This is a genomic window from Flavobacterium alvei, assembly GCF_002920895.1.
In the GTDB taxonomy this organism is placed as follows: Bacteria; Bacteroidota; Bacteroidia; order Flavobacteriales; family Flavobacteriaceae; genus Flavobacterium; species Flavobacterium alvei.
On sequence record NZ_PQVG01000005.1, the window covers coordinates 115,343 to 173,013 of the forward strand.

Sequence of the window (57,671 nt, forward strand, 5' to 3'; positions counted from 1 at the left end):
TTCTCGTATCCTTTGAAAAAATCTACCACAATTAAACTTGTTTTTTCACTGGCATTTACAAAATAATGAGGCTGTGCAAGCCAGTCTAAATAATTATCCAACTGTGTAAATCCGTCTTTATCGGTATCTTTATTGGCATCTGAAAAATCTCCTGCTTTTGAATTTTCGTTCAAGCCAAAAGCTCTTTCCCACCAATTTGGCAATCCATCGTGGTCGGTATCCCAATCTGTTGGGCGTGTTTCATTGGCAAAATTCGGAAATCCTCCAGCATCGGCTTCGTTGTCTATCAATCCTCCCAAACCGCTTTTGCTTCCTTTATAAGTAAATGTTCCTTTTAAAGTTTCATCCACAATTCTCTTATCGTGTTTGTCGAAAAATGGCTGATTCGCTCCCACGTCAGAAAGTACGTCTTTATAAGCAGCCTCGGCAGTTTGATTGGTTACAAAAGATTCGAAAAATGGTTTTGGTAAAAAGACATCATAATCTGCAGTTGCCTTATTGGATAAGGTAAACTTTCTGCCTTTATCTTGATTTTTTTCATTGAAATAACCCGGCATTACATTTCCATCAAAATAATATTGTTGTTTCCCTTTTCCAACACCTTCAATTTGGGCATTCAAAGCCACAAAAATTTTAGTTGAAACTCCCGGTTTATAAAAATTGTTGACAAAATTCACTTCGCTGGCACCGCCATCCGTGGCTCGATGTCCCCAATTGTACACCACGTTGTTGCGGATATCCACTCTTCCTCCATAAAAACCATCACCATTCAAACCACCACCGATACTCCAGTTCCTGCCTTCATTGTGTGCCAATAAATTATGGTGAAAACTTCCCACATCACCACCAATTGTAGCCGCATAACCGTGCATTTTTCCTGCTGGATATTTGTCGTGACCCGCAATATTTAAGGCTTCAGAAATCAAAGTGCGTTGCAAGGTAATGTTGTGTGATCCTCTAGAACTAAAAGATTCATCAATCGTCCAACTGATGGAACAATGGTCAATAATACTGTGATTCGCTCCTGTCAATCCCATTCCGTCAAAAGTTGTTCCACCACCGATTCTAACTTTCAAAAATCGGATTACTCCATCATTTCCTGTTAATCCAACAGGCGCTCTACTGATAGTGATTCCTTCGCCCGGAGCGGTTTGACCCGCAATGGTAATATAGGGTTGATTGACCACCAATCTTGAAGCTAATTTTATATTTCCAGAAACATTAAAAACAATCGTTCTTGGTCCGATAGGTTGGTCTACGGCATCACGCAAACTGCCCTGTCCACTATCATTCAAGTTGGTCACTTCGACCACTTTTCCACCTCTTCCTCCAACGGCAAAACGACCGTAACCTTCCGCTCCTGGGAAAGCCAATTGAGCTGGTTTGAATGACCAAACCGTTCCCAATGTCACTATTCCTTTGGCATCCAATTCGTCCACACGCCAGTAATATTTTGTTCCGCTGTATAATTTTCCAAGCTCGAATTGGTTCGAGGTCAATTTTCCTTTAAATTCAGAAGATTTTTCGGTGGCATTGGCAACTGCATTTTTATCGGTTCCAAAATAGATTTGGTGCGACATAGCATCTTTAGCCGATTGCCAAGTCAATAGCATTTTATTGTCCATCACCACGTGTTCATCCGCATTTTCAGGCTTTGGCGTATGCGATTGCTTTTTCAAATTTGGAGTGTCAATTTCGAATCCGTTGATGATCATTTGTTGAATCATATCGGTTGCTTTTGCATCCAATTCGAAACGAATCACCACGTCTTTGTTTGCCTCGGCATTAAACAAAATATAAGCCGTAGCCGTTTCAATTTTAGAATTGGAACGATTGCTTGGTGTAACGGTTTCCGCCAATTTATCATTCACGTAAATTTTTACCGGCGCAAATGTTTTGCCTTCAATTTTATCGAAAGTGTTGTGAAAAGTCAGCAACGAGTGTTGTCCCGCTTTTAGTCCACTGATGGTTAATTCCAAATTTTCGGCTGTAGCCAAACCATCACTCGCCAATTTGCTGTAAAATGGCGCATTCATCCCCACCTTGTACCATTTCGAATTGAAATTTCCTTTCAATTTAAAAGTCAGGTTATTAATAGCTTTCTCCGCAGCTTTTTGTTCGCTGATTGGCCAAGAACTATAATTTGTATCGTTTACTTCCTCGATTCTCCGTTGCGAAAAATCGAAATCGACTTTCACGATTTGTTTATTCTGTGCATTACCATTTGCTGCCAAAAGCATTATCAAAGCAGCAGCCCCCACTAATTTCTTTATCATTTTCTTCTAATTTAATTTGATTTTTTCTACTTCTGATTTGCCAATCAGATTGATTATATCTTTTTTCCGTTCTTCAGGAACAACTTTTAAAACTTTCAATTTGCCATTTACAAGCTGCGCCTCAACAGTTGTATTTTGAGTAGCGTACAACTTGAAATGCACATTCCAGTCTTTTGGCCAAGCGGAGAAAAGGTAAATTTTCCCATTGGCTTCCTGCAAAAGCATTTCCTGCATTCCAATCATTCCTGAACCTCCCCAATTATGGTCTGGAACCCAATCGTATCCTGGTCCCCAAAACGCTGGAAATCTTCGGTCGGAATTCGCCATTTTCAACAAATTGTATTTCGCTGCTTCATTTGTCAAACCCAAACGTGCCGCAAAAATATTGTCCTGTTTCCAACCAATGTGACTTCGGAATTTTATCGCATCGGTATCGTATTTCCAAGTATTCAAAGCGGTTTCCAAATCAGGTTTTCCGATTCCGTAAATTCCATAAGGAAACACGGGATACAATTGTGCCGCTTCGGAATTATTAATACGTTCCCAAGTTTTGGCTGGAGCTAATGTTTTATGCCCATCAAAATCTCTGAAATTCAAAGGTGGAATTCGAGTTTGAAACCCTTGTAAATAAGCTAAATCCTCTTTTAACAATTCTTTTTCCGACAGTAACAATAACTGTTCCGTAATTACGGTCAAAGCTGAAATGGTGCTGTTGGCGTTATTTGCCATCTTATAGGTTTCGGCTCCCGAACCTGGAAAAAGAATCAAATGTCCATCGCCATCCAAGGCTTTTCGACCTCTTTGTTTCGCCAAATATTGGTAATGTTCATCGAAAAAACGAAGGCAACTGATGATAAACGAATGGTATTTTTGGATGTCTTCGCCATTATATTCTTTCTGTTGCAGCATCATTTTGCAAAACTCAAAAACCGTGTCCCATTCGTATTCCAGCCAGGCGTTGTATTCCATTCCCGGGTCGTAATCGGCCGGGCGTTTCCATTCGTATTCGGCAGGATTGGGCAAGCCAAAGTTTTCCAACTGTTCCGTAAAAGCTGCTCCGCCGTGTTTCCAATAGACTTGTGAACGCAATTCTGCCGTTTTTTGGAGGCTCAAATAATAATCCAACTGCGATTTCATCATATCAAAATCACCGCTTTTCAGCATCGGAAAATAAACCAACCGTTGGTTCTGTGCAGTCATCGTTCCGCCTCCCCAATTTCTGAAATCAGGCGTAAAATTCAAATCTTTGTTGGTAAAAACGGGATCGACCGTAAACAGTCCACCATTAAATTTGGTTGGATATTTTCCGTAGGCATTGCACCCAAGCATATAGCGGAACAATTGATAATTTTGCCCTATTTGATAAACCGAATCCCTTTCTGTTTTCGATTTTTGGGTATAAATAAAACTACGATTCCAGAAATTATTCCACCATTTTATTGTGTTTTTTTTAGCTTGATTTGCTCTATTCTTATTCAAAGAAATCAAACTTTTCAAACCGTTACTCCAAGTATTCAAATCAAATTGGCTGGTATTTAAATAAATTTCCAATGACTGTTTTTTCGAAGGGTTTATACTCGAAAGACTGAATCCTTTACAATCGGTTTCCTGATATTTTCCAAGGTAAGTTCCGTCCGGTTTTAGATTGTCCCCTTTCATAAATCCGCCGAAAGTCAAATTCGCAATCGGGTTCATCATTTGATCCTTAACCGATTCTAATTTTTGTTGTTTTACCGCAACGTCAAAAACGGTTTGTTCTCTGTTTCGGTGGTAAAATTTAATTCCGTTATTTTCAAAAGAAATAGAATCCTTAAAAGTTACAATATCTCCCTGTGGAGCCCATTTATAGGAATTCGCATTATTGGCTTTTCCTTTGGAATCGCGGTTTTTGTAACGCCAACTTTCGTAAGAAGCCGTCATTTTCAGCGGATTTTCACTTTCTAAATCCAAATGGATTATCGGCTTGAAAACATCGACCCAAAGTTTGATTTTAACATCATTTTGTCCAATCAAAATACAACCATCTTTGAGTTTCAGTTCTTGACGAAAACCTTCTTCTCCGGTAAATGGATTAGGCGACAAGCTAACTTTTACGCGACCTAATTTCAGCAACGTATTATGTTCGTCAAAAGTTCCGCTTCGCGAAAAATAGAAGTATAAATCCCCTTTTTCTACCCAAACATTCAAGCCAATATCGCCACCTCCCAAAGGCATCGACTCGGAGGAATTGGCGCTTTGGGTTGTCCATATTTGGTTGTAATTATCAAGCACGGGAATTTGCGCTTTGACTAAAAGCGTAGTGAAGAGAAGTATGTATTTTATGTATTTCAATTTCCTTTGTTTTTTTGTGTTTTTGTGTTTTTGTCATTCCGAGGAACGAGGAATGACAAACTAAACGAAAACTCCTAACTCATAACCCTTAACTCATAACTGCAAACTACCACTCATCTGTCCTAAACGAGGACATCGGCAATCCGCCATTACTGAATAATTCCGCTTTTGCAAAATCTTTGAACAAATAGCGAACGGCAACGGGTTTCTCCACTTTATCCGAAGTCAAAACCACCGATTTTCTACGAACTTCAGCTTTGGCAGGATAAAAAACCTTGTCTTCTCCCGCGATTTCAAAACCGTTCACCTCTTTTCCGTAAGACGTAATCCCATTTGGGACATCGTCAAAAGAAACCGTAACCGAATTGTCTTTTATTTCCATTGCCTTATATTTCGGGCTTTCAAACTCGAAGCCTTCGATTCCGTAGGTTTTTGCCAAAGCCTGAAAAGCCAAACGGTTTCCGCCTTTTTCCTTGTCGGTTGGGTGAATGTTGTTTTCTTCTCCAACATCCATCAAAACCGCCATTCCTGAATTCGGAATTACTTCCGAAGCCTTCAATTGTGCTTCTCTCAAATAAGCCGAATTGTATTTCTCTAAATTGTCTTTTGGATGAAATTGGGCATAATTAAATGGAGCGATTTGCGCATAGTAAAACGGGAAATCGCCTTGTTTCCACAAGCCTCTCCAACTGCTGACCATCTTTTTCATCAAAGGGGTATATTCCGAAGCTCGTTCGTAATTCGATTCGCCTTGATACCAAATACAACCTTTGATTCCGTAACCAATCACTGGCGAAAGCATTCCGTTGAACAAAGTCGTCGGAACTCGATTGGGGTCTTTTGCCAAATCTTCTTTTTTGGTCGGAATCTTGGCGCTTGCAAAATCTTTCAGCATTTCCTGATTCATCCAGGCTTCCATACTCGAACCGCCGTACGAAACGTGAATCAGTCCCACCGGAACTTGTAAAACTTCCTGCAAAAGCGAACCAAAATACCAAGCCGTGGCACTGAAATTAGCCGTAGACTTAGGTGAAGCTGTTTCCCATTTGCCTTCAAAATTATCCAAAGGTTCCAAAACTGTAGCTCTTGGAATCGTGATAAAATGAATGTTTTTATTGGTTGACCTGACAATTATTTCGTTGCCATTTCTAACGGATTGTCCCGGAAAACCTTTCAATGGCATTTCCATATTCGACTGACCCGAACACAACCAAACTTCACCAATCAAAACGTTTTTAACGACTACTTTTTCGCTTCCTTCCGAAACTTCAATCGTAAATGGCCCACCAAAAGAGGGTGTCTGCAATTCTGTTTTCCATTTTCCAGAATTATCTGCTTTTACTTTGTAGATTTTTGCGTTCCAAGATGTTTTTATCGTAACATTTGCATTGGTTGAAGCCCAACCCCAGATTGGTGCATTCGACTTTTGCTGCAACATCATATTGTCCGAAAACAAAGCCGGCAATTTGATTTTTGCGTTGATTTGAAAGCTTGTTAAAAGCAATACAATGGCAATAATATGATTTCTAAATTTATTCATTTCTTTTACTTTTTTCTTTTACAATCGTTACTGGCCCCAACAAACCTGCTTTCAGCAATGAATTTCCTTCCAATCTAAAAGGAGCCGTTGTCCAGGTTAATCTTTCTTCTTTGGGCAATTTTTGATCGCCAATTAATCGGTTTGCCCAAGTATTGGTAATCTTTATAATAATGGTGTTTTTACCTTTTTTCAATGCATTTGAAACATCCACTTTATAAGGAAAAGTCCAAAGTGTTCCGCAATCTTTTCCGTTGATGCTTACCTCGGCAATATTAGCAATAGTGCCCAAATCCAACCAAATTTTGTCTGTGGATTTTTCTTTCCAAACCACTTCTTTTTGATAAGTTGCCGTTCCCGAATAATATTTGATTTTATCATTTTCAGAAGTGCTCCAATCGAAAAGCTGGTTAATTTTTATTGGTTTTTCAGGTCCGTGAAAAGCGGAATCAAATTGCAATTCCCAGTTTTCATCCAAGGTTTGAACGGTTTCGAAAGTTGTAGTTTTAATTTCGCTAGTTGTCGCTTTATCTTTAAAAATCACAAAACCGGATTCATTTGCTTCTAAATTTATCGAAACAATTGTTCTTCCATTTTCGATTTTCCAATTGGCCAATGTTGTCGTTTTATCAGTTACAGGATTGTACCAAACCGGAATTTTTCCAATTACACGAAACGAAGCTTCAAAAAATCGTTTCCCCTCTTTTTGGTTGGAAAGAAAGTAAACATCTTCTGTTTCCGATTTACGGTGTGTCCAAGCGATAGTTTCGGATTCGGTTCTGTTTAATTTTGGAAAATAAACATCTTGTTGAATCCCGATTTCATTAAAATCATTTCCCAAATAAGGCAACTTAATAATCGTTCCTTTTCCGATTTTCCAAGATGTTGCATTCGATTTGTTGTTCCAAATTTCATCAATGGTATTTTGCCATTTTTTTTGATCAACTTCTGATTGAATTCCCGGTTGCAGATTCGGTTTTTCGTCAATAAAAACAGTTGCTCCGTCTTTTACCAACTCCAATATTTTTTGGGCTACAGCCAAAGAAATCATTTTGTTCGGCGCCATTTTATGACTCCCCGGAAACAGTAAAGCTCCATATTGAATACTCTCGCTGAAAACTACTTTTCCGTTTACGACTTTCGCATTATTCAATAAAACATCGGCATTGAACGAATCATATTGGTAACCGTTCATCGCGTTTACCCATTGCGACAAATCTGTTGAATTTTTAGTCGAAGTCACTTCTTTGGGCATTTTAATGCTTGGCTGACCTTCGTTTTTCAATCGAATGGCTTCACTTTCCAATCTTTCCTTTCCAAAAACATTCGGAATAAACGGCACCAATCGATCCGGAAGCACCGAACGCGACGGAAAATCTTCGCCAATAAAAACCGCCAAATCAATTACCGGTTTCCCTTTTTGCAACTGAAATTGCACTCTTTGACAATAATCCACCCAGGCTTTTCCGGGTTTCCACCAAGTTTGGTCTCTTTGAAAATAACAACCCACGCCATCCAATGTCATTCCCGGTTTTCTGTCCGTCCACGGATTGTGCACAAAAACGTGGTAAAAAAATCGGTTGATTCCGATGGCATAATTTCGGTCTGCCAAAGTTTTTAAATTTCCCGGATGTTCATCCCAATCCATTTTCAATTCGGTAAAAGCTTCAGTTTGAATAATGTCTTTTCCATAAATATGCCCGCCCGAAATCGCATCAAGCATATCGTTTGGTTTGTCGTGGGTTGGACTTTTTAACCAAAATTCACCACTTGGATAATCGATGTGTTTAAAATGCAACAATCCGTCGCTCATCATTGTTGGTGCCACATTTTCGGAACTGAATTTTACGTTGGCTTTTTGGGCGATATCGGCCAATGTTCCAAAAAAATTGTCGGCTACTAATTCGGCAATGGTTTTTCGAACATCGTACAAAACCTTTTCAGAAGTTTCGGCGCTTTCGATTGGAATCCCCGCCATAACTGGCAAATAATCTACCAAATCATAACCTCTTCTTTTTTTGAATTCGGCTTGAAAAACAGGCGACCAGTTTTGGCTGCCGCATTCCCAACTGTCGATATGCAATATTTTGACCACTTTGGATGCCAATTCTGGTCCCGCAATTCGGAGCATTTCGCCAAACCAATGATCCAGTTGAAAACGAACCGCTTCGGGATTAAACTTGTCCACTTCCAATCCTCTTGCCGCTCCAGCGGTGGCATTTTCGTGCCCTGTGGAAGTGTATCCCATTCGAACAATCTTCCATTTTCCTTTTGGCGAAAGCCAAGAAAGAGTTCCGTTTGCATCGACAAATTTCGAAATATTGATGATTCCCGATTTGGGAACGCAGTCGGAATTCGGAATTTGGGCTTCCGTGGTTTGTGGACTCAAACGCCAAACAGCACCTGATTTTCCTTGGTAATTGTCAACCAGCGGTTCATTCGACAAATAAATTTTGGCAACTTTCAATCCTTGGTTCCATTTGGCTGGATCTAAATCTTCCGCGCCCGGTTCGGTACCTTCGGGATTGTAAACAAACCGGAAATATTTGGCTTTTGTCGGAACGATGCTGTGGGTATAAAATGCATCATCATCTTGCCAGCCGTGGCGCGGCGTTGTCAATCGACCCAAGCTTTTAAAATTAACGCCATCATCACTAACCTCAACTATTAAACGATGTGCTTGAAAGTTGTTTCCCTTGGTTTCTATTTGAATGGATTTACATAAAAATGGTTGGTCAAATTCATATTGAATCCATCCTTTTTCCTTTAACCTAAATTGATCGTCCTTATTGGAATCGCTTAAAAAGGAAGCGTCAAAATCTGCCAATGTAGAAGTAATTTTGGGACGATTTTGATTTGACGTGATATAACTTTCCTTTACCGGAATAGCAAACACAGCGATATCTTGATAATAGTCTTTATAATAATTTGGAACCGCTAATTTCGTTTGAATCTTGGCTCCACCATTCACGAAAGTGTCTGCCCAAACGACTTTTTGCATCGACTTTTCGGGTGTTATCCAAGGACCTCCAGCAACTGCAAAACCGTCGGCGGGATGGAACGCAATTTTTACGCCCAATCGGTCTGCTTCGGTCAATGCCCAGTATACCAAATTCCAGAATTCCGGGCTTAATTGCAATACTGGTGGATCCATCAACGGTGGATTTGCCGGGCCTTTAATCGTCATCAAATAAGCACCTCCAATTCCGGCCTGTTGCATCGCTTCCAAATCAGCCGTTATTCCTTCTTTTGAATAAGCACTTTGCATCCAATACCAATACACCCAAGGTCTTGAGGATTCTAGTGTCGGTTGAAACAAGCTGTTTTCTTTTTTAGGATTTTCCTGTGCTGAAACCAATCCCGCAAGAAGTAAAATAAAAAAGAAGTGTTTTTTATTGAACATTGGAACTAATATTTAAACTTTTTCAGGCTGCTTTCCAATTCATTTTTTGAACCCATAAAAGGAACCAAATAAAAACTGTATTGATAATTTCCAGACTTAATTTGATATTGTTCCAAAGGTTGTGCTACCAAAGTCCAGCTGTCGTTTCCTCCAACACCCATTTGAACCAAATCAATATTTACAGTTAAAAACCCCGGATCTTTTAAGTCATACGTATGTCCCGCAGCACTCAGATTTTCCTGCGTGTAAGGCCACGCGCTCATACTCAACACTTTTGTGTCATTTGCAATTACAAATCCTTTGTTTTTCTGTGGAGTGGTTAATGCCATCCATCTCACATCGCATCGATTTCCGTTTTCTTGAGGTTTTGGGTAATGCTCGATAAAGTCATTGATTGGGAGTGAATATTTTCCAACGAATGAACCAAAACTTCTGTCGCTGTAATTCTCCAATTCTCCTTTTCCATACCACGAAATCTGATCAAACTTTCTTTGAACGCCCATTTGCATTCCAATTTTCGGAATGTTTGGCAATTTATTCGAGGCTTTCAAGCTGTAATCCACTTTTATGGTCCCGTCAGGTTTGATGTTGTACACCACGCTCACATTGGCACTGTCTTTTATAATTTCGTAATCGCTTGTGATTTTAATTTCAGAATTGGACTTGTCCATTTTGATATTCGTCAATTTTGGCTTGGCTTTGTACCATTGTTTCAAAAGCTTTTGTGATTTCCAACCTCTTTTGTCATTGTCCGTAAGCGGTCGAACGAAATTTGGCAACAAAGGCGCAAAAACCTGTTCTTCTCCATTGAAAACATACGAACTCAACGCTCCGTTTGCTTTACTTATATTGATGTCAAACGTCTTTCCTTTGATTTTAAAATCAGAATCCGTTTCGGAAACATTTGTGTTTTCTTTTTTGGAAACCAATGAAACCGCTTCTTTCTTTTTCAACAAAAATTGGTCTTCGGCCACAACATACCCTTTTGAAGCCCAAAGTTCTTCTTTCGAAAGTTGGAATTCGATATTCAAAAGGTATTCTGCACCAGATTTCATTTTTGGCAAATACGGACTGACATTGAAAGTTGTCGATTGCCCCGCTTCTACATTGAAAGGTTTCAAAATCTGCGTTTTGATTACATTTCCGTTTTCCAAAATTTTCAAAACAGGAATATATCCTGCCAAAGATTTTACCGCTTGACGATTTTTTATTTCCAATTGATTTCCGTTTAAAGTCGAAATCACTGGCTGATAAATCCACTTGTTTTCAAACATCGAACCTTTTGGCTTTCCATTGGAATCGACCAAGCCTTTGGTATTGAAATTGCCATCGTGGTATTTTTCGCCAAAATCTCCACCGTGGGCAAAATAGTTCTGACCCGTTCTCGAATCGAATTTCACCAATCCCTGATCTTTGAATTCCCAGATACAACCGCCAATAACTCTTGGCAATGAACGGAATTCGTCCCATAATTCTTTTAAATTTCCAACGGAATTCCCCATCGCGTGGGAGTATTCTACGAAAATAATCGGTCTTGTATCCTTCTTTTGATCTACCAAAAATTTCGGGGTAAAAACGCCCGGATAAAAACGGCTCACCATATCCACATACGAATCGTCTTGTGGGTTTTCGAATCGATAAGCGTGATCGATTGTTTTAGGATATCTCGGATCGAGTGGATCGATGTAACCATCCAATTTTGCATTTCCCTGTGCCGGTTCGTAATGCACGGGACGCGTGATGTCAAAATCGTGCACCCAACCCGCCATTGCGGAATGGTTTGGGCCTTTTCCTCCTTCGTTTCCTAAACTCCAGAAAACAACCGAAGGATGATTTTTGTCTCGATAAACCATTCGGGTCATACGCTCCAAATAAGCGTTTGTCCATTTGGGGTCGTTACTCAATTTTCCTCCAATTCCGTGGGTTTCCTGATTGGCCTCGTCCATTACCATAATACCGTATTGATCGCATAATTCATAAAAATAAGGATCGTTTGGGTAATGGCTGGTGCGAATAAAGTTGAAATTAAACTTCTTGATTGTGGTAATATCTTGTTTAATATCTTCTCTGGTCAAGGCTTTTCCACGAACAGGATTATGGTCGTGGCGATTGATTCCGTAAACGTAAGTTTCTTTTCCGTTGATGAGCATTTTGCCATTTTCTTTCGAAAATTCTATGGAACGGAAACCCACTTTACAGGATTTTGATTCGGTTATATTGCCGTTTGGATCTTTGATGGACATCACCAAAGTATAGAGATTGGGCTCTTCAGAACTCCATTTCTTCGGGTTTTTGATGGTTTCCTGAAACATTCCAAAACGCACATTATCCAGACGAGGATAACTTTCGTTTATCATATCGATAACTGGTTTTTGGAGAGGTTCCTTAAATAACGGCTTGTTATCTGCATCGTATAATTGTGCTTGAAACGTGTAATCCTTGATTTTCGCACCTGTCAAGTTTTCTACTTTTGGACGCAATTTAAAAACGGCGTCTTTATATTCCTTATCCAATTTGGTTTGGTAAAAGAAATCCTGAATGCGTAGTTTTGGCTCGGCCATAATGAAAACTTCACGTTGAATTCCGCTCACGCGCCAGTGATCTTGATCTTCCAGATACGAACCGTCAGCCCAGCGAATCACCTGAACCGAAACCACATTTTCGCCTTCTTTCAAATAAGGCGTGATATCGAATTCTGATGGCAAACAACTGTCTTCTCCATAACCCAGAAACTCCCCGTTTAACCAAACTTGAAAGCCGGAACTTACGCCACCAAAATGCAAAGTCACGGTCATATCCTTCCAATTTGCCGGCACGGTAAAACTGCGTTGATACGAACCAACACCGTTATAATCTTTAGGAATGTAAGGCGGATTTATGGGTCTAAACGGATAAACCGCACTTTTGTAAATAGGATTGTCGTAACCTTTCATTTCCCAGTTCGAAGGCACTTCGATTTTATCCCAGCCTGATACCGTAGTTTTATAAAAATCTTTCGACGCTTCTTTGAGATTCACCGCATATTTGAAATTCCAATCGCCGTTCAGCATTTGGATTCGGCTTTTGGTTCTGTCGCCTTTTAAGGCGTCTTCCACATTGGCATAAGAATAGCCAGTCGCCCTTGAAGGCTGCCTGTTGATGCTCGTAACCGTTGGGTCTTCCCAAGGGGCAAACTCATACTTCTTGTGCAATTCAGGAATTCCCGCAGGTTCTCCGGTTACGGATTGGGCATTCCCTAAAAAGGGAAGTATTAAGACAAAAGTATTAAGTATTAAGACCGATATACCCAGACGAGCTGAATTTGAAAACATTAATGGTTTCGAACATTTTTCCTCAAAAAAATGCTGAACAAAATGGATTATATTTCTTTTATTTAATTTCAAAACTTACTATTTAAATCTTAATACTTAATTCTTCGTACTTAATACTTTTATTTCTTCTCTTTTTTCTCCGGCGGTGCCACAAAATTCAATTGGCTTTTACCTAAATCGTTGGAAGTTGCCACGGCTATTCCGCGTTGATCTGCTTTGTTCACGGCGCAATAAAAATGATACACCACACCGTTATGTTTTACCACAAATGATTTGTGTGCAAACTTATCATCATAAGGCTCCGATGATTTGATTAAATCATCACCTTTCCATTCTTTCCAGTTTACTAAATCATTCGAAACGGCAAAACGGTTAAACGCACCTTGATTCCAATCTCTCCAAAAAGCACCAAAATAAAACATCACCCAAGTATCATTAACACGTTGAATAAAAGCATCCCCCGTAATTCCTCTATGATGATTAAGTAAAGGCTTTTTGCCGTAACGTTTCCAAGTTTTCATATCATTAGAAACTGCCATTCCAATACGTTCAGCACCTTTTGCAGGATTCAAACTATCGCCACGGGCATTGTAATACATAATAAATTTACTGCCTGTCAATTTTTCCTTATCTTCAATCACCGAATTTTTATACATAGTACTGTTGTCCCAAAAACTCACATCAGTATCTTTTGGCGTTAAAACCGGATTTGGTAAACGTTCAAATTCGTGTGGTTTGGTTGGCACTTCTTTCGTATATGCCATCCCAATAGACAAAACGCCCGCTTCATAACCCGTGGTATTTCCTCCGAAATAACTCATCCAATATTTATCGTCATACTTTTTCCACTCGTACGAACCGCCCCAAGTATAATCCTGTAATGCGATATAGCCTGCTTTTTGGTTCGCGTCCCAATGGGTTTCATCCTTCGAAAACGACATTACTTTTCCCAAATGTTTCCAATTTAGCAAATCGTTGCTTTCGGCTAACCAGGTTTCGTAGCCTCTTCCGTCGTAAATCAAATACGTCATAAACCATTTTCCGTCTTTTCTGAATACGCTTGGGCAATCCATTTTATAGGAGTTGTCCGTTGGCACCATTACCAATCCGTATTTGTAAGGCGTTTTGATTTCGTTGTAAATCTCCTGCATTACGTTTTCGGTAATTTCTCTTTTTTTGAATTTGGTAGTCGCACAACTTGCGATTAACAAAGTTGCGATTCCAATTCCAAGATATTTAATTGTATTCTTCATTTTATATTTTAATTGCTTCAATGGGACGCGGATGACAAGGATTTAAAAGGATTTACGCAGATTTTTATTATTTTAATTTTAAAAAATCCGTTTTAATCCGTGTCTTTACGAAGTAAATCCGTTTTATCCGCGTTCCACTTTTTTATTTCAATTCCTTTAATCGGGATTCCATAACTTCCTTGTTCAATTTCAATTTAACCATTCCTGTCGGATGAAATCTTTTTTTCAAATCAATGGCGTTGTACACAATCGTGTAAACATCATTTCCTTCGGGAATCAAACACAATGGCGTTCTCATAATATCCCACCATTTATTGACCTTGGTTTCTATTGGTAAATAATGTGCTTCCGACCAATTTTTTCCATCTGCAGAAAGCGAATACGCCATCATATTGGGTAAATGATGTCCCCAACCGTCTGGGCCACCATCAAAAACGGCTATATACAGACCGTTTGGCAATTGGCTCACAATTGGATTTTCCACAAAAAAGGGATGCATCGACTTGATTGGATTGCTGCCGTCTTTTATTCGTGACCACGGGCCTTCCAAACTATTCGATTCAGCCAAACCAACAAACCAGCCTTTACCGGATTTCTTGGGATAATCTGCCCAAGATTGAAACGGAAATGCTCCGCTATAAAATCCAAGATATTTATCGCCCACTTTATAAGGGAAAAATGAAGCCACGCCTTGACGCCCTTCCCAAGGTTCGGAGTCCAATCCCGGCTCAATAATTATACCAGTATCTTTATATGGGCCAGCAATTCCGTTAATTCCTTCAATAGTTGACTCACAACGCCAAATTCTTCCAAAAGAATGATTGGGTTGAATCTCTTTGTGAACGGTATAAGCCAAATAATAGCCATACCATTTGTTTGCTTTTTCGTTAAAAACGGGCATATACGACCAAATTGCCGCACGACGATCGTTCATTGGATTGTCGTCTTCGGTAATGGCATAAGTTCCGCTGGCTTGTAAAATGGTGGATTCTCTTTTCCAATGAATCGCATCCTTGCTTGTCCAATGTCCGATTTTAGTTTTTACACGGTCGTAATACATTTCTACACCAACTTCTCCGGCTCTTTCCGTTGGAAACATATGATACGTATCGCCAACTTTCACCACACGACCACCTTCAAAACCTCCCTGAATCCCTTCGGTTCCGGAAAATCCTTCATCAATTACTGGCTTATTTTCTCCACCAATAACTTCGAAAAGCGGTTTCTCGTCCGAGAATCCTTCCACTATAAATGTTGGATTCCAAAGTTTTCCATCAGGAAATTCGGCATTTCTGGACACTAATTTTTCAGAAGCTTTCACTACTCCCAAAATTACAAACAATCCTTTTCCCTCTGGATTGATGATGTGCGTTCCTTTCGAATAGGAAATCGCATACACATTTACTGGAGGCAATCCTGTTATGGTCAGTCCATTTTCAAGAACTAATTTAGCATTGTTTAATTGGCGATAATCGGCATTATCTTTCTCTTGAAAAACGCCAATAAGTACTTGAACCGGTTCCCTGAATTTTAATTTTAATGGCGTATTCGTTCCGTTTTTATAACTTTCCAACGGAAGTTCAACTCCTGTTAATCCTTGCAATTCAGGAGCAATTCGAACAATATTATGTTTGCTTCCCGAAAACACGTGTGCATATTGAGTCGTTTTGAAAGTTTTGCAATTTGAATTCACCACTTCAAAAGGAGCGGCCTGCCAACTGGTATTTTGAGCCAAAACTGAAAAGCCCACAAAAACCAGGAATAGGCAATAAATATGTTTACTTTTTTGAATCATTATTTTACTGCTTTATAACTTATTTGGTACTCCACATTCGGTTGTACCGTTAATTGGTATTTGTTTTTGGACAATTCCGTAATCGTTCCCGAGTTGGTTTTTGGTTTTGATTGACTTTCGAAAATCAATTTTCCTTCGCCTTCGGCCGCTTTTACTTTGATTTCTGATTTGCTTACATACAAGGCCACTTCACCTTTTGGCGTAGGCACTTTTCCTTCCATCCATTGCAATCCACCTAGATTTGGTTTGATTTCATATTCAGCATAACCCGGAGCTGTTGGTTTTACACCCAAATAGTATTTCCCCAACAAATAAATCGGGCTGGAACCCCAGGCGTGGCAAAGACTTTTTCCATAAGGGCGTCCATACATCGCTAAATGTTCTGTTCCTTTTTTCGTTGGATTGTATTCTTCCCAGAAAGAAGTTGCGCCTTCTTTTAGCATTCCTCCCCAATAATCCTTCATTTCTTTCAACACATAATTCTGCTCGCCCATAGCGCACAAAGCTTCCAACTCGTAAAAACGCATATAGGGTGTCGTGATTTTAAGAATTTTATCATTGAGCAACACTTTATTTTTTATACTTTGTTTTTGTTCTTCATTAAAATAATTGAAAAAAATACCGAACATATTAGCATATCTGGTTACAATATCCTGCATTTTACCGTCTATGCGCTGGTGCTTCATCACGTTTTCTTTTTTATCCCAAAACACGTCAAATAATTTTGTTTTTAAATCAGCAGCCAATTTTTGATACTGTTTTTGGTCTTCACTTTCTCCTGCAATTTTAGCACTAACTGCCATCGCTTCTAAACTTCTCGCCAAAAGCATTTGCTCAAAACTAACTTCGCCCGTTTTTGGCAATCCGTCCGCCCAATCAATAAAAACCCAGTCGCCTTCCAATGGTTCGAGGAATCCGTTTTTGTTTCTTCTTTCCAAGCAGAATTCCATCAATGATTTCATTCGTGGATAAAAAGTTTTGATAAACTTCGTGTCGCCCGTATGTAAATAGTAATCGTAAACACCCACAAACCAATAGAGCGAATAATCCATTATGATATTTACGTGAGCCGTCACGGGTTCTTTGCCACGCAGCGCCAACAGCGTTCGTTCTACCGAAGCCGAATCAAAGAATAAATAATAATTCATTAAATAACTTTGATAAGCGTCACCAGACCAAACCCAACGGTCGCGTTTAATCCCGTCTATAAAAAATTCGCGGGACGTTAAATGCATCGTGTAAGCCGACACATCCCAAATTTTATTCAATTCTTGGTCCGAAGATTTGAAAGCCCCACGATAGTCCAATGGCAAATATTCATAAAGCATCGAAATCGAATCATACTTTACCCCTGCATCTGCTTGTACCCGAACATAACGGAAGGCTTTGGATCCATTATGGGTATAGGTTTCAGGTTGCTTTCCGTCAAAAGATAAATGGTCCAATGTTTCGCATTTGGCAGTATCCAAAGCTTCCTCACGAGATTCACCATAATACAATGCTACTTTGCCTTTTTCTTTTAAACCGTGAATTTTAATGTAACCAAAAGTTTCCTTGCCAAAATCTACCAACTCACCAGTTCCTATTTTTTCTGTTTTTTTGGCGTTCCAAGGCGTGGTTGTCAGTTTAAATCCGGAAGGTTTACTCTCTGGTGAATTAAAATTCCAAGAACCAACTGGTACCCAAGGTGTGCCGGATTGCTGTGCTTTCCCATTTTCATCAATCCAAAGTTTATCTTCATTGGTCACCTTCCAAGAGGCATCAGATTTAACATATTTACCAGCAATATAAATAGCGGGCAATACTTCTTGATTATATACTTTAAAGGAAATTTTGTGTTTCCCAGCAGAAATTTTTATTGATTTTGGTTGCCCGTAAACTTGAACACCATCTAAAATTAATTGAAAAGATCCTTCCGAGTAGATTTTTACCTCGTCTGCTTCTGGAATATCTACTTCTGTTTGAAAAGTTACCAAGGCATAAGGACTGTAATATTGCCAAAGCGGTGGAAATACTGCTTCGCGATCTGTACGTCTTACCTGCATTTTATTGCTTAACCAAACTTCGAAATCACCCGGATAATAAATCCAGGTTTGAGCCGAAACTGCTTCAGACAAAAAGAATACCGCAACAACGCAAATAATCGTTTTAAAACTCTGGCGTAAAGAAGAAAATAGGTTCATATTAATTGAAATTAAAAATGAGGTATAAACTTAAAATGGTTAGTCCCAACAAGGCGAACAATATTTTTACTTTTTTGCTGGTTTTTGGAACATCGGTTTCGCTTACAAAATTGGTTTCCGGACTTTTATCTACCAATGAAATGATAATGGCGGCAACCATTAACACTGCAAAAATGTAAAAGGAAATCAACAAGAAATGTGGCCAAGCCGGGTAAACATCGGCCGGGAAAATCCATAAATACAATACTCCAATAAATAAACTAAAGGCTGAACCCCAGGATAAAGTGGCATTCACGGCTTTCTTGGTAGTTCGTTTCCAAAAAATGCTCAACAAAAATACTACCGACAAAGAAGGTGCCAAAAAGCCCAAAACTGCCTGAAATATGTTGAATAAATTTTGTCCTTTGATATTGTCAATCGCAATCGCAATCAGAATGGCAAAGACACATCCAGCCGCAACTGTGATACGACCAATTTTAATTTGTTCCTTGATAGTCGCCGCAGGATTGATTTTCTTTACGTAAATATCATTGGTAAAAACCGTGCTCAAAGCATTTAAGGAAGAACCAATTGTTCCCACCAAAACGGCTATCATCACACAAATGACCAAACCGTTCATTCCGCTTGGAAATAAATTCGTAACCATCGTCATATAAGCCAAATCGGAATTTTTTCCCAATTCTGGAAACAAAACGGAACACAAAATTCCCGGTAAAATAAACAACGGCAACGCCATCACTTTCAACCAGCCGATGAAGTTTACTCCCAATTGTCCTTGTTCCAAATTCTTGGCTCCCAAAACACTCTGCACCATCGATTGATCGGTACAAAAGAAAGCCACGGCAGCTACTGGATATCCCAGTAAAATGGCAGGCCAAGGATAATGTGCATCGCTGGCAGGTTGCACCAAATTCCAGAAATTAGAAGGAGTTTTTGCAATCAATGCGTGTATGCCTCCCACTTTTTCCAAACCTAAATAAGAAAGTGTAAGCGACACGACAATCAATAAAATCATTTGGAAAACGTTCACTTTGGCAATGGCTTTCAATCCTCCGGCAAACGTGAAAATTCCAGAAAAAATCACCAATACCGTCACGCTTTGCCACATCGGGATTCCTAAAATTTGGCGAACCAAAATTCCTCCGCTAAACAATCCCAAGGATAACCAGCTTACCAAAATTTTGACCATTGCATACCAAGCCAAAATGGTTTGGGTACTATCGCCATAGCGTTTTCCCATATATTCGGGCATCGTGCTGACTTTGCTAGCGATATATCTTGGCGCAAAAACTATTGCTAATAATAATAAAAATACAAAGGCATACCATTCGAAATTTCCAGCCACAATTCCCGTGGCGTAACCAATGCTGGCAAAAGCCAACAATGACGAAGGCCCCACATTTGTCCCCCACATATTAAATCCGATGTTGTACCAATTCAGAGAATTTCCCGCCATAAAAAGCGTTTCGTTCTTCTTGCTTTGCTTCACGCTCACCACATAACCAATGACCAATAATATCACCAAATAAATGGCAACAATTATAAAATCTAAGGCGGTTAACTTATCGTAGATGCTGTTCATAGTCCGTATTCGTTAAGAACATCAGCAATTTTTACTGGCATTCCGGTTTGTAATGTTTTATCCATTGCCTGCAATAATGCCACGGTTCCGATACCTTCTTCCATATCGGGATAAGCCGTGAAACCTTGTTCGATGCTGTCCACAAAATAGTCCAAATAATTTTGATATTCCCCAGCATGGTGACTTTGTCCTTCAAAACGGAAATAATGTTTCAGGGTTGCATCACCCCAATGTATGATTCTTTCTTCGCCTTCTTTATCCGTAACGGAATAACGCAATTCGTGATAATCGGCTTGACTAGCACCTTCTGTTCCTCTTAAAATAACCGACATTCCGCTATCTCTTTTTGTTGGTTGGGTTGGCGAAGTATAAACACCGCTCACGCGAGCAATTCTTCCGTCAGTAGCTTTGAAAATAAAATGCATCGTGTCTTCGTTTTTCAAACCTGCGGTTGCTCCGTTGCTGCTGATCATTCCGTAGCCCATCACTTCTTCGATATTGGGCAAATACCAACGAATGAAATCCACAGGATGACTCAAACCGCCATACAACCATTTGAACGATTGCAAGAGCGACCATTCTTTTTCTAAAAACCAACGATGATCGGCGTGATAATGCGATTCTATGGTAATCAAATCTCCAATTACTCCTGCTTCAAAATCTTTTCTTTGTCTTTTAGCTGGTTCAAAAAAACGAGAACTTTGACCAATAAAAACTTTCTTTCCACTTCTTTTGCTCAACGCTAATAATTCTTTCGCATCTGATAAATCATCAATAAATGGCTTGGTACAAACTACGTGTTTTCCAGCCAATAAAGCCTGTTTTACGTGCTGGGCGTGCAAATGGTCTGGCGTGTAAATGGCGATGATATCGATTGCGCTATCCTTTAATAAATCATCGTAATTGGTTGTGTAGGAATGAAAATCGAATTCCTTGGCTCTTTGTTTGCATAATTCCTCATTGCAATCACAAATTTTTACTAACTCTAATTTGCTACTTTTTAAAGCGGCAGACATTGTACTTCGACCTTCTCCTAGACCTAAAATGGCTATTTTTAACATTTCTTTTTGTTATTCGCTGTTATTATTATTTTTTTTTTGCCACAGATTAAGGATTTTTTAATCCATTTAATCTGTGGCTAAATATTTTAATCTATTTTTTTTCTTCAAGTTTCTTCAAAAATATCCAGGTTTCTCCGGGTTTTGCCCCTTCGATTCCGGTTTGGTATTTTTTCATCAAGTTGTTCCAGTCGTTGACACGTGGATTGTTTTCGGTTGTTTTTGGATTTAACTTATCCAAACTTTCCCCTTTCGGAATACTGATGACCAAGATTAATTGTCTTCCATTTTTAAAAACCTGCAATTGCTGAAAATCGGCATTGCAGAAGCCTTTGGCGATTTCCGGCCATTTTTCGAATTGGGTTTTGTGATAATCCACATATTCTTTTTGCATTTTTTCGTCAGCCACCAAATTCGCGGTCAAAACAATGTTTTCCCATTCGGATGCCACTTTTACATCTTTGCATCTTTCGAAATTCTGGAAATCATAAACCGGATTTTCGTAGATTTTAATTTCCAAAGCCGGAAAGGCCAAAGCCAGTTTTCTTTTGGTTCTTTCCGGCTGGTTCATCAAACCGTAAATGACCAAATGGTTTTCCCATTGATACAATTCCTCGCCCACGATTCGGAAACCTTTTATGGTCGATTTGATCGTTTCCACATCAAAATTTTTCCCTATTAATTCTATGGCAACCGCTTTGGGCATTTCCTGCAAACCCCAAGCTTCGTCCACTACAACCTCTTTGTCAAGACTACCTTGAGATGCACTATTACTTGCATTTTTCTTTGTTTTGGGATTCCCTATAGGATATTCGGAGGCAAGCGCTTTTGGCACTACTTGCAAACTCAATTTGTCTTCTTCTTTGTTCGGATTGCCGTAAGGCGCACGAATTCCGGCATTTTTCCTGATTTCAGGATTCACGAAAGGATAATTGTCCTGCCAAATATTCCCAGCAGGCCCATTGTGGTTTTTCAGATTTTTTTGAATTGGAATCCAGTTGTTTTTGATGGTAAAACCTTGTGTTCCTTCGTCGGTGTACAAATACAACCACAAAAACGGGTCGTGTGCATACGGACTATTGTAAACTTTGTCAATGTAATTTTCTTCGATTCGGCTGTCCGGTTGCGATGAAAGCGTGTAAATTCCGGCTACATCGTGTAAATGTTTGGCATAATGATGAATCTTATTGCCAATAATTTTGTTGTTTCGCATCACGTTTTCGGTGTGTGTCCAACCCCAACCCATCGAAATGCCGCTGTAGGCCACGTCCGAAATTTCGTTGTGTTCGATGGTTAGATTTTTTACGAAACCAGCCGCGATTCCTAAACATCCCCAATCTTCGTTGGCCACGTTGGTAATCAAATTGTCGGAAACCATTTCATCCGAACAAATTTCTCTATCATCTTTTACTTGTAATGGCAAATGCGCTTCGATAGCTTCGTCGGAGAAAACACCCAGATTAATTCCGTTGCCGCCAATGTCCTTGAATAAATTTCCTTTGACAACATTATGATTCGTTCCTCTGTGAAAATCCAGTCCGGTGGAGGACAAATGCTCAAAAGTGCAAGATTCGAACAAAGTATTGTTGGCATAATTCACCTCAACGGCTCCTCTTGGGCGACCTACCCAAGCCTGATTTTCTAAATTCTCTTGATTTGGTGTTCCCGGTGTTTTCAATTTGTAGGCATCCAACAAATACATTCCGGCTTGCAACGGAACGTGGCCTTGCTGCGAAGGACGAAGCCAATTGCTGTATTGAAACGAAATTCCCTTGAAATTAAAATGATGCACGGGCGAATCCAAAGTTCCTTTCATTTCGACCAAATTTTCCAAAACCGGAATAGTTACTTTTGCCGAAGCCATATTTTCTCCCGCTCTTGGAATGTAATAAATTTTGGCTTTTTTCCTGTCCAAATACCATTCACCGGCTTCGTCCAACATCGAAATTCCGTTGTTCAAGAAAAATGCCGAGTTTCCGTTGTTTTTGGAAATCCAAGGCGCTGGCCAAGGATGCTCGCTTTGGATACGGCTTTCCGGTTGTTCAAAAGATAGTCGGGCACTGTCTTTTTTAATTTCGATATTTTTAATACGCAAATTGGCAATCGCCCACCATTGCACGATAAACATTTCCATTCCGGGTTCAAACTTAATCGATTTGTCTTTGAAAGGAATCCAACAGGTTTCCGTTACAGCATCCCAAGACAGGATTCTGTCCATTTTGTTTCCTGAAGTACTTTTGGCTCTCACGGCTTTTTTTCCGTTGACCCATAATTGTCGGTAATTGATGATTTCGCCCGCTTTTTCAGGAGCATCGGCTTCCCAAATCGTTCCTGCTTTTAATCCATTTATGGAAATGGTGGATTTTTTCCAGTTTTTGATTTGTAAACCGCCGCTTAGAATTGGTTTTGCATTTGTGTCGGCTTCTATAGTTGTCGGACTTTCGGCCGTTCCAGAATCTTCGGGTCTAATGAATAAAGGTTCGCTTAAATTATACGTTCCGTCCATAACAATAATATGGATACCGTCTTTAATCGACGCATCTTTCAATCGGCGTAGCTCCCTGGCTTTTCTTACCGCCATTTGAATAGTTGCCAAAGGACTTGATTTTGTTCCAAGGTTGGTGTCTTTTCCTTGAGTAGAAACCCAGATTTCGGCAGCATTGGCAGTAAGCATCATTCCTATGAGGAAGAAAGCCAAAAAGAGTTTAGACTGTTGCTTCAAATTCATTGTTTTTATTAATTGTTAATTTGACAAATATATATTTTTGAATCGTCATATATTGCATAACATTTGCCCTTTTATTTATTAATCCTATTTATAGTAATCTATTTCTGTGAATATTATATTTTATCCTGAGATTAATTATTTAAATGTTAAAAGTAATCTTTATATAATAATTCTATGTTATTTTTATACAACGAACAATTATATAATTATTTTGTACCTTAGCCCTCAGAAATCAACTTAGTAATTTGATAAAAAATTATGGATAATTTAAATTCAAATAGCATACCCAAAAATAGCACCGGAAATTCAGGCGTTTGGTGGCACGAAAACAATCCTGGACCTTTGGCCAACATTCCTTTTATCAAACAATTTGGAAGTATGCGTTTTACCAAAGTGCAAATGGACGAAAATATGCGACCGCACTTGAATGACGGAATTGAAATTCATTTTGTAACTAGTGGCAAATATGACTGGGTTGTCGAGGGCAATCAAATTGAATTATTACCTGGCAATTTATCGGTTACAGCACCTTGGCATTGGAACGGAAGTCCTAATGGCAAAATGGATATTGGATATATCAATTGGATCATTATAAAACCACAAGAATTTAGTCAAAAAAAGAATTTGAATCTTGGAAATTGGACTAAATTATCCAAAAGCATTCAAGAAAACCTTGGCAATTTGATTGCTGACAAGAGTAATGCCGTATTAGAAAAGGCTAAAAATTTCGAAAAATATTTTAATGATATTCGCAAAGAACTAGCCGATCAAGAGGTAGGATTTGAAATTATGGTGGGTAATATTTTAGAAAATCTACTAATCGATTTGTACCGACAACTTTCTAGCATTGGACAAAAATCCGAAGAGGAAACTAATTTTATAGACAAATTCACCAAAATCGTTTCAGAAGACATCAGCAAAAAATGGAATATAGATGATTTGGCCAATCAATTTGGAATGGGGAAAACCAAATTTACTTATGAAGTAAAAAGGCTTACTGGATACCCGCCCAATAGTTATATCATCAATCTAAAAATTGAAAAAGCCATTGAAATGATTCTAAACCCTAAAAACAAATCGATGCCAGATATTGCTTATTCGTGCGGTTTTTCATCATTACAACATTTTACTTCTTCCTTTTTGCAAAGAACAGGAACAACTCCGGGAAAATACAGAAATAAGGAAACGAAAGAGAATTAGAGGGAATTTGCTTTCGAACATGAGATTATTCTATCCATTATTAACCTGAAAAAGGAAGTTTAATTATTGAACCATACTGCCCCAATAAGTACGAAAAGTATTCTACAAATAAAAAATTATTTTGATGATTTGTAAGAAAAAATTATTATATTTGAATACTAATAAAGTATGATTCACGTCATACATATCTACCCAAAAGTGGAGTGATAGGTCTGATTTTGTCATACATATAAACGAGTTATGCGCTATACCACAAAAAAACCGCAAAAAAAGGAAACTCAATTTTTGAATTTAATATGATTAAAGAAGTTTTATTCCAAATTCAACACCTGAAATTTGTCAATTTAGATAGTGGCAAATATTGTTTAATTGTTGAAGATACAGAAGTGAATGATTACGTTGAAGAATATATGTTGGATAAAGGAATTGAAATAGAGGATGTTGATGTTAATGATAATGATAAAATATCCATTTATTATAATTATTTTTCTGAAAACTCTAACTTGGAAAAAATAATTGAGACGTTGAAAAAGATTGACTCAAAAGAAGTAGTGACAATTTTTAGTTTAAATAATTAAGTACAGCGCATAACAGCCGTAGCTGTTGCGCAACCTCACTCAAAAACTAAACTTTCAAAATCAGTATAAAAAACAACCTCGTTTAAGCACATTTAAGCGAGGTTTATTTTTGGTTTTATGTTGTAGTTTTTAAAAAATAAGGTACTTAAAAACAAGTATTTCAAGTCATTGAAAGCTGTTTTTTGAGAAGTTGGTACTTTTGCTTGCATTTCACTTACAACTCCAGCTTTTGTTTTTGTTTTTTTGGTAATAAACTTCAAGTATTTCTTGAGATTATAGGTTAACGCTGCCATCAAAACGTGTTTGTTGGCTTGCTTGATTCGTCTTGTATTTACTCGTTTCATATTGGTAAAATTGACCAATGTTCCGATTGCTGGTTCTACGGTTTTGCTTCGTACCCGAACCATTTGCTTGGCCGATGCTGTCTTCTAAGCTGACTACTTGAAGCTGATGTCGAGAAATTCCTTGGATATGTTGCATTCTTAAAAATACGAAAAATCCTGTTTCGACACAACTTTTTTGTTATATTTGATGCAAATCAAACGGAGGTTTTTTCACAGACTGACGTTATAAGCCATTTTAGAACAAAACACATGAAAACATTTCTTATTTCACTTTTGTCTTTGATAATTTTCTCTTGTAAAGATAGCCATACCGAATTACATAAAGAAATGGATAAGGTTTCTGCAGAATTTAGAAAGTTCGATGAACAATTAGTAACACTATATGCAGAATCTGAAAAAAATCCTGAAAAAGTAATTTTGAAAATTGACAGTTTATTACAAGTAAATAAAAATGAAACTGATAAATATAAATCTCAAATAAAATCTAATATAGAAAGTAGTCTGCATTATTTTAGAGCAGAGTTACTATATAAAATAGGAAAATATAAAGAATCAATTAAAGAATTAGATTTTGAAGACTATAGAAATGGTGATGCAGCAATAGCTTATGCAGCAAATTACGTGAAATTAAAGAATTTTGAAACAGCGAAGTCATTTATTGACAGTATTGGCAACTGGAATGGAAATGATTTTGCTCTTGGAAATTATTATGAAAGTGTTGGAGAAAAAGCTTCTGCTCTTAAGACTTATAAATATAATCTTGAAGATGATAAATCAAGAAAGCATTTTATTTATTACATATGGACTGAAAAAAGAGTAAAAGCGCTTGAAAAAAATGAGCCGTTACTTAATGAGATTTTCTTTCCTACGGGAAATCCTAGTTTTGAAATTTGCGAAATTTGTAATATTGACAATGCAAAAAGAGTAAAGATAACTGACCTATTAGTGGAACTGCCTGAAAGTCGAGGATGGACGGCAACGACCATCATAGAATCTCCATATGATACCGGGAAAGATTATTATTGGATTAGAGTAGACATAAAGAACAGAGAGTTAAATTATTTTGTTGACCAAAAAACTTTTGAAATAAAATACTTCAATCCAAAAACTAAAACTGTAATGACATTGGAAAACTGGCGGAAAGGTAAATAAAAACGGCTTATAACAGCTACTACAATGGATTTGGGCAATAGGCTTAATGGAAAGATGGTTTTGTATTTGGATGATTTGGCAAATCCGAAGAATGGGCTTAATTTAGTTCCAAACCCGCTGTAGTACCGGAACGTTAGCAGTAACCTTTACAAAAAAACGCACTAAAAGAATTTAACAACTTTAGAAAAAATATTTTGAATTATGAGTATGATTGGAAATTTACTTCGAGTATCAAAAACAGAACTTGAAGATTATTTAAAAGACAGTTCGTTATTAGAAGACAAAATCTATGACGATGAAACTGAAAACGAAAATTTAGTAGATATTGACAAATCTTGGGACGGTATAATATTTTTACTTACTGGACAAAGTTTAGCAACAGCTGAACACAATCTTGTAAGAGTTTTATTCAGCGGACAACTAATTGACGAAGAACAAGATTTAGGTTATGGACCAGCTCACTATTTGACACCAGAACAAGTTGCCGAGTTAAATAATGAAATTTCCACAATTACAATTGCAGACTTAAAACAAAAATTTAATCCCGAAAAAATGACTGAACAGGAAGTTTATCCTACAATTTGGGACGAAGGAGATGATGCGTTTGATTATATTGCTGACGGATTTTCAACATTACAAAATGTTTTTGCAGACGCAACAAAAAACGGAGAAGCAATAATAACATTTTTGAACTAACCGACAAAAAAGGCTACAGCTAACAGCTAGAGTTTCGTTGCGTGCGCAGCACGAACAATGAAACTCGTGTTGAACGGAACCGAGTACCTGCCGTCAACACTATGGAGTTATCGTAAAGTTTTGAGAGAGAATAGTAAGAGGATTTAGTGTCCTCTTTTTTTTGGTGTAGATTGTCCTGACTGATGCTGTCTTCCAGACTGCTGATTTGTATTTTTTGGCGGGAAATTCCTGTAATATGTTCTATCTTTTAAAGATACAACTTTTCTTTCTTTTATTAAAATATTTTAATTACTTTTGATTGAAATAATACTGAAGTTTTTTCACAGACTGACGTTGTGTGCTATAATTCCGCTGAATGTAAACTACAAGAAAAAAATCAAAATTTATTTGCCAATTGTTAACTTTTAAGATAACTTTGCCAAATGAGCAGAGAAATCATATTTTACGAAAATCATTTTATTGAGTTTTACCAAAGTCAAGATGAAAAGGTAAAAGAAAAAATGAAATACGTTCTTGAATTAATAAAACAAGTTGAGAAAGTTCCAGAAAAATTTTTAAAACATTTGACAGGAACAAACGGACTTTATGAAATAAGAATTGAATATCAGTCAAATATTTATAGAATATTTTGTTGCTTTGATAAAGGGAAATTGGTTGTGCTTTTTAATGGTTTTCAGAAAAAATCTCAAAAGACACCAAAAAATGAATTGGAAAAAGCATTAAATTTAATGAACGAGTATTTTCAACAAAAAAACATTTAAAATGGAAAATTATAAAAACATAAAAAATTTCGACCAACTTATTGAAGTTGAACACGGAAAAATCGGAACAGAAAGCAGAAATAACTACGAAGAAAAATCACAGATGTTCATCATAAGTGAAATGCTTAAAGACGCTCGAAAAGAAGCTAAAATAACTCAAGAGCAATTGGCGGAAAAAACTGGAACAAAAAAAAGCTACATTTCGAGAATTGAAAACGGAAGAGGAAATATTCAACTTTCAACATTAATAAGAATCTTTGAAATAGGATTAAATAAAAAAATTGGGTTAACCTTTTTGTAAGTAAATATTATTACAGCACACAACAGCTAAGAGTTTCGTTGCATGCGCAGCACCAACAATGAAACCAGTGTTGAACGGAACCGATTACATTCCATTAACACTATGGGGTTTTCGTAAAGTTTTGAGAGAGAATTTCAAGAGGATTTATAGTCCTCTTTTTTTTGGTGTAGATTGTCCTGACTGATGCTGTCTTCCAGACTGCTGATTTGTATTTTTTGGCGGGAAATTCCTGTAATATGTTGCATTGTTAAATATACAACTTTTCTTCCTTTTATTAAAATATTTTAGTTACTTTTGAAAGAAACTAAACGGAAGTTTTTTCACAGACTGACGTTAGCGGTAATTATCAGAAAAAAACCTAAAAACAACAACTTAATAAAATATATGAATTCTTTTACTCAAAAAACATTTGGACTTAAAAAGAAATATACTTTCAAAGAAAAAGGTATAGAAATTGAGTTTACAGACAAAGATGGAGATTTTTCCTTTTTTATAAACTTTGATAATATTTCACCAAGAGAAAATGTTCGAATACACACAAAACGAAAAGCAAATGTCTTAAAATATGGGCTTATTATTGCGTTATTAACTTTGATAAGAGGCTTTTTGACTGCAAAAACAGATTTACAAACAACTTTCATCGTTATATCACTTTCGTTGCTTATTGGAATTGGAACTTATGTTTATTATCATTTAACTAAAATGAAATATTATTCTGTTGGACTTGAAGACGGAAAAATAACTAGAATACTTTATAATAAACCAACAGTTGAAGGAGCAGAAGAGTTTATTGATGAAATATTTAAACGCAGAAAACAATATTACAGGGATAACTATTTTAAAATTGATTATGAAAATGAAAAACAATCAGAATTGGATAAAATCAAATGGTTAAAATCTGAAAATATTATTACAGAAAACGAATTCAATGTTGTAGTAGACGAAATTAACGAAAAATTCATAAAATAACTACCACTAACAGCCGTAGCTGTTGCGCAACCTCACTCAAAAACTAAACTTTCAAAATCAGTATAAAAAACAACCTCGTTTAAGCACATTTAAGCGAGGTTTATTTTCGTTTTATATTAGAATTCTAAATAATAAGTTGTCCATGTAAATCCATTTTATTTGCGAAAATTTGCAGTTCAAAATTTCAAATTACTTTTTTTCTATATTTGATTACTATTTAAAGAAAAAATGTTTACCATTCGAAGAAATAAATAAATGCAAGACATTATCAAAAAGTTTAAATTTAAAAGAAAAGCAATTGTAATCAATGCTCCAACCTATTTGGAATCTCAATTTAGAGCGCTTGGTTTTACAATAGCATTTGATAAAAAAATAAAAAGTACAAACACCTTAGTTTTCATAAACGATAACGAGCAATATCTTGATTTTTTGAACAAACAATTAAGCAAAATTGAGCATGACAGCGTTTTGTGGTTTGCTTATCCAAAAGGAACTTCAAAAATAAAAACGGATATTAACCGTGATACCATTCGCAAAACAGGAGAAGAGTATAACATTACAACAGTAACCGCCGTTTCTATTGATGAAACTTGGAGTGCCTTGCGATTTAGACCTATTGACAGAGTTGGAAAATAACAATTAAACAGCCCATAAAAATGATGCGAATTCTTCCAGATGACCAAATTAGTGAGTTGATCAATATTTTAAAATTGCGGTTTGAAAAAAACCAACATAGACACAAAGATATTAATTGGATTAATGTAGAAACTAAGCTAGCAACAAAACCTGAAAGACTTTGGTCGTTACACCAAATGGAAATAACTGATGGAGAGCCAGATATAATTGGTTATGATAAAAATGAAGATGTATATCTATTTTGTGACTGCTCAGCAGAAAGCCCAAAAGGTCGCCGAAGTTTATGTTATGACGATGAAGCTTTGAATTCAAGAAAAGAAAACAAACCCATAAACAGTGTGTTAACTTTAGCTGAAAATATGGGAATAGAATTGCTCAACGAAGAACAATACAAAAAACTACAAGAATTAGAAAATTTTGACCAAAAAACATCAAGTTGGATTAGAACACCAAACGATTTAAGAAAACTAGGAGGAGCCTTATTTGGAGACTTTCGATTTGGACGCGTATTTGTCTATCACAATGGAGCCGAAAGCTATTATGCAGCAAGAGGCTTTAGAGGAATAGTAAAAGTATAATTTTGTTATTGCGATAGTTACTCCTAAAATTAGCGTTAAACAACCCGAAAACTGTAAAATTTTATCATCTGAAAAAAGCAAAGAAAATGGGAACTGAAATTTTAACAACAACAGCAGACTGTGAAATAGTTAATTCAAGGATTTTTAACACTCCAAGAGAACTAGTATTTCGTGCTTGGTCTGACCCAAATCATCTAAAACAATGGTGGGGACCATCAGGTTTTACAAACACTTTCAATGAATTTGACTTTAGAGTGGGCGGAAAATGGAGTTTTATAATGCACGGACCTGACAAAGGAAATTATGCTAATGAATGTGAGTTTATAAAAATAGAAGAACCATCACTAATTGCTTGGAAACGTTTTTCAAAACCACTTTTTCAAGTACTAGCTACATTCGAAGAAGTTACAAAAGACAAAACTAAACTCGTTTTCAAAATGGTATTTACTACCGCAGAAGAATGCAGTAAATTAAGACCATTTGTAGTTGATAAAAACGAAGAGAATTTTGATCGTCTTGAAGTTGAATTAGCAAAAATGATAGACCAAAAAATTTAGACAATCTACAAATAGTGCTACCATCTCCCCTTTTAGTGATTCATAGCCCTGAAAAAAAATCACAGAAACTTCGTGATAAAAATTAATCATAAACAAACCTCGTTTAAAAACTCTATAACAGTTTTAATCGAGGTTAATTTTATACACTACTCCATCAAAAACACCGTCAAGCCTCTAGCTCCGTGGGCTCCCAAAACCAAAGATTGTTCAATATCGGCAGTTTTAGATGGGCCAGCGATGAAAGTTCCAAAACCATATTCTTGATTGCCAATGCGCTCATAAGCCTGATGCATTGTGGCCACTATATCTTTTTTGTTTAGAATTATCGCCAAATATTGAGGGATAAAAGTGGCAACACGTTGTCCCAATATATCGTCAGTAACCCAAAGAGCGGAGTTTTCGGCAACACCAAAATGGGCTTTAACTATGGTTAATTCAACATCTTCTAAAGAATGTGGATCAGAATTGAACCAATCGATTGTAGCAATTTCAGCCAATTCTGGAACGGTGGTAATCATTCGTTTATCGGTGGCGAAATTTTGCTTCACAAAGTCAATTATGGCATCATAAGAAGGAACTTCTACAAAATCGCCTCCAATGCTTTTTAAAATTGTTTTGTACTTTTCGAGTATATCAAAAGCTTCCAAACCCAAAACACTCAAATCAGGCAACGCACTCAGCTGTTCGGGTTGATTTTGTTTTATTTTTTCTAAAATTTGGGCTCTGCTACTCATTGTTTTTGTCTTTAAATTCTTTTCCGTTTTTTTTGTACCATTCTCTAAAGGATTCTTCTGGTGGCGCTGGCATTTCTCTTTGCTTGTACCAAGCATTCAAACCGTTATTCACCATAAAAGGAGCGTTTTTAATCACAAATCTTCCCGCTTTTCCTGCCATTTCAAATACTTTTGGACTGGACAAAACGCTTGCCATTCCTTGCATTGCAATGGTTTTTACAGTTGGCGTATGTCCTGCTTTGACCAATACTTGTCGCCATTTGTACAATTGGTCGTGAATGTCAATTTTTACTGGACAAACATTCGTGCAAGAACCGCAAAGCGTACTGGCAAAAGGTAAATCGGCATTTTTAGCCATATCGAGATTTGGTGCTAAAATAGATCCAATTGGTCCCGCTACTGCTGTGTGATAACTGTGTCCGCCACTTCGTCTGTAAACTGGACAAGTATTCATACAAGCACCACAACGGATGCATTTCAAAGAATTCCTAAAATCGGGTCTTCCTAATTGGGTGCTCCTGCCATTGTCAACAATAACGATGTGCATTTCGGCTCCTGCTCTTGGTTTTTTGAAATGGCTAGAAAAAGTGGTTATTGGTTGTCCTGTTGCGCTTCTAGCCAGTAAACGAAGAAAAACTCCTAAATGTTTGCGCTGTGGAATTATTTTTTCGAAACCCATACAGGCAATATGTACGTCAGCAAGGTGAACGCCCATATCGGCATTTCCTTCATTGGTGCAAACCACAATTTCACCTGTTTCGGCTATGGCAAAATTGACTCCCGTCAAAGCTACTTTTCGAGTGAGAAATTTATCTCTGAGGTGCAAACGTGCGGCTTCGGTTAAATACTGTGGATCGTTGTTTCCTTTTTCAGTTCCAAGATGTTCGTTAAAAGTTTCGCTTACATCTTGTTTTTTAAGGTGAATGGCAGGCAAAACGATATGACTTGGTGGTTCATTTCGAAGTTGGACGATGCGTTCCCCTAAATCGGTGTCAATCACATCAATTCCGTTTTGGGCCAAATATTCATTGAGATGGCATTCTTCGGTGAGCATCGATTTGGATTTTACCATTTGCTTCACGCCGTGCTTTTGCATAATGGAATGCACGATTTTATTGTGTTCTTCTCCATCGGCAGCCCAATGTACAATGATGCCATTTTTCAAAGCATTGGCTTCAAATTCAATCAAATAATTATTGATATTCGACAGCACGTTGTTCTTGATTTTCGAGGCAGTTTCTCGCAGCAATTCCCATTCTGGCATTTGATGTGCCGCTTTATCTCGCTTCTCGCGAACAAACCAAAGGGTTTCATCATGCCAATTGACGCGTTCTACATCTTTGTTAAAAATAGTAGCCGCTTCACTGTGTTGAATTATTTTATTCGAAGACATCTGTTTATTGGTTTAAAAATTGAAAACTTAGAAACGCTTAGCTAATCAATTTTAGATTATGTTTTTTTTGCATTTTTTAATGCTGTTATTTATCAATTTTGGCTCTCAAAATTCAAGAGATTTTCGTGAATGCTAAGATTTCCTTTAATCAAATCGGCGTGAACATTCTTGAGAAATACATTTTCTACAGGCAATTCTTTTTGACCCAAAACTCTCGAAATAAATTTTGCCTCGGTAGCTTTCACGTTCTCGAGATATACATTTTTAATTGGAGTCAACCTTCTTTCGATAGTTGGAACCAAATCCCTCCATTGGTACAACACGTCGGTTTCAATACCTAGAATTCCCTGATCGATTTTGCCCGCAACAATATTGCTCATATAAATGTTTTTCACATATCCTCCCCTGCGTTCATTGGTTTTAATGAACAGCAAATGATTCAATTTGGTGCCATCCACAACAGTGCATTTATCTACAAATACATTTTCGACTCCACCCGACAATTCGCTTCCAATGGCTACCAATTGATGTCCGTTTTTGACTGTACAGTTTCGGATAACAATGTTTTTTGACGGTGTATTTAACAACCAAGCAGCTTTACCGCAACCCGATTTAATGGCAATGGCATCGTCCCCTTGGTCAAAAACGCAATTTTCAATCAATACATTTTCGCTCATTTCTGGATCGACCCCGTCATTGTTGTGACCGTGGGCATAAACTTTCAGATTTCGAAGCACTACATTTTTAGATAGAAAAGGATGAATCGTCCAAAAAGGGCTGTTCGTAATGGTAGGGCCGTCCATCAAAATGTTTTCGCAACGGTTAAATTGTATAAATTGAGGGCGAAAATTCGCGCTGTCATTGACCATTAATCGCTCACTCATTGGTTTGTTGTACGAAGCCAAATAGTACAAACGCTTCAAGCTTTCCATATGTCCTTTGGGTCTTTTAAACCATCCTTTCCAAACTTCCATTTTGGCTTTTAGTTCGCCTTCACCCGTAATGGCGATATTTTTACATTGGTAAGCATAAATTAATGGCGAATAATTCAAACATTCATAGCCTTCCCAAGTACTGTTTACAGCTGGCAAATAATCTTTTGGATTTTCCGAAAAAAGTAGAACAGCTCCTTTATTCAGATGTAAATTTACATTGCTTTTGAAGTGAATTTTACCTGTAATCCATTCGCCTTCAGGAACAACAACTATTCCACCACCTAGTTTATTGGCTTTATCGATAGCTTTATTGATTGCCCTAGAAATCTTGACTTTATCCCCTTTTACAGCACCAAAATCAACAATTGATAGTTTCTTGCAATTGCTAAAATCAGGTGTTTTGATGGCAGGCATATCAAAAGGTGCTTTGACCACAATATCTTTTATAATAACCGTAGTTTTCACTGTTTTAAATGACAAGAAAACTAGCGAAAGAAATAGTGCCAGACCAATGATACTTTTTTTCATTATCAATTTGAATTTTAAATTAGTTTTTATGAATTGATTTCAACTTATAATACTCTTGAATTCAATATTTCGGCAATGTGAATGGTTTTGATTGGGCTATTTTCTTTTCTCAAAATTCCTTCCATATGCATCAAACAAGACATATCGAAACCTGTAATATATTCAACACCTTGAGATTCGTGGTCTTTGATTCGGTCTTTTCCCATTTTTACGGAAATAGCTTCTTCGGTCACGCAAAAAGTACCTCCAAAACCACAACATTCATCTTTTCGATTCAAAGAAACTAAATTGATTCCGCTGATTTTGGCCAACAATTGCTCGGGTTTTGAGAAAAATGGAGCATTCAATTCACTCATTTGCGAAAGCTTCAATCCACGTTGTCCGTGGCAACTTTGGTGCAAACCTACTTTGTGAGGAAAATGGCCTTCAATAGTTTCTACTTTTAAAATATCAGTAATAAATTCAGTTAATTCGTAAACTGATTTTCTAATTTTTGTTGCCAGAGCTTCGTTTTTCTCGTCGTGCAAATGCTCTTTGACATGCAAAACACAACTTCCAGAAGGACAAACGATATAATCAAACTCGGCAAAATTAGCCACAAAATTAGCATCGCACCCTTTTGTTAAATGCTCATAACCGCTATTAGCCATTGGTTGTCCGCAACAAGTTTGTCGCATTGGAAAACGAACGTCGCATCCCAATTTTTGCAATAATTCATAAGTAGCAATACCCACTTTTGGATAGAATTGATCTACATAACAGGGTATAAAAAGACCGATTTTCATTTTCTAATGTTTATAAAATTTTAAATCAATTAAATCATTTTGGATTGGTTTTGGATTCCAGCTCGAATGAACGGACAAAGCAGCACCCAAAGCACTAGCTTGCGCCATAGAAGCTGCATAGACTTCCATTTCAGGAAAAGCTTGCGCCAATAAATTCATGAAAATGGAATTTTTACTAAAACCACCATCCACAAAAACTTTTTTGACAGGACTGTTGTGAATCACTAATTTTGTCGAAAGAACTTGCTGGGCAATAATATCCATAATTAACTGATGATAAGCAATTTCGTAATTTTTAAAATTATCGAGATTTCTATTCTCAAAAGGACATTTTTCAATATACCTATCTTTGTTTAAAGAGATTTCTTTGAAGTTGGTAATCCTTAAATCAGCAATTATATCTTTGTTATACGTAATTTCTTTGTAGAAATCCTTTGGCAAATTAAAATGATCCGAGATGCGTTTGGATTGGACTTCGTGGGTATTTCCAGCAAACAATCGAGCCGCTTTTACAGGAATTCTTTTGTTTTGCAAGAAACACAAACAGTCTTTTTTCAATTCTTCAGATGTCAACGGAGTATCGTTGAAAGGATTCAAGGAAATGCTCCAAGTTCCGGTGGACAAGAGTACAAAAGGCTCGGTAAAATTGATGGTATAAGGAATTAGAGCCGAAGAACTGTCGTGCAAACCAATGCCTACCGAAATTTCATTCTCGATTTTAATGGTTTCTTCGACATTTTGAATGGGTGGCAATTTGTCTATTATTCCTTCATTGGTAACCCATTTATGATATTTCATTTTCTTGAAATTCCAAAGACCGGTGTGACAACCAATACTCGTAATATCAGTAAAATAGTGATGCGTCAAAACAGAACTTAAATATTGTGGCAAATGCAGGCAATATTTTACTTTGGCAAACAATTCAGGTTTTTCTTCTTTGAGTCTATAAATTTGCATTCCAGAATTCAAACTTCCTAAAATAGGCGAAGCAGTTTTAACGGCAAACTTCTTTTTTCCTTTGTATTTAGGATAAAAGTTCTCTAATAAAGTTTCTGGATACGGTTTCAAATAATTGTAGAGCGGTGTCAAACTCTTGCCTTGCTCATCTAGATAAACAAAACTAGCACCGTAGGTACTGAAATTGATAGCTTTCAAGACATACTCCTTCAGCTCTTTTAGTTCAGTCAATCGATCGGCTACCCATTGGCTAAGTTCTACAATATTTTCGCAGGGAAAACCATCTTCATCTACCGTTTCGGCAAGAATTACTGATTTTTCCCAAACTATTTGATAATTTTCGTTGAACAAAAAAACCTTTTTGTTTGTTTTCCCAATATCAAAAATCGCAACTACATTCATTTTTTAGTATTTTATAAACTGTCCGAAAAACGGATTTTATTCCTATTATTATTCAAGAATTGCACAAACTCAACACTTTTTTTCATAAAAAAACGTGTTCAATTTGTGCAATTTCTATTTATTCACAAAGAACTTAATTACAAGCCAGTAGCTACTGTTTTTAATCCTCTTTCGCCAATAAGATTATTTCTTACTGCAAGATCACGGTACAAACCAACTGGATTCAATGCTGCTCCAGAACGCAAACGCGCTTCGGCAACTAAAGCTCTAACATCTGTACGGAAAGCGTTTTGCAAAATCTCTTGCGCTTTTACCACATCGTTTTCTTCTTGTGCAATTTCCAATGCTTTTCTGTCAACAGAAAGTGCTTGAGCATAAGCAATCATAATAGCTTCAACAGATTGTAATAAATCTTCCATCGGATCTTTCACGTTGTGCGAAGCATCGATCATCCAGCCCAAATCTTTGGCGTGATTCATTCCTCTAGCATCCATTCCTTCTACCAATTCGTTGAAAATCAAGAATAGTTGGTAAGGCTTTAAAGCACCAGCTGTTAAATCGTCATCACCATATTTAGAATCATTGAAGTGGAAACCTCCTAATTTGTCTTCCATTAATAACAATGAAACGATTTGTTCAATATTAGCATTTGGCAAATGGTGCCCCAAATCGACTAATGTTTTTGCTTTATCCCCTAATTTTTTTACATAAGAATACGATTGTCCCCAATCGGCTACTGTTGTTGAGTAGAAATTTGGTTCGGCACATTTGTACTCCAAAAATAATTTCCAATTAGAAGGTAAAGCAGCATATATTTCTTCTAAACTTTCTAAAGTGTTTTGGTAGGCTTTACGGAAATTCAATTGACCTGGAAAACAAGAACCATCGGCAAGCCAAACAGTCAATGACTCCGAACCCAATTCAATACCTTGTTGAATTACTTCGATATTGTGGGCAATGGCTTGTTTGCGCACCGCTTTGTTTACGTTTTGCAAAGAACCAAATTTATAAGAATGCTCTTGATCGGCTTGGTTTTGAAACGTGTTTGAATTTACTGCATCAAATTTCAATCCGTGTTGTGCTGCCAAAGCTTTAATGGCATTACGATCGGTTGGAATATCCCAAGGAATGTGCAATGAGATAGCTCCAGAAGCCTTGTTCAAAGCGTGAAGCAAACCTACATCTTCGATTTTTTCTTCTAAAGAACGAGGTTCACCACCACCCGGAAAACGTCCAAAACGAGTTCCTCCTGTTCCTAAAGCCCAAGATGGAATGGCGATTTGAAAATCGATTAATTTTTGAATAATATTTTCAGTTTCAGCAATTTCAGAAGCCGTGAAAACCAATTTATTTTGATGAGACTTTAGTAAACCCTCATTATGTGAAGCTATTTTGTTTGAATCAATTAGCATAATATTTTTTTTAAGATAGTTAAATAGAAAAGGTATTGTAATGTGCAGTAAAACTTTAGATCATAATTATCTGAAAAATATAAATCTAACGCCCGAAGAACTCGAACGTTAGATAAACAAATTACTAATCTAAAATTTAATATTATCTATAAAAGCCCATAGATACACCACCGTCAACATTCAAAGCGTTTCCTGTTGATTTACCCAACAAGCCACCTACGAATGCAAAACAAGCATTGGCAATATCATCTGGCAATATAATTTCATTTAATAAAGTACGTTTTGCGTAGTATGCAGGCAATTCAGCCACAGTAATACCATACGCTTTTGCACGACCTTCTGCCCATCCACCTGACCATATATTAGAATCAGAGATTACAGCATCAGGATTTACTGTATTCACACGGATTTTATCCGCTCCAACTTCAGCAGCCATCAAACGAGTCAAATGCGCTTGAGCCGCTTTGGCAGATCCGTAACCAGGATTATTTGGTCCTGCAACCACTGCATTTTTAGATACAATGTTTACGATATCGCCACCAAAACCTTGTTTGCGCATTACTTCGATTCCAGCTTTAGAAACAATAAATTGTCCTTTCACCAAAATATCGTATAATCTATCCCACTCTTCTAATGAATGTTCAGCGATAGATTTTGAAATACTGATTCCAGCATTGTTCACAATAATATCAGCTCCACCAAATGCTAAACAAGCAGCATCTAAAGCCAATTCAGTGCTTTTTTCATCAGTTACATTCAATAAAGTACTAGAAACTGCATCTTTACCAAAAGCTTTAACGAAATCAGCAGTTGCGCCTTGCAAACGCTCTTCGTTAATATCATTGATAACTACACAAGCACCTTCTTCGGCGAATTTTTTAGCGATAGCTTTTCCAATTCCACCCGCAGAACCAGTAATCAAAGCGATTCTTCCAGATAGTGCTTTTGGTTTTGGCATACGTTGCAATTTAGCTTCTTCTAACAACCAATATTCGATGTCAAAAGCTTCTTGACGTGGCAATGATGTATATTCTGAAACTGCTTCAGCACCTTTCATTACGTTTACCGCATTGGTATAATATTCAGCTGCTAAACGAGCCATTGTTTTGTCTTTTGCAAAAGTAAACATACCAACTCCAGGATATAAAATTACAACTGGATTCGGGTCACGCATCGCTGGTGAGTTTGATTTTTTGCAAGTATTGTGATACTCTTTGTACATTTCACGGTAAGCCTCAAAAGCAGGAGTTAATTTTGCTTTGATAGCAGCTACATCTGATAAATCTTCGTTTGGAGCCAATTCAATTACTAAAGGACTGATTTTAGTTCTCAAGAAGTGATCTGGACAAGAAGTTCCAAGAGGAGCTAATTTATCCAAATCATTGGAGTTGATGAATTCCAATACTCTAGCATCATCTGTATAGTGACCAATCATTTTACGTTCTGAAGAACAGAAACCTCTCAAGATTGGAGCTAATTTTGCAGCTTGCAATTGGCGAGCATCTTCTGGAAGACTTTCTATTTTTTGACCTCCAAAAACTGGACGAGTCTTTCCGTAGTTACTTTCTAAAAATTCAGCACATTTTTCGATAACTTCCAATGTATTGATGTAGCTTTCGTAAGCCGTGTCTCCCCAAGTAAACAAACCGTGAGAACCTAACATTACTCCTTTTAGTTTTTTTCCCTTTGCTTCAGCTTCTTGCAAGCAAGCACGCATTTGAAGACCTAAATCAAAACCTGGACGTTGCCATCCCACCCAACCGATTTCTCCGTTGAATAATTCTTCTGTGATTTTCTTACCATCTTTTGCAGCAGCGATTGCAATTGCAGCATCTGGGTGCAAGTGATCGATGTGTTTGAAAGGCAAGAAACCGTGCAATGGCGTATCGATAGAAGGTGCTTTTGACGCTAAATCAAAAATACAGTGGTTGAACAATTCCACCATTTCGTCTTCGAATTCGATTCCTCTGTACACATTTTCAAGGTTAAGCAATCTCTCTAAATAAAGTGCCGCACAACCTGATTTGGTTAATGTCCCAATATCTCCTCCAGAACCTTTAATCCACATTACTTCTGAAGCGGCTCCTGTCAATGGATCTTTATCAGTTATTTTTACAGAAGTATTTCCACCTCCGTAGTTTGTTAATCTTAAATCCGCTCCTAATAAATTAGAACGGTAAATAAATAATGCTACTTCATCTCCAGCCATTGATGCGGCTTTAGCTTCATCCCATAGGTAGCTTACGTGCTTAAAAGTCATGTTGTTTGAATTTATATTTGACATTGTTTTTGATTTAATATTGTTACTAATTATAAGTTTAAAGCGAATTTCCGATTCCTACGATTACAATCGAAGCAAGGATAAGACCAATACCTATAAGAAATGTATTGAAGGTTTTTTTAGAAACACCCGTCCATTCTTTTAAGTAAAAACCCCAAAAGTTGGCCGTTAAAATAATTGTTGCCATGTGTAAAATCCATGAACTAGCACCATTTCCTAATTTGCTTTCGCCCATTCCATAAAAAAAGAATTGCAAAAACCACATGGTTCCTGCCAAAGCCGAAAACATAATATTTTTAGTTATTGGAGTTTGGCTATTGGTATAATCTCCAAAAGTTTTGTTTTTAAAATTAAGATACATACACCATAAAAAATTGATGGTCAATCCCCCCCAAAGGATTACGATATAAGTTACATTGTTTTGAAACAATGGATTAAAACCCTGTGCAACGGCTTCTTCTGCCATTGGTTTTCCTGCTTCAATTCCGAAATTGAAAAAAGAACTCAAAATACCCGATATTATGGCAATAATCAAACCTTTTACAAGGCTAAAATCTTTGTCTTTGTCTTCATGACCTGTAGCAAAATCTTTTTCTTTAAGCATTCCTGCTTTTCCTGAAAAGGCAATACCTACTAAACAAACCACAACCCCCAACAAAACCATTTGTCCGCCTGTGCTATGCAACATATCGGTAAAAGAGGTTTTGCCTGCTACTGGATAAAAGTTATAATATATGGAAGGAACCAATGCTCCAAAAGCAGAACAAAAACCTAATGTTATCGAATTACCCAATGACATCCCCAAGTAGCGAACTCCAAGACCATAAGTAAGTCCCCCAATTCCCCAAATCAATCCCATAGTATAAGTAACCGCTTTTACAGTTGGCGCAGCATTACTGATAATATCAACAAATCCAGGAACGGTCAAATAAGCGGCAAGTGGCGGAACAATCAACCAAGAGAAAAATCCTCCAATTATCCAATAGCTTTCCCAAGCCCATCCCCTAACTTTTTTGTAGGGCATATAAAAACTTCCTGATGAAAAACCTCCTATGGAGTGAAAAATAATTCCGAGTAATACTTGCATTTGATAATTAATTAATAGGTTATTTTATACTTTAGTTTCTAAGTCAATCGTTATAGTGACGTAAAATAAATGAATATGAAAAACAAAACTATCCTGTACTATCCTTTAAAGCACCATATTTTTTTTGATGAGTAATTTTAATCTTTCAAAACCACATAATATTAAATTTATATCTTAATTTTTAATGAATTATGCTCTGATAAATTTCCATTTTTAATGCAAACAATGTGTAAAATGTTAAAAATAAACACTTTAAAGTTTCTAAATTTACCGTTAAAGTATTCGGCTTTTTGATTAAAAAGACATACTTTTGAATAATCTATTTTTAACTAATATTGATTCTTTATAAAATATCGAAAACAAAAACTGAAACTAATTATTCTATTTAGAATTTTCAGCCAAAACATGACAGAATAAAATAAATAGTAATAAACATTAAACAGTTAGTTTTACCTATATTCTTTACTTTTGCAAAAAAAATAATCAAATTATAAAATATTTTTTAATATGAATATGATTCAATTTATTAAAATAGATGAACATTCGCGAGTACCAAAATACAAGCAAATTGTTGACTCGATTATTTTTAATATCTCTATAGGAAATCTAAAAATTGACCAAAAAATACCTTCGATCAATAGATTTAGTGAAGATTTTTATATTTCTAGAGATACTGTTGAAAAAGCATACAACATCCTAAAAGAACGTGAAATAATTTCTTCCATCAAAGGAAAAGGGTATTATATTACTGGAACAAAATTAGTTTCAAAGCTTAATATTCTATTTTTAATAAATAAATTAAGCACTTACAAAATGACTATTTACAATTCTTTTGTAAATAGCATTGGCACAAATTCGAATACCGATTTACAAATATACCACTGTGACGAATCCTTGTTTTTGAATTTATTGGACAAAAACAAAAACAACTATGATTACTATGTAATAATGCCACATTTTAAAACTAATGATTCAAGACATGTTAGTTTTACCACTGAAATTATCGATGCTATAAAACAAATTCCGAAAGAAAAACTAATAGTTTTAGACAATATAAAGCTAGCTTTAGATAACGATATAATAGAAATATATCAGGATTTTGAAAACGATATTTATAACGCACTTATCGAAGGTCTTCCTAAAATAAACAACTACGATAAACTTATATTAGTATATCCTGAAAAAGCTGTTTATCCCTATCCTAGAAGGATTTTAAGTGGTTTTAAGAAATTTTGCGGAGAACATTCAATCAGTTTTGAAATTCTCAATGAAGTATATGACGATATGGTTATCAAAAAAGGTGATTTATTTATCACCATCGAAGAATCTGACTTGGTTAATTTGGTCAAAATCATTCGAGATTCCAAACTTACTTTAGGCAAAGACATTGGCATCATCTCATACAACGACACTCCTCTAAAAGAATTACTAGGCATTACCGTTATTTCTACTGACTTCAAAGTTATGGGTGAAACCGCTTCGTTTATGATTCTCAACAAAGAAAAAGGAAAAGTAAAAGTTCCTTTTAATTTTATAGACCGAAATTCAATTTAAACCAAAAAATACAAAAAAAAAGCCTTGTAATTATATGGTTACGAGGCTATTTTTTATAAAAATACAGACTTAAATTCACGTCATTCCTGATATAAAATAAAAAGACACTCGCTTGAGTGGTTTTTCGTGAACTCTATAGACTTATTCTCGAATCAAATAGTAGTGTTTCTAAAAAATCCGTGAAAAAGAAGTATGCTCATCCCTCCTATACTATAAATTAATTTCTGACTATAGCTTGAAAAAACGATTAAAATTAAACCCTACAATTCTAATTGCTAGAAATCCTTAACTTTGCCCAACCATAATCAATACTATAAGCAAGTTTTCTTTTATAGAAAATCAAAATCAAGTGAAAAAAATAAAAGATAAAAAAGAAGACAACAAAACATCAAGTTGGACTGTTTGTCCTGAATGCAAGGGATACAGCAAAAAAAGTCGCGGAATAACCAAAAAAGCGTTACTCAAATACCAAAAAGCCTTCGATCAATTTGAAAAAACAAACAACGAAGGAACACCTCCTGTTTTACCTAAAGGCCATTTGCATTTATGCCCAAAATGCGATGGTTCTGGATTGATTTCTTCCGCTAATTTCCCTATACCTGACACAGAGAATTATCCTCACGTTGCTATTATTGGAGGCGGTATCGGAGGCGTGGCTCTTGCGGTTGCCTGCTTACACCGCAGAATTCCTTTCACTCTTTTTGAACGTGACACTAACTTCGAGGCTCGATCTCAAGGCTACGGACTCACTTTGCAACAAGCCAGTAAAGTAATCGAAGGATTCGGTATTGTTGCATTAGACGAAGGAGTGATTTCAACAAGACATTTGGTGCATGCCACTGATGGAAAAGTAATCGGTGAATGGGGAACCCGAAAATGGATTCAATCGGAGGTAAAAACTTCTTCGAAACGTTCCAACATACATATCGCACGGCAATCCTTACGATTGGCACTATTGGAGCAACTCGGCGGAAATGATGCAGTAAAATGGGGACACCAGTTAATTGATTTTAAGAAAAGTGATGGCGAAGGTGTTGAACTCCACTTTCAAGTTGATGGCAATATCAAAACGGCCAAGTCAGATCTTGTCGTAGGAGCCGATGGCATTCGCAGCTTGGTACGAAAACTAATAATTGGTGAAGACAGTACCCCTTTACGGTACTTGGGTTGTATCGTGATTTTGGGCATTTGTCCTTTGAGTGAGCTCGAAGACCACGACAATCCTTTACTGGATTCGGCCACCGTATTTCAAACTGCCAATGGTAATGAGCGAATCTACATTATGCCTTACACCTCCGATTCGGTTATGTGGCAACTTAGTTTTCCAATGTCTGAAAAAGATGCCAAGGCACTAAGCACCAAAGGACCGCAAGCACTCAAGGAAGAAGCCTGCCGCAGAACGCAGTGGCACGATCCTATTCCTCAGATTTTATCGGCAACCCTGGAAGCTCAGATTTCTGGCTATCCTGTGTATGACCGTGAATTACTTAAACAAGAATTACTAGAAAAATCAGGTCAAGTAACTTTGATTGGAGATGCGGCTCACCCAATGAGTCCATTCAAAGGACAGGGAGCCAATCAAGCCTTGCTAGATGCACTCGCACTCGCACGAGGAATCACGAGAGGATGCAGGCCTTCATCACAATGGCGAAAAATCGGAATCAGAAAAAGTGTGCTATCCGAGTTTGAATCCGAAATGTTGGCGCGTAGTGCTGTCAAAGTGAAAGATTCAGCCGAAGCCGCAGACTTCCTGCACTCCGAAATTGTGCTTTATGAAAGTGATGCGCCTAGAAGAAGGTTTGTGAAAAGAAAAGACAATTAATAATACCTTTCCTTTTAATGCTAAATTTTAAAACTTTTGAATTTTAAATAAAACAAAAAAACCACTCGATTGAGTGGTTTTTTGTGAACGCAGAAGGATTCGAACCTTCGACCGCCTGCTTAGAAGGCAGGTGCTCTATCCAGCTGAGCTATGCGTCCATTTGTTTTAAAACTTATGGAAAAGTTTTGGTCGGGGTGGCAGGATTCGAACCTGCGGCCTCCTGCTCCCAAAGCAGGCGCGATAACCGAGCTACGCTACACCCCGAAGTGCAAAAAAAGCGGAGAGTAAGGGATTCGAACCCTTGGTACAGTTCCCCATACGCTTGTTTAGCAAACAAGTCCTTTCGGCCACTCAGGCAACTCTCCAATATAAGAACTTATATTTCTTTTAAGCGGTTGCAAATGTAAGTTTCTATTCTATATTTCACAAATAATTACCCTCTTTTTTTAAATGTTTTTTCAATAGCTATTTAAAATCATTAACAATCAAACGCATAGCCAAATAAAAAATATACATTTTGAATACATTTTAATTATTCTTACCAAATAACAACCTAAAAAATTAATAATAAATATTTAATAGGCAAGAGAATATATTATTATCAAATTGTAATTTAGATTTTACTCAAATTGATTAAATTCGCATCTCAAACAATGCTTATTCACAACTCATGAACAAAAAAGTCGTTATTGTTGCTGCTGTCAGAACTCCAATAGGAAGTTTTATGGGAGGATTATCTACAGTTTCCGCTCCAAAACTAGGGGCTATTGCCATAAAAGGTGCTTTAGATCGCATACAATTGGATGCTAGTTTAGTTGATGAAGTATTTATGGGCAATGTCATTCAAGCTGGAGTAGGTCAAGCACCAGCCAGACAAGCTGCAATTTTTGCTGGCTTACCCAATTCTGTTGTTTGCACTACTGTCAATAAAGTGTGCGCCTCTGGAATGAAATCAGTAATGCTGGCTGCACAAGCCATTCTTTGTGGTGATGCCGAAATTGTGGTTGCTGGCGGAATGGAAAACATGAGTTTGATTCCACATTATTTGCATTTAAGAAATGGCTATAAATTTGGCCCTGCTTCAATGATTGACGGAATGCAGAAAGACGGACTTACAGATGCCTACGACAACAATGCCATGGGGGTTTGTGCTGATTTATGTGCTGACGAATACAAAATAACTCGCGAAGAACAAGACGCCTTCGCCATTCAATCCTATGAGCGTTCTGCGAAAGCGTGGGAAGACGGAAAATTTGAAAATGAAATAATTCCAGTTGCCGTTGCGCAAAGAAAAGGAGAACCTATAATCGTTTCTAAAGACGAAGAATTTACTGATGTAAAATTAGACAAAATACCTTCTTTGAATGCCGTTTTTACAAAAGATGGAACTGTAACCGCTGCAAATGCTTCGACTATAAATGATGGAGCTGCTGCAATGATATTAATGAGTGAAGAAAAAGCAATTGCATTAGGTTTAAAACCATTAGCTTACATAAAAAGTTATGCTGATGCTGCTCAGGAACCCAAATGGTTCACTACAACTCCTGCTATCGCGATTAACAAAGCTTTAAAAAAAGTAGATTTACCTATTGATGCTGTAGATTATTTCGAATTTAACGAAGCCTTTGCTGTCGTTGGTTTAGCCAATGCAAAAATCCTTGGTTTAGAAGATTCAAAAGTGAATGTAAATGGTGGAGCTGTTTCTTTAGGTCATCCGCTGGGATGCTCTGGTGCTCGAATTATCGTTACACTATTGAATGTTTTGGAGCAAAATAATGGTAAAATTGGGGCTGCCACAATTTGTAATGGCGGTGGCGGTGCTTCAGCAATAGTTATTGAAAGAATCTAAAAAAAACAAGTACAAAATATATGTTTGGAATTTGCAATCTAGCCATAATCCCTCTTAGAATCGAACCTAGTGATCGTAGTGAAATTGTTTCACAAGTTTTGTTTGGTGAACATTTTGAAATTTTAGAACAGTTTAAACAATGGTCGAAAATAAAATTACAATTCGATAATTATGAAGGTTGGGTCGATTCTAAACAATACCAAATTATTTCAGAATCAGAATTTCATCAATTATCAAACGATGTCATTGTTCTAAATGCTGATTTATTGGAATATATTACAGGGCCAAACAATTTGTTACTTCCTATTCCTTTAGGAGCTTCCCTTTCTTTCTTGACTCATTCAGATATAAATACTGCAAATTTTAACTTTGAAGGAACGAAAATTAGTGGACTAAAATCTAAAAAAAGTTTACTAAATACGGCCTTTATGTACCTCAACGCTCCTTATCTTTGGGGTGGTAAAACTCCTTTTGGTGTTGATTGTTCAGGATTTACCCAAATGGTTTACAAACTCAATGGCTATAAATTATTGCGAGATGCTTCTCAGCAAGCCTTGCAAGGAGAAGCGCTGAGTTTTATAGAAGAAAGCGAGCCAGGTGATTTAGCTTTTTTTGACAATGAAGAAGGAAATATTATTCACGTGGGCATTATTATGCAAGACAATTATATCATTCACGCCAGCGGGAAAGTTAGAATTGACCGTTTAGACCATCTAGGAATTTACAACGCCGAAACCAACAGACATACTCACAAACTTCGTGTTATCAAAAAAATTATATAAGGTTTAATAGTCAAAAATGGTTATTAAAAATTGTTATTATTTTTCTTGAAATTGATAATCTGCTACTTCAAAACCTGTGGGTCTAATGATTGAAAAATGATTTTCATTGATCTTTATTTTAAAGGTTTTTTCCTGACCTGGTTCTAATTTATCTATAATTACTTTTTCGTTTCCAGATACAATTGAATAATTTTTTAAATTATAACTTGGGATGGCAGTTTTACCTAATAGCGTAATAGTTGCAGTACCATTTTTTACCCCAACCGATTTAATAATAAGAGGGGAACTTTCTTTTTTTAACGTGTAATAAGAAGGCTTTGGATTTAAAAAAATATCACAAACGCCATGAACTCTTTGCGGGTAAGCATAAGTAAAATCTTCTCCCATATGAGTACGATAATCATTAAGGCAGAAATAAATAGCACCAGCCACATAGTCTTTTGAGCCATAAATCTTTAATTGCTCTGTCATTTCTTTTATTCGACGCAGATCTCCTCCTTTATGAGCAGGTTCACACAATCCCCATTCTGAAATAGTCATCGCTTTATTAGGATATTCAGCCGAAATACGATCTAATTCTCCGCCTATTACATCCAGACTTTTTCTAAACCAGGTGCTGTAATATTCATTGAACATCATATTGAATATTTAAACAAACTAAAAATCCAAAAGTCTTGTTCATTATTGCAATTTAGTACTATGAAAATAAATGAGATTGCCTATCATTTAGGGTATTTTGATCCATTTCATTTTTCAAAATCTTTTAAAAAGGAAATGGAAATATCGCCCCGTGAGTATCGAAAAAAACATAAAAATTAAGACAAAAAAAATCCCGATTTCACCAATCGGGATTTTCATTTAAGAATTAACCTTTACCTATATTCTTATTTTTTATTAGCTTCTAATTCTTTTACTTTTACTTTTAGAGCTTTATATTCAGGCATCATTTCTAATGCGCTATAAACATTTAAAAGTGTTTTAGACACATCAACATTTGTTGGTTCTAACTCAACTGCTTTTTGAAGATACGGAATGATTCCTTTAAACAAATCTTCTCTTTTAACTTTCAACACATCATAACGCTTCATGTCTTTGGCAGAAGTTCCTAATTTGTTCATTTCATCAATAATTACCTTCTCATCTTCTAATTTCAAAGCAGCATAATTGATATAAGCATTGGCATATTTAGGATCAATTTCCATTACTCTTTTATAATACTTTTCAGCGTCTGCAATATTTTTCGCATTTGCACTTAACACACCTAAATTAAATACTAAATCGGCATCATTTGGATTTTTTTCTAAAGCCTCAGCAACTAATTTTTTATAAGTCTCATAATCTTTTGTTTCTAAATACAAATTAGCTTCAGTCAAAAGCAATGAACCGTCTTCTGGATTTGCTTTTCTAGCGTCTGAAATTGCTTTTTTAGCCTCTTCAATTTTTCCTGCATCTACTAATATTAAAGCAATATTTTTATAGATTTCGCCTCTTTTTGAAGGAATAGCTTCTGTTTTTGGTTTTTCGTGAGTACCTAGTTTAACTGCCAGATCTCTCTCTTTAACAGAATTGAACACATCCTCACTACCAGAAGCTTTATTAACAGCCAAATAGCTAGTCCCTTTACCTGAATAATTTAAAGTTTTCAACTCTGAATACATTTTTAGAGCTGTAGGATAATCTTTTGCATTTACATAAGTTGAGGCTGCATAGTACAAATTGATGGTGTCTTTTTTATCTAATAAATAAGCATCGTATAATTTTTGAGCACCTTCAATATCTCTATCTGCTTTTGTATCAGCAATGGCACTATTCAATAATTTACCTTTAATATCAATAATAGAAGTGGTTGCTTGAGAAGAATATTTAGATTTTCCAGAAGCTTTTTCTACTGCTAACAATTCTTGGAATGATTTGGCTGCGGAAGTTAAATTTTTCCCTTCTTCCACTTTTTTATTGGCCAACTCTAAATGAGCATTCCCATTTACAAAATAATACTGTGCTTTTTCAGTATCAACAGCATTGGATATTAAAGACTGAGCACCATCTAAAATTGTTATAGCCTCTTGTGGATTACCTCCTTTTAACGCTTTTTCAGCAGCTTTAATTTGATCTTTTTGAGCAAAAGCAACAACTGATATCAATAATGCTGACGCTAGTATTACATTTTTACTTTTCATAATTTTTGATTTAATTTAATTTACTTGCAAAAGTAGTTAGAAAAACATTTATCAATTATGATAAAAATCATATCTGATAAATGTTTTAGTTTATTTATGATTCACCTCTATTCATCTGAATCGTCTTCCTCTTCATCTTCTGTATCTTCGGCTTCATCATCAATTTCTTCTTCATCTGAATCGTCGTCGTCCTCTACGCCTTCATCTTCAAGAACTTCAAGAACAGGTTTCACTCTTTCGATAGCTTCAGTTTCAATAACATTTCCATCTTCGTCAACTACCACTTCAGCTACATCATCTTTCATTACTTTAGTTACAGCAGCGATAGAATCAGATCCTTTTAGATTAATTAACTTAACCCCTTGCGTAGCTCGACCCATAACTCTTAAATCCTCAACAGCCATTCTGATAGTCAATCCCGATTTGTTGATAATCATCAAATCATCAGCATCGGTTACATTATTTATCGAAATTAGTTTTCCAGTTTTTTCAGTAATGTTCAAAGTTTTCACTCCTTTTCCACCACGATTGGTAATTCTATAAACATCTTCGCCATCTTCGTCAACTAATTTAGTACGTTTTCCGTATCCATTTTCAGTTACAACTAAAATTTGAGTATCAGTTATATCCTCTTTATCAACAGTAACCATACCAATTACTTCGTCGGATTCATCTTTTAAGGAAATTCCACGAACCCCAGAAGCTGTTCTTCCCATCGGACGTGTTTTGGTCTCTTCAAAACGAACTAATTTACCCGATTTGACAGCCAAAATAATCTGACTTTCTCCGTTGGTTAATTTAGCTTCTAATAATTCATCTCCTTCTTTGATTGTAATTGCCGCAACTCCGTTTACCCTTGGTTTTGAATATTTCTCTAAAGAAGTTTTCTTCACTTGACCTTGTTTAGTAACCATAACCAAATTATGACTATTGATATAGTCTTTGTCTTTCAAATCTTGTGTACAAATGAATGCTTTTACTTTATCATCACTTTCGATGTTTATTAAGTTTTGAATCGCTCTTCCTTTGGCCGTTTTACTACCTTCGGGAATTTCATAAACACGCATCCAGTAACATTTTCCTTTTTGGGTAAAGAACATCATATATTGATGGTTGGTAGCTACAAACATATTTTCAAGGAAATCCTGATCTCTGGTTCCTGCACTTTTTTGTCCAACTCCACCTCTATTTTGAGTTTTGTATTCCGATAAATTAGTACGTTTGATATAACCTGCATGCGAAATGGTGATTACCACATTCTCATCGGCAATTAAATCCTCGATACTAACATCTCCACCTGAATACTCAATAGTAGAACGACGCTCATCGCCATATTTTTCACGAATTTCTTCAAGTTCTTCTTTGATTAAAGCCGTTCTTAAGTCAACATCTGCTAATAATGCTTTCAAATGCTCAATTAATTTCATCAATTCTTCAAACTCTGCTCTTAACTTGTCTTGTTCTAGACCTGTTAACTGACGCAAACGCATTTCAACAATAGCACGTGCTTGAATATCCGACAATTGGAATCTTTCGATTAATTTTTCACGAGCTTCTTCAGTATTTTTCGAACCTCTTATCAAAGCAATTACCTCATCAATATTATCAGAAGCGATAATCAAACCTTCTAAAATATGCGCTCTTTCCTCGGCTTTACGCAATTCAAATTGGGTTCTACGAACTACTACATCGTGACGGTGCTCAATAAAATAGTGAATCATATCTTTTAGATTCAACATTTGTGGGCGACCTTTTACTAATGCAATGTTATTTACACTGAAAGAAGATTGTAATTGAGTGAATTTATAAAGTGTATTTAAAACCACGTTTGGCGTAGCATCCCGTTTTAAAATATAAACGATTCGCATACCATTTCTATCCGATTCATCTCGAATATTAGAAATACCTTCTATCTTTTTCTCGTTAACCAAATCAGCGGTACGTTTAATCATATCGGCTTTATTGACTTGGTATGGAATTTCAGTTACAATGATACACTCTCTACCATCTACTTCTTCAAAACCAACTTTAGCACGCATAACGATACGTCCACGACCTGTTTTAAAAGCTTCGCGAACACCTTCATAACCATATATCACACCTCCAGTTGGAAAATCTGGAGCTTTGATATGATTCATCAATTCGTCTATTTCAATATCGTTATTATCAAGGTACGCAAGCGTTCCGTTGATCACTTCAGTTAAATTGTGAGGAGGCATATTAGTCGCCATACCAACGGCAATTCCTGTTGCTCCGTTTATTAATAAGGTAGGAACTCTTGTAGGCATTACTTTTGGTTCATACAAAGTATCGTCAAAATTCAGTTGAAAATCAACTGTTTCTTTTTCGATATCGGCCATAATTTCTTCCGAAATCTTTTTCATTCTAGCCTCAGTATAACGCATTGCAGCTGGACTATCACCATCTACTGAACCAAAGTTACCTTGACCGTCCACCAATAAATAACGCATGCTCCATTCCTGTGCCATACGAACCATGGCATCATAAACCGAGGTATCTCCGTGAGGGTGATACTTTCCTAAAACTTCTCCGACTATTCTCGCCGATTTTTTGTGGGCAGATCTTGAATTAACTCCCAAATCATACATTCCATAAAGTACTCTACGGTGTACTGGTTTCAAGCCATCTCTAACATCCGGAAGCGCTCTTGACACAATTACCGACATCGAATAATCGATGTAAGCTGATTTCATTTCATCTTCAATGTTAATAGGAATTAACTTTTCTCCTTCAGACATAAGTTGTAATATTTAATAAATTTAGTTTAATTTCAAAACGTGCTAATATACATCATTCCAATGTTTTTATACAAACTATTCTGTACTTATTTCAATGATTTATTAACAAAATAAACTTGTTTTTTAGTTAATAAATTATGTAAGTTTTAACGATTATTTGTTGATTTTTTTGTCAATTAGCTGACACAACCTCATAATAGGAATGATTTTTGTTTTTCAAACACCAATTCACTAATTTTACAATTAGAAATACAAGACAATATGGATGATAATTTTTCACCTAGAGTAAAAGACGTTATTACTTACAGCAAAGAAGAAGCCTTGCGTTTAGGTCACGATTTCATTGGTACCGAACATCTTATGCTTGGGATTTTGAGAGACGGAAACGGCAAAGCTATTAATATATTGAATAATTTATCAATAGATTTAAACCTCTTGCGAAGAAAAGTGGAAGTTCTAAGTCCAGCGAGTCCCACGATGGATAGCAACAACGAAAAAAAGAATCTTCACCTAACTAGACAAGCAGAGCGTGCATTGAAAACTACTTTTTTAGAAGCAAAAGTCTTTCACAGCACCTCAATTAGTACAGCACATTTATTATTGTGCATCTTAAGAAATGAAAATGATCCCACAACCAAGCTACTGAATAAACTCAATATTGATTATGATGTAGCCAAAGAACAATATCTAAATATGACACCATCTGAAGAAAATTTTATCGAGAATTTACCCAAAAATGACGCCTATAACGAAGATTCAGGACAAGATGACAGTCTAAAAGAAGGGAATTTCAACAATCCAGCCAACAAATCGAACAAAAAATCAAAAACTCCTGTTTTAGATAACTTTGGGAGAGATTTAACCGAAATGGCCGAAGAAGGAAAATTAGACCCAGTTGTAGGACGTGAGAAAGAAATAGAACGTGTTTCTCAAATTTTGAGCCGTCGTAAAAAGAATAATCCACTACTAATTGGAGAACCTGGAGTAGGAAAATCTGCCATTGCCGAAGGATTGGCTTTACGTATTATTCAAAAGAAAGTATCACGTATCTTATTCAACAAACGAGTAGTAACATTGGATTTGGCCAGCCTTGTTGCAGGCACAAAATACCGTGGACAATTCGAAGAGCGTATGAAAGCCGTGATGAACGAATTGGAGAAAAATGATGACATCATCCTTTTTATTGACGAAATACACACTATTGTTGGAGCTGGTGGAGCAACAGGCTCGCTTGATGCTTCCAATATGTTTAAACCCGCTTTAGCAAGAGGAGAAATTCAATGTATTGGCGCAACAACATTAGACGAATACCGTCAATATATCGAAAAAGATGGCGCTTTAGAAAGACGTTTTCAGAAAGTAATTATTGAACCAACTTCGGTTGAAGAAACCATTACAATTCTAAACAATATCAAAGACAAATATGAAGACCATCACAATGTAACTTATAGCCCAGAAGCTATCGAAGCTTGTGTAAAATTAACCGATCGCTATATGTCGGAACGTTTCTTACCAGACAAAGCCATTGATGCTATGGACGAAGTAGGATCTAGAGTTCACATCATAAATATTGAAGTTCCTGCACAGGTTTTGGATTTAGAAAAACAATTAGAAGATGTTCGTGAATTGAAAAATGCTGTTGTCAAAAAACAAAAATATGAAGAAGCAGCTAAACTTCGTGATGATGAAAAACGCCTTGAAAAAGATTTGGCAATCGCCCAAGAACAATGGGAAGAAGATTCTAAAAACAATCGAATTCAAGTTACTGAAGACAATGTTGCCGACGTAGTTTCAATGATGACGGGTATTCCTGTAAATCGAATTGCTCAAACCGAAAGTAATAAACTAGCTATTTTGCCAGAACTTATAGGAAACAAAGTCATTGGACAAAACGAAGCTGTAAAGAAAATTGCTCGTGCCATTCAAAGAAATCGTGCTGGATTGAAAGACCCAAATCGACCTATTGGTTCCTTCATTTTCTTGGGACAAACTGGGGTTGGAAAAACACAATTAGCCAAAGTTTTAGCCAGAGAATTATTCGATTCTGAAGATGCTTTAATCCGAATTGATATGAGTGAATATATGGAAAAATTCGCCATTTCAAGATTAATAGGAGCGCCTCCAGGATATGTGGGTTATGAAGAAGGTGGACAATTAACTGAAAAAGTACGTCGCAAACCGTATTGCGTAGTGCTTTTGGACGAAATTGAAAAAGCACATCCTGATGTTTTCAATATGATGCTTCAAGTTCTTGACGATGGCTATTTAACAGATAGTTTGGGACGAAAAATTGACTTTAAAAACACTATAATTATCATGACTTCGAATGTTGGAGCAAGACAATTGAAGGATTTTGGTCAAGGTGTTGGTTTCGGAACTGCTGCCAAAGTAGCCCAAGCCGATGATAACTCGAAAAGTATTATCGAAAATGCTTTGAAAAAAACTTTTGCTCCTGAATTCTTGAACAGAATTGACGATGTAATTGTGTTTAACGCTCTAGAAAAAGAAGACATCAATTTGATTATAGATATTGAATTGAAAAAATTATACGCTCGTATCAAAGATTTGGGCTACAATTTAATTCTTTCTGACAAAGCAAAAGCTTTTATTGCCGACAAAGGTTTTGACAGACAATTTGGTGCTAGACCACTGAAAAGAGCCATCCAAAAATATGTTGAAGATGCTCTCGCCGAAGAAATCATTACGTCAAAAATAGGAGCTGGAGACGAAATTTTTATGGATTTAGAAGACGAAACTTCACAAGAGTTATCTGTTAAAATTCAAAAAGCAGAAGAACCAACTAATTAATTCCATTTTTTAGAACTTTTTTAGCCACGAATTCACTAATTTCACTAATTAATGTGTGAAATTAATGAATTCGTGGCTCTTTTTTTTACTACATTTAGGTCTGTTCGATTGCACTGATTTAACCGTAATTTAACATCCAAAGTTGTTTTATCCCTATATATTTACAACCTAATACCACCAAACTCATTTATGTTACAAAGCAAAATTATATTGGGCAGCGAAGAATGGTGCTCCTTACCTGAATTAGGAATTCCTACCATCAAAGCACGCGTCGATTCTGGCGCAAAAACTTCGGCTTTGCACGCCATTAATATTGCTCCCTTCAAAAAAGAAAGCCAAAACTGGGTCAAATTTGATATTAATCCCATCCAAAACAATGTAAAAACGGTGATTCATTGCGAAGCTCCTTTGGTAGATAAAAGAATTGTAAAAAGCTCTAGTGGTTTTCGAGAAGAACGCTACGTCATTCAAACCAATTTAGAAATTGGTAATTCCAAATGGGTTATCGAAATGACTTTGACCAATCGAGATTCGATGGGTTTTCGTATGCTTCTGGGTCGTGAAGCGATGAGCGGCAGAGTGATGGTAGATCCCGAACAACAATATCTTTTAGGCGAACCTACAAGCGAAAGTTTGAAAGAAGTCTATAAAAATGCTAAAAAAGCCAGTACTGGCATTCGAATCGCACTTTTAGCCAGCAATCCCGAATTGTATAGCAACAAACGCATTATGGAAGCGGGCGAAATGAGAGGTCACGAAATGCACTTTCTGAACATCAAGGAATGCTATATGAAACTGGATGCCAAAACTCCCGAAATCCATTATCGAGGCGGATTAATTTTGAATCAATTTGATGCTGTAATTCCAAGAATTCGACCAAGTATTACTTTTTATGGTTGTGCTTTGACTCGACAATTCGAAGCGATGAATGTTTTTTGTTTGAATTCATCGACTGCGATCACACAATCTCGAGATAAATTATTTTCACTGCAATTGCTCTTGCAAAGCGGTATCGAAATACCCACAACGGGTTTTGCCCATTCGCCTTTAGACACCGACGATTTGATAAAAATGGTGGGAGGAACTCCTTTAATCGTCAAATTATTGGAAGGAACTCAAGGAAAAGGCGTCGTTCTTGCCGAAACCAAAAAAGCAGCAGAAAGCGTTATTAATGCGTTCAAGAGTTTAAATGCCAATATTTTGGTGCAAGAATTCATCAAAGAAGCCAACGGAAAAGACCTTCGATTATTCGTAATTGATGGCAAAGTTGTAGCCGCCATTCAACGAGAAGCTTTAGCAGGCGAATTCCGAGCTAATATTCATCTTGGCGGAACGGCATCAGTCATCAAACCCACTGCCGAAGAGAAAAAAATAGCCATTCGTGCTGCCAAAGCTATGGATTTGAAAGTCGCTGGCGTCGATATCATTCGTTCCTCTAAAGGGCCTTTGTTGCTGGAAGTGAATTCCTCTCCGGGACTCGAAGGCATCGAAAGTGCTACCAACAAAGACATTGCAGGCGAGATGATTCTGGCAATTGAAAAGAATTTTAAACTAAATTAGTGGTCAGTTGCAGTAGTCAGTTAGCCGAATTCAAGAAACTTGAAACCTTTTAAAGAAAAAAAACAATGAATCCCTATTTAGACATCATCCTCCGTAGCGCTTCCGTATATTTATTTATGCTCATCGCTTTGCGGATTTTCGGCAAAAAGGAATTATCACAACTCAACACTGCCGATGTTATTTTGATATTGTTAATTAGTAACTCGGTTCAAAATGCGATGGTAGGAAGCGACACCAGTCTTCTGGGAGGTTTAGCTGCGGCAGCAGTACTTTTTATCATCAATTTTACTTTTAAAAGACTAATGTTTAAGTTTCCCAAATTCAGTGATTTTATGCAAGACAAACCAGAAATCTTAATCCACGAAGGCAAATTAGATTTCAAGACTTTGAGCAAATTAAACATCACTTCCGAAGAACTACAAGAAGCTATTCGCGAACACGGAGTCGAACATTTTTCGGATGTTAAGTTGGCAATGCTAGAAATTGATGGCAATATTAGCATCATTTCTGGTCAAAAGAATCTACGTCAAACGCATTACAAAAGACTCAAACGAAGTAAAAAGACGATGGGTTGATTTTTGAAAACAAATAGTGTCACTTTTTTTTTACCATATAAG

General features: G+C 36.6%; 41 protein-coding genes, 3 tRNA genes and 1 pseudogene (1 of these 45 cut by a window edge). 19 read left to right on the top strand and 26 right to left on the bottom strand.

Translation table 11 applies throughout. The features are described 5' to 3' along the window. The 11 genes from C3L50_RS09905 to C3L50_RS09960 form a co-directional block, all read right to left on the bottom strand. Positions 1-2,276: the 5' portion of a pectate lyase family protein gene (locus C3L50_RS09905; protein WP_103806022.1), read on the bottom strand. Its footprint begins 166 nt before the window's first position; only the first 2,276 of its 2,442 coding nucleotides appear in the window; the start codon lies at positions 2,274-2,276; its stop codon lies beyond the left edge, outside the window. A 6-nt stretch (positions 2,277-2,282) separates the two neighbouring features. Continuing rightward, the gene (locus C3L50_RS09910; protein WP_103806023.1) at positions 2,283-4,607 is read right to left on the bottom strand and encodes a DUF5703 domain-containing protein; all 2,325 of its coding nucleotides are present in this window, start codon (positions 4,605-4,607) and stop codon (positions 2,283-2,285) included. 106 nt (positions 4,608-4,713) lie between these two features. Next, a complete protein-coding gene (locus C3L50_RS09915) occupies positions 4,714-6,147 on the bottom strand; it encodes a sialate O-acetylesterase (RefSeq protein ID WP_103806024.1) in 1,434 nt (477 codons plus the stop codon). Beyond that, positions 6,140-9,547 (bottom strand): glycosyl hydrolase, encoded by a 3,408-nt coding sequence (locus C3L50_RS09920; RefSeq protein WP_103806025.1) that lies wholly within the window; start codon positions 9,545-9,547, stop codon positions 6,140-6,142. The genes C3L50_RS09915 and C3L50_RS09920 overlap by 8 nt, the downstream gene beginning before the upstream one ends. Positions 9,548-9,552: 5 nt before the next feature. Next, entirely contained in the window at positions 9,553-12,858 is a 3,306-nt protein-coding gene (locus C3L50_RS09925; protein ID WP_243400364.1) for a glycoside hydrolase family 2 TIM barrel-domain containing protein, read from the bottom strand. Positions 12,859-12,977: 119 nt separating this feature from the next. Continuing rightward, positions 12,978-14,111: a glycoside hydrolase family protein gene (locus C3L50_RS09930; protein ID WP_103806027.1), complete on the bottom strand. Its 1,134-nt coding sequence runs from the start codon at positions 14,109-14,111 to the stop codon at positions 12,978-12,980. A 142-nt stretch (positions 14,112-14,253) separates the two neighbouring features. Next, entirely contained in the window at positions 14,254-15,906 is a 1,653-nt protein-coding gene (locus C3L50_RS09935) for a glycoside hydrolase family protein (RefSeq protein ID WP_243400365.1), read from the bottom strand. Further along, entirely contained in the window at positions 15,906-18,089 is a 2,184-nt protein-coding gene (locus tag C3L50_RS09940) for an alpha-L-rhamnosidase-related protein (RefSeq protein WP_103806029.1), read from the bottom strand. Before C3L50_RS09940 ends, C3L50_RS09935 begins: the two co-directional genes overlap by 1 nt. A gap of 1 nt (position 18,090) precedes the next feature. Continuing rightward, entirely contained in the window at positions 18,091-19,671 is a 1,581-nt protein-coding gene (locus C3L50_RS09945; protein WP_103806030.1) for a sodium:solute symporter, read from the bottom strand. Continuing rightward, complete coding sequence (locus C3L50_RS09950) at positions 19,668-20,732, bottom strand: Gfo/Idh/MocA family protein (protein WP_103806031.1); 1,065 nt, start codon at positions 20,730-20,732, stop codon at positions 19,668-19,670. The genes C3L50_RS09945 and C3L50_RS09950 overlap by 4 nt, the downstream gene beginning before the upstream one ends. 91 nt (positions 20,733-20,823) lie before the next feature. Then, positions 20,824-23,406, bottom strand: coding sequence for an L-rhamnose mutarotase (locus C3L50_RS09960; RefSeq protein WP_394338027.1), 2,583 nt, complete (start codon positions 23,404-23,406; stop codon positions 20,824-20,826). 309 nt (positions 23,407-23,715) lie between these two features. Between C3L50_RS09960 and C3L50_RS09965 the strand changes: the two genes are divergently transcribed. Both C3L50_RS09965 and C3L50_RS09970 read left to right on the top strand, forming a co-directional pair. Then, positions 23,716-24,657: a helix-turn-helix transcriptional regulator gene (locus C3L50_RS09965; protein WP_103806032.1), complete on the top strand. Its 942-nt coding sequence runs from the start codon at positions 23,716-23,718 to the stop codon at positions 24,655-24,657. 296 nt (positions 24,658-24,953) lie between these two features. After that, positions 24,954-25,235, top strand: a complete 282-nt coding sequence (locus C3L50_RS09970; RefSeq protein WP_103806033.1) for a hypothetical protein — start codon at positions 24,954-24,956, stop codon at positions 25,233-25,235. A 238-nt stretch (positions 25,236-25,473) separates the two neighbouring features. On the opposite strand, the pseudogene C3L50_RS16640 reads toward C3L50_RS09970, so the two are convergent. Beyond that, positions 25,474-25,651 (bottom strand): annotated as a pseudogene (locus C3L50_RS16640) (transposase); the annotation flags it as partial. Positions 25,652-25,828: 177 nt separating this feature from the next. On the opposite strand from C3L50_RS16640, the gene C3L50_RS09980 reads away from it, so the two are divergent. The 9 genes from C3L50_RS09980 (at position 25,829) to C3L50_RS10015 (ending at position 31,229) form a co-directional block, all read left to right on the top strand. Continuing rightward, positions 25,829-26,731: a tetratricopeptide repeat protein gene (locus tag C3L50_RS09980; RefSeq protein ID WP_103806034.1), complete on the top strand. Its 903-nt coding sequence runs from the start codon at positions 25,829-25,831 to the stop codon at positions 26,729-26,731. A gap of 207 nt (positions 26,732-26,938) precedes the next feature. Next, on the top strand, positions 26,939-27,427 hold the full coding sequence (locus C3L50_RS09985; protein ID WP_103806035.1) for a YfbM family protein: 489 nt from the start codon (positions 26,939-26,941) through the stop codon (positions 27,425-27,427). A gap of 422 nt (positions 27,428-27,849) precedes the next feature. Then, complete coding sequence (locus C3L50_RS09990; RefSeq protein ID WP_103806036.1) at positions 27,850-28,188, top strand: type II toxin-antitoxin system RelE/ParE family toxin; 339 nt, start codon at positions 27,850-27,852, stop codon at positions 28,186-28,188. Position 28,189: 1 nt separating this feature from the next. Then, entirely contained in the window at positions 28,190-28,489 is a 300-nt protein-coding gene (locus C3L50_RS09995; RefSeq protein ID WP_103806037.1) for a helix-turn-helix domain-containing protein, read from the top strand. 58 nt (positions 28,490-28,547) lie between these two features. Continuing rightward, positions 28,548-28,673, top strand: a complete 126-nt coding sequence (locus C3L50_RS16550; protein WP_262496687.1) for a hypothetical protein — start codon at positions 28,548-28,550, stop codon at positions 28,671-28,673. Between the two features lie 110 nt (positions 28,674-28,783). Next, positions 28,784-29,458: a hypothetical protein gene (locus tag C3L50_RS10000; protein WP_103806038.1), complete on the top strand. Its 675-nt coding sequence runs from the start codon at positions 28,784-28,786 to the stop codon at positions 29,456-29,458. 255 nt (positions 29,459-29,713) lie between these two features. After that, positions 29,714-30,094, top strand: coding sequence for a hypothetical protein (locus C3L50_RS10005; protein ID WP_103806039.1), 381 nt, complete (start codon positions 29,714-29,716; stop codon positions 30,092-30,094). Positions 30,095-30,114: 20 nt separating this feature from the next. Beyond that, a complete protein-coding gene (locus tag C3L50_RS10010; RefSeq protein ID WP_103806040.1) occupies positions 30,115-30,672 on the top strand; it encodes a DUF4256 domain-containing protein in 558 nt (185 codons plus the stop codon). A gap of 86 nt (positions 30,673-30,758) precedes the next feature. After that, entirely contained in the window at positions 30,759-31,229 is a 471-nt protein-coding gene (locus C3L50_RS10015; RefSeq protein WP_103806041.1) for an SRPBCC family protein, read from the top strand. Between the two features lie 146 nt (positions 31,230-31,375). On the opposite strand, the gene C3L50_RS10020 is transcribed toward C3L50_RS10015, so the two are convergent. The 8 genes from C3L50_RS10020 to rhaT form a co-directional block, all read right to left on the bottom strand. Next, a complete protein-coding gene (locus C3L50_RS10020) occupies positions 31,376-31,963 on the bottom strand; it encodes a LutC/YkgG family protein (RefSeq protein ID WP_103806042.1) in 588 nt (195 codons plus the stop codon). Then, positions 31,956-33,356, bottom strand: a complete 1,401-nt coding sequence (locus tag C3L50_RS10025; protein WP_103806043.1) for a lactate utilization protein B — start codon at positions 33,354-33,356, stop codon at positions 31,956-31,958. Before C3L50_RS10025 ends, C3L50_RS10020 begins: the two co-directional genes overlap by 8 nt. Before the next feature lie 92 nt (positions 33,357-33,448). Further along, a complete protein-coding gene (locus C3L50_RS10030; RefSeq protein WP_103806044.1) occupies positions 33,449-34,819 on the bottom strand; it encodes a glycoside hydrolase family 28 protein in 1,371 nt (456 codons plus the stop codon). 44 nt (positions 34,820-34,863) lie between these two features. Beyond that, on the bottom strand, positions 34,864-35,604 hold the full coding sequence (locus C3L50_RS10035) for a (Fe-S)-binding protein (RefSeq protein ID WP_103806045.1): 741 nt from the start codon (positions 35,602-35,604) through the stop codon (positions 34,864-34,866). Between the two features lie 3 nt (positions 35,605-35,607). Then, complete coding sequence (locus C3L50_RS10040) at positions 35,608-36,963, bottom strand: FGGY-family carbohydrate kinase (protein ID WP_103806046.1); 1,356 nt, start codon at positions 36,961-36,963, stop codon at positions 35,608-35,610. Positions 36,964-37,100: 137 nt separating this feature from the next. Next, on the bottom strand, positions 37,101-38,375 hold the full coding sequence (locus tag C3L50_RS10045) for a TIM barrel protein (protein ID WP_103806047.1): 1,275 nt from the start codon (positions 38,373-38,375) through the stop codon (positions 37,101-37,103). Between the two features lie 142 nt (positions 38,376-38,517). Further along, positions 38,518-40,659 (bottom strand): bifunctional aldolase/short-chain dehydrogenase, encoded by a 2,142-nt coding sequence (locus tag C3L50_RS10050; RefSeq protein ID WP_103806048.1) that lies wholly within the window; start codon positions 40,657-40,659, stop codon positions 38,518-38,520. Between the two features lie 34 nt (positions 40,660-40,693). Next, on the bottom strand, positions 40,694-41,743 hold the full coding sequence (gene rhaT / locus C3L50_RS10055; RefSeq protein WP_103806049.1) for an L-rhamnose/proton symporter RhaT: 1,050 nt from the start codon (positions 41,741-41,743) through the stop codon (positions 40,694-40,696). Positions 41,744-42,256: 513 nt separating this feature from the next. Between rhaT and C3L50_RS10060 the strand changes: the two genes are divergently transcribed. Beyond that, positions 42,257-43,297, top strand: coding sequence for a GntR family transcriptional regulator (locus C3L50_RS10060; protein WP_103806204.1), 1,041 nt, complete (start codon positions 42,257-42,259; stop codon positions 43,295-43,297). Between the two features lie 349 nt (positions 43,298-43,646). Beyond that, a complete protein-coding gene (locus C3L50_RS10065) occupies positions 43,647-45,119 on the top strand; it encodes an FAD-dependent monooxygenase (protein ID WP_243400368.1) in 1,473 nt (490 codons plus the stop codon). Positions 45,120-45,203: 84 nt separating this feature from the next. On the opposite strand, the gene C3L50_RS10070 is transcribed toward C3L50_RS10065, so the two are convergent. From C3L50_RS10070 to C3L50_RS10080, 3 genes are all read right to left on the bottom strand, one after another. Then, positions 45,204-45,277, bottom strand: a tRNA-Arg gene (locus C3L50_RS10070). Between the two features lie 28 nt (positions 45,278-45,305). Further along, a tRNA-Pro gene (locus C3L50_RS10075) sits at positions 45,306-45,383 on the bottom strand. Positions 45,384-45,397: 14 nt separating this feature from the next. Beyond that, positions 45,398-45,484, bottom strand: a tRNA-Ser gene (locus tag C3L50_RS10080). A gap of 305 nt (positions 45,485-45,789) precedes the next feature. Between C3L50_RS10080 and C3L50_RS10085 the strand changes: the two genes are divergently transcribed. Next, positions 45,790-46,968: an acetyl-CoA C-acyltransferase gene (locus C3L50_RS10085; protein WP_103806051.1), complete on the top strand. Its 1,179-nt coding sequence runs from the start codon at positions 45,790-45,792 to the stop codon at positions 46,966-46,968. Between the two features lie 20 nt (positions 46,969-46,988). Next, complete coding sequence (locus tag C3L50_RS10090; protein WP_103806052.1) at positions 46,989-47,750, top strand: C40 family peptidase; 762 nt, start codon at positions 46,989-46,991, stop codon at positions 47,748-47,750. Positions 47,751-47,786: 36 nt separating this feature from the next. Here the strand turns inward: C3L50_RS10090 and C3L50_RS10095 are convergent, their stop codons facing one another. Then, positions 47,787-48,389: a hypothetical protein gene (locus C3L50_RS10095; protein ID WP_133158871.1), complete on the bottom strand. Its 603-nt coding sequence runs from the start codon at positions 48,387-48,389 to the stop codon at positions 47,787-47,789. Here C3L50_RS10095 and C3L50_RS10100 point away from each other — a divergent pair, their 5' ends adjacent. Further along, entirely contained in the window at positions 48,390-48,569 is a 180-nt protein-coding gene (locus tag C3L50_RS10100; protein WP_262496691.1) for a helix-turn-helix domain-containing protein, read from the top strand. It abuts the gene before it with no gap. A 65-nt stretch (positions 48,570-48,634) separates the two neighbouring features. Here the strand turns inward: C3L50_RS10100 and C3L50_RS10105 are convergent, their stop codons facing one another. Both C3L50_RS10105 and gyrA read right to left on the bottom strand, forming a co-directional pair. Then, positions 48,635-49,927, bottom strand: coding sequence for a tetratricopeptide repeat protein (locus tag C3L50_RS10105; protein WP_103806054.1), 1,293 nt, complete (start codon positions 49,925-49,927; stop codon positions 48,635-48,637). Between the two features lie 107 nt (positions 49,928-50,034). Beyond that, complete coding sequence (gyrA, locus tag C3L50_RS10110) at positions 50,035-52,686, bottom strand: DNA gyrase subunit A (RefSeq protein ID WP_103806055.1); 2,652 nt, start codon at positions 52,684-52,686, stop codon at positions 50,035-50,037. Positions 52,687-52,947: 261 nt separating this feature from the next. Here gyrA and C3L50_RS10115 point away from each other — a divergent pair, with 261 nt between their 5' ends. The 3 genes from C3L50_RS10115 to C3L50_RS10125 all read left to right on the top strand — a co-directional run bounded on the left by C3L50_RS10115 (position 52,948) and on the right by C3L50_RS10125 (position 57,629). Then, the gene (locus C3L50_RS10115) at positions 52,948-55,494 is read left to right on the top strand and encodes an ATP-dependent Clp protease ATP-binding subunit (RefSeq protein ID WP_103806056.1); all 2,547 of its coding nucleotides are present in this window, start codon (positions 52,948-52,950) and stop codon (positions 55,492-55,494) included. Between the two features lie 189 nt (positions 55,495-55,683). Next, the gene (gene rimK, locus C3L50_RS10120) at positions 55,684-57,054 is read left to right on the top strand and encodes a 30S ribosomal protein S6--L-glutamate ligase (RefSeq protein WP_103806057.1); all 1,371 of its coding nucleotides are present in this window, start codon (positions 55,684-55,686) and stop codon (positions 57,052-57,054) included. A gap of 65 nt (positions 57,055-57,119) precedes the next feature. After that, complete coding sequence (locus tag C3L50_RS10125) at positions 57,120-57,629, top strand: DUF421 domain-containing protein (protein WP_103806058.1); 510 nt, start codon at positions 57,120-57,122, stop codon at positions 57,627-57,629. Positions 57,630-57,671 lie beyond the last annotated feature (42 nt).

Coding starts and splice junctions, on each gene's coding strand:
- C3L50_RS09915 (WP_103806024.1), bottom strand. CDS start 6,147: ATGAATAAATTTAGAAATCATATTATTGCCATTGTATTGCTTTTAACA.
- C3L50_RS09920 (WP_103806025.1), bottom strand. CDS start 9,547: ATGTTCAATAAAAAACACTTCTTTTTTATTTTACTTCTTGCGGGATTG.
- C3L50_RS09925 (WP_243400364.1), bottom strand. CDS start 12,858: ATGTTTTCAAATTCAGCTCGTCTGGGTATATCGGTCTTAATACTTAAT.
- C3L50_RS09930 (WP_103806027.1), bottom strand. CDS start 14,111: ATGAAGAATACAATTAAATATCTTGGAATTGGAATCGCAACTTTGTTA.
- C3L50_RS09935 (WP_243400365.1), bottom strand. CDS start 15,906: ATGATTCAAAAAAGTAAACATATTTATTGCCTATTCCTGGTTTTTGTG.
- C3L50_RS09940 (WP_103806029.1), bottom strand. CDS start 18,089: ATGAACCTATTTTCTTCTTTACGCCAGAGTTTTAAAACGATTATTTGC.
- C3L50_RS09945 (WP_103806030.1), bottom strand. CDS start 19,671: ATGAACAGCATCTACGATAAGTTAACCGCCTTAGATTTTATAATTGTT.
- C3L50_RS09950 (WP_103806031.1), bottom strand. CDS start 20,732: ATGTTAAAAATAGCCATTTTAGGTCTAGGAGAAGGTCGAAGTACAATG.
- C3L50_RS09960 (WP_394338027.1), bottom strand. CDS start 23,406: ATGATGCTTACTGCCAATGCTGCCGAAATCTGGGTTTCTACTCAAGGA.
- C3L50_RS09965 (WP_103806032.1), top strand. CDS start 23,716: ATGGATAATTTAAATTCAAATAGCATACCCAAAAATAGCACCGGAAAT.
- C3L50_RS09970 (WP_103806033.1), top strand. CDS start 24,954: ATGATTAAAGAAGTTTTATTCCAAATTCAACACCTGAAATTTGTCAAT.
- C3L50_RS09980 (WP_103806034.1), top strand. CDS start 25,829: ATGAAAACATTTCTTATTTCACTTTTGTCTTTGATAATTTTCTCTTGT.
- C3L50_RS09985 (WP_103806035.1), top strand. CDS start 26,939: ATGATTGGAAATTTACTTCGAGTATCAAAAACAGAACTTGAAGATTAT.
- C3L50_RS09990 (WP_103806036.1), top strand. CDS start 27,850: ATGAGCAGAGAAATCATATTTTACGAAAATCATTTTATTGAGTTTTAC.
- C3L50_RS09995 (WP_103806037.1), top strand. CDS start 28,190: ATGGAAAATTATAAAAACATAAAAAATTTCGACCAACTTATTGAAGTT.
- C3L50_RS16550 (WP_262496687.1), top strand. CDS start 28,548: ATGAAACCAGTGTTGAACGGAACCGATTACATTCCATTAACACTATGG.
- C3L50_RS10005 (WP_103806039.1), top strand. CDS start 29,714: ATGCAAGACATTATCAAAAAGTTTAAATTTAAAAGAAAAGCAATTGTA.
- C3L50_RS10010 (WP_103806040.1), top strand. CDS start 30,115: ATGATGCGAATTCTTCCAGATGACCAAATTAGTGAGTTGATCAATATT.
- C3L50_RS10015 (WP_103806041.1), top strand. CDS start 30,759: ATGGGAACTGAAATTTTAACAACAACAGCAGACTGTGAAATAGTTAAT.
- C3L50_RS10020 (WP_103806042.1), bottom strand. CDS start 31,963: ATGAGTAGCAGAGCCCAAATTTTAGAAAAAATAAAACAAAATCAACCC.
- C3L50_RS10025 (WP_103806043.1), bottom strand. CDS start 33,356: ATGTCTTCGAATAAAATAATTCAACACAGTGAAGCGGCTACTATTTTT.
- C3L50_RS10030 (WP_103806044.1), bottom strand. CDS start 34,819: ATGAAAAAAAGTATCATTGGTCTGGCACTATTTCTTTCGCTAGTTTTC.
- C3L50_RS10035 (WP_103806045.1), bottom strand. CDS start 35,604: ATGAAAATCGGTCTTTTTATACCCTGTTATGTAGATCAATTCTATCCA.
- C3L50_RS10040 (WP_103806046.1), bottom strand. CDS start 36,963: ATGAATGTAGTTGCGATTTTTGATATTGGGAAAACAAACAAAAAGGTT.
- C3L50_RS10045 (WP_103806047.1), bottom strand. CDS start 38,375: ATGCTAATTGATTCAAACAAAATAGCTTCACATAATGAGGGTTTACTA.
- C3L50_RS10050 (WP_103806048.1), bottom strand. CDS start 40,659: ATGTCAAATATAAATTCAAACAACATGACTTTTAAGCACGTAAGCTAC.
- rhaT (WP_103806049.1), bottom strand. CDS start 41,743: ATGCAAGTATTACTCGGAATTATTTTTCACTCCATAGGAGGTTTTTCA.
- C3L50_RS10060 (WP_103806204.1), top strand. CDS start 42,257: ATGATTCAATTTATTAAAATAGATGAACATTCGCGAGTACCAAAATAC.
- C3L50_RS10085 (WP_103806051.1), top strand. CDS start 45,790: ATGAACAAAAAAGTCGTTATTGTTGCTGCTGTCAGAACTCCAATAGGA.
- C3L50_RS10090 (WP_103806052.1), top strand. CDS start 46,989: ATGTTTGGAATTTGCAATCTAGCCATAATCCCTCTTAGAATCGAACCT.
- C3L50_RS10095 (WP_133158871.1), bottom strand. CDS start 48,389: ATGATGTTCAATGAATATTACAGCACCTGGTTTAGAAAAAGTCTGGAT.
- C3L50_RS10105 (WP_103806054.1), bottom strand. CDS start 49,927: ATGAAAAGTAAAAATGTAATACTAGCGTCAGCATTATTGATATCAGTT.
- gyrA (WP_103806055.1), bottom strand. CDS start 52,686: ATGTCTGAAGGAGAAAAGTTAATTCCTATTAACATTGAAGATGAAATG.
- C3L50_RS10115 (WP_103806056.1), top strand. CDS start 52,948: ATGGATGATAATTTTTCACCTAGAGTAAAAGACGTTATTACTTACAGC.
- rimK (WP_103806057.1), top strand. CDS start 55,684: ATGTTACAAAGCAAAATTATATTGGGCAGCGAAGAATGGTGCTCCTTA.
- C3L50_RS10125 (WP_103806058.1), top strand. CDS start 57,120: ATGAATCCCTATTTAGACATCATCCTCCGTAGCGCTTCCGTATATTTA.